The 56059-nt window shown below is 64.5% G+C and carries 50 protein-coding genes (1 of these 50 cut by a window edge); 16 read left to right on the top strand and 34 right to left on the bottom strand.

Going from position 1 to position 56059, the window contains the following annotated elements; translation table 11 throughout:
- On the top strand, nucleotides 1–522 hold the 3' end of the coding sequence (locus I6F35_RS29445) for an aminotransferase class III-fold pyridoxal phosphate-dependent enzyme (protein ID WP_225121160.1). 1143 nt of this gene lie to the left of the window's left edge; only the last 522 of its 1665 coding nucleotides appear in the window; the start codon falls outside the window, past its left edge; it ends in the stop codon at nucleotides 520–522.
- Nucleotides 523–734: 212 nt separating this feature from the next.
- Here I6F35_RS29445 and I6F35_RS29440 read toward each other — a convergent pair whose 3' ends face one another.
- From I6F35_RS29440 to I6F35_RS29430, 3 genes are all read right to left on the bottom strand, one after another.
- Entirely contained in the window at nucleotides 735–1364 is a 630-nt protein-coding gene (locus I6F35_RS29440; protein ID WP_225121159.1) for a hypothetical protein, read from the bottom strand.
- Between the two features lie 285 nt (nucleotides 1365–1649).
- Nucleotides 1650–2342, bottom strand: coding sequence for a methyltransferase domain-containing protein (locus tag I6F35_RS29435; RefSeq protein WP_225121158.1), 693 nt, complete (start codon nucleotides 2340–2342; stop codon nucleotides 1650–1652).
- Nucleotides 2343–2369: 27 nt separating this feature from the next.
- The gene (locus I6F35_RS29430) at nucleotides 2370–3425 is read right to left on the bottom strand and encodes a glycosyltransferase family 1 protein (protein ID WP_225121157.1); all 1056 of its coding nucleotides are present in this window, start codon (nucleotides 3423–3425) and stop codon (nucleotides 2370–2372) included.
- Between the two features lie 136 nt (nucleotides 3426–3561).
- Here I6F35_RS29430 and I6F35_RS29425 point away from each other — a divergent pair, with 136 nt between their 5' ends.
- Nucleotides 3562–4962, top strand: coding sequence for a TAXI family TRAP transporter solute-binding subunit (locus tag I6F35_RS29425; protein WP_225121156.1), 1401 nt, complete (start codon nucleotides 3562–3564; stop codon nucleotides 4960–4962).
- A 106-nt stretch (nucleotides 4963–5068) separates the two neighbouring features.
- Here I6F35_RS29425 and I6F35_RS29420 read toward each other — a convergent pair whose 3' ends face one another.
- The 5 genes from I6F35_RS29420 to I6F35_RS29400 form a co-directional block, all read right to left on the bottom strand.
- Nucleotides 5069–5776 carry an ABC transporter ATP-binding protein gene (locus tag I6F35_RS29420; RefSeq protein ID WP_225121155.1) on the bottom strand — a complete coding sequence of 236 codons (708 nt, stop codon included), beginning with the start codon at nucleotides 5774–5776 and terminating at the stop codon, nucleotides 5069–5071.
- Nucleotides 5763–6506 (bottom strand): ABC transporter ATP-binding protein, encoded by a 744-nt coding sequence (locus I6F35_RS29415; RefSeq protein ID WP_225121154.1) that lies wholly within the window; start codon nucleotides 6504–6506, stop codon nucleotides 5763–5765. The genes I6F35_RS29420 and I6F35_RS29415 overlap by 14 nt, the downstream gene beginning before the upstream one ends.
- Nucleotides 6503–7432 (bottom strand): branched-chain amino acid ABC transporter permease, encoded by a 930-nt coding sequence (locus I6F35_RS29410; protein ID WP_225121153.1) that lies wholly within the window; start codon nucleotides 7430–7432, stop codon nucleotides 6503–6505. Before I6F35_RS29410 ends, I6F35_RS29415 begins: the two co-directional genes overlap by 4 nt.
- The gene (locus I6F35_RS29405) at nucleotides 7432–8286 is read right to left on the bottom strand and encodes a branched-chain amino acid ABC transporter permease (RefSeq protein WP_225121152.1); all 855 of its coding nucleotides are present in this window, start codon (nucleotides 8284–8286) and stop codon (nucleotides 7432–7434) included. Before I6F35_RS29405 ends, I6F35_RS29410 begins: the two co-directional genes overlap by 1 nt.
- Nucleotides 8287–8462: 176 nt before the next feature.
- On the bottom strand, nucleotides 8463–9677 hold the full coding sequence (locus tag I6F35_RS29400) for an ABC transporter substrate-binding protein (protein WP_225121151.1): 1215 nt from the start codon (nucleotides 9675–9677) through the stop codon (nucleotides 8463–8465).
- Nucleotides 9678–9964: 287 nt separating this feature from the next.
- Between I6F35_RS29400 and I6F35_RS29395 the strand changes: the two genes are divergently transcribed.
- From I6F35_RS29395 to I6F35_RS29385, 3 genes are all read left to right on the top strand, one after another.
- The gene (locus I6F35_RS29395; protein WP_225121150.1) at nucleotides 9965–10651 is read left to right on the top strand and encodes a L,D-transpeptidase; all 687 of its coding nucleotides are present in this window, start codon (nucleotides 9965–9967) and stop codon (nucleotides 10649–10651) included.
- Between the two features lie 288 nt (nucleotides 10652–10939).
- Complete coding sequence (locus tag I6F35_RS29390) at nucleotides 10940–12508, top strand: DUF4403 family protein (RefSeq protein ID WP_225121149.1); 1569 nt, start codon at nucleotides 10940–10942, stop codon at nucleotides 12506–12508.
- Nucleotides 12509–12757: 249 nt separating this feature from the next.
- Entirely contained in the window at nucleotides 12758–13969 is a 1212-nt protein-coding gene (locus I6F35_RS29385) for an ABC transporter substrate-binding protein (RefSeq protein ID WP_225121148.1), read from the top strand.
- Nucleotides 13970–13983: 14 nt separating this feature from the next.
- On the opposite strand, the gene I6F35_RS29380 is transcribed toward I6F35_RS29385, so the two are convergent.
- The 4 genes from I6F35_RS29380 to I6F35_RS29365 form a co-directional block, all read right to left on the bottom strand.
- Nucleotides 13984–14901, bottom strand: a complete 918-nt coding sequence (locus I6F35_RS29380) for an MBL fold metallo-hydrolase (RefSeq protein WP_225121147.1) — start codon at nucleotides 14899–14901, stop codon at nucleotides 13984–13986.
- 158 nt (nucleotides 14902–15059) lie between these two features.
- Nucleotides 15060–16274 (bottom strand): acyl-CoA dehydrogenase, encoded by a 1215-nt coding sequence (locus I6F35_RS29375; protein WP_225121146.1) that lies wholly within the window; start codon nucleotides 16272–16274, stop codon nucleotides 15060–15062.
- Between the two features lie 120 nt (nucleotides 16275–16394).
- Entirely contained in the window at nucleotides 16395–17468 is a 1074-nt protein-coding gene (gene ribB / locus I6F35_RS29370) for a 3,4-dihydroxy-2-butanone-4-phosphate synthase (protein WP_225121145.1), read from the bottom strand.
- Nucleotides 17469–17576: 108 nt separating this feature from the next.
- Entirely contained in the window at nucleotides 17577–19307 is a 1731-nt protein-coding gene (locus I6F35_RS29365; protein ID WP_225121144.1) for a cation:proton antiporter, read from the bottom strand.
- On the opposite strand from I6F35_RS29365, the gene I6F35_RS29360 reads away from it, so the two are divergent.
- Complete coding sequence (locus tag I6F35_RS29360) at nucleotides 19306–19899, top strand: DUF3124 domain-containing protein (protein ID WP_225121143.1); 594 nt, start codon at nucleotides 19306–19308, stop codon at nucleotides 19897–19899. The genes I6F35_RS29365 and I6F35_RS29360 overlap by 2 nt on opposite strands.
- A gap of 49 nt (nucleotides 19900–19948) precedes the next feature.
- Nucleotides 19949–21190: a PLP-dependent aminotransferase family protein gene (locus I6F35_RS29355; protein WP_225121142.1), complete on the top strand. Its 1242-nt coding sequence runs from the start codon at nucleotides 19949–19951 to the stop codon at nucleotides 21188–21190.
- A gap of 1048 nt (nucleotides 21191–22238) precedes the next feature.
- Here I6F35_RS29355 and I6F35_RS29350 read toward each other — a convergent pair.
- From I6F35_RS29350 to I6F35_RS29340, 3 genes are all read right to left on the bottom strand, one after another.
- Nucleotides 22239–23810 (bottom strand): alkaline phosphatase D family protein, encoded by a 1572-nt coding sequence (locus I6F35_RS29350; protein WP_225121141.1) that lies wholly within the window; start codon nucleotides 23808–23810, stop codon nucleotides 22239–22241.
- A gap of 306 nt (nucleotides 23811–24116) precedes the next feature.
- Complete coding sequence (locus tag I6F35_RS29345) at nucleotides 24117–24527, bottom strand: hypothetical protein (protein WP_346283210.1); 411 nt, start codon at nucleotides 24525–24527, stop codon at nucleotides 24117–24119.
- 150 nt (nucleotides 24528–24677) lie between these two features.
- Nucleotides 24678–28148 carry an indolepyruvate ferredoxin oxidoreductase family protein gene (locus I6F35_RS29340; RefSeq protein WP_225121140.1) on the bottom strand — a complete coding sequence of 1157 codons (3471 nt, stop codon included), beginning with the start codon at nucleotides 28146–28148 and terminating at the stop codon, nucleotides 24678–24680.
- A 200-nt stretch (nucleotides 28149–28348) separates the two neighbouring features.
- Here I6F35_RS29340 and I6F35_RS29335 point away from each other — a divergent pair, with 200 nt between their 5' ends.
- Together I6F35_RS29335 and I6F35_RS29330 are read left to right on the top strand one after the other, a co-directional pair.
- On the top strand, nucleotides 28349–29149 hold the full coding sequence (locus I6F35_RS29335; RefSeq protein WP_225121139.1) for an SDR family NAD(P)-dependent oxidoreductase: 801 nt from the start codon (nucleotides 28349–28351) through the stop codon (nucleotides 29147–29149).
- A gap of 260 nt (nucleotides 29150–29409) precedes the next feature.
- On the top strand, nucleotides 29410–29634 hold the full coding sequence (locus tag I6F35_RS29330; protein WP_225121138.1) for a hypothetical protein: 225 nt from the start codon (nucleotides 29410–29412) through the stop codon (nucleotides 29632–29634).
- 124 nt (nucleotides 29635–29758) lie between these two features.
- On the opposite strand, the gene I6F35_RS29325 is transcribed toward I6F35_RS29330, so the two are convergent.
- A complete protein-coding gene (locus I6F35_RS29325; protein WP_225121137.1) occupies nucleotides 29759–32941 on the bottom strand; it encodes a multidrug efflux RND transporter permease subunit in 3183 nt (1060 codons plus the stop codon).
- Between the two features lie 86 nt (nucleotides 32942–33027).
- Nucleotides 33028–34272, bottom strand: a complete 1245-nt coding sequence (locus I6F35_RS29320; RefSeq protein WP_225121136.1) for an efflux RND transporter periplasmic adaptor subunit — start codon at nucleotides 34270–34272, stop codon at nucleotides 33028–33030.
- Between the two features lie 102 nt (nucleotides 34273–34374).
- Here I6F35_RS29320 and I6F35_RS29315 point away from each other — a divergent pair, with 102 nt between their 5' ends.
- Nucleotides 34375–34974 carry a TetR/AcrR family transcriptional regulator gene (locus tag I6F35_RS29315; protein ID WP_225121135.1) on the top strand — a complete coding sequence of 200 codons (600 nt, stop codon included), beginning with the start codon at nucleotides 34375–34377 and terminating at the stop codon, nucleotides 34972–34974.
- A 9-nt stretch (nucleotides 34975–34983) separates the two neighbouring features.
- Nucleotides 34984–36708 carry a sulfate permease gene (gene sulP, locus I6F35_RS29310; protein ID WP_225121134.1) on the top strand — a complete coding sequence of 575 codons (1725 nt, stop codon included), beginning with the start codon at nucleotides 34984–34986 and terminating at the stop codon, nucleotides 36706–36708.
- 219 nt (nucleotides 36709–36927) lie between these two features.
- Here sulP and I6F35_RS29305 read toward each other — a convergent pair whose 3' ends face one another.
- The 3 genes from I6F35_RS29305 to I6F35_RS29295 form a co-directional block, all read right to left on the bottom strand.
- Nucleotides 36928–38061, bottom strand: a complete 1134-nt coding sequence (locus I6F35_RS29305; protein ID WP_225121133.1) for a GGDEF domain-containing protein — start codon at nucleotides 38059–38061, stop codon at nucleotides 36928–36930.
- A gap of 135 nt (nucleotides 38062–38196) precedes the next feature.
- Nucleotides 38197–39213, bottom strand: a complete 1017-nt coding sequence (locus tag I6F35_RS29300) for an inorganic phosphate transporter (protein ID WP_225121132.1) — start codon at nucleotides 39211–39213, stop codon at nucleotides 38197–38199.
- A gap of 8 nt (nucleotides 39214–39221) precedes the next feature.
- Nucleotides 39222–39872 (bottom strand): DUF47 family protein, encoded by a 651-nt coding sequence (locus I6F35_RS29295; protein WP_225121131.1) that lies wholly within the window; start codon nucleotides 39870–39872, stop codon nucleotides 39222–39224.
- Between the two features lie 217 nt (nucleotides 39873–40089).
- On the opposite strand from I6F35_RS29295, the gene I6F35_RS29290 reads away from it, so the two are divergent.
- The gene (locus I6F35_RS29290; protein WP_225121130.1) at nucleotides 40090–40275 is read left to right on the top strand and encodes a hypothetical protein; all 186 of its coding nucleotides are present in this window, start codon (nucleotides 40090–40092) and stop codon (nucleotides 40273–40275) included.
- A gap of 19 nt (nucleotides 40276–40294) precedes the next feature.
- Here I6F35_RS29290 and I6F35_RS29285 read toward each other — a convergent pair whose 3' ends face one another.
- From I6F35_RS29285 to phnG, 9 genes are read right to left on the bottom strand one after another with little or no spacing between them, the layout of a single operon-like run.
- Entirely contained in the window at nucleotides 40295–40906 is a 612-nt protein-coding gene (locus I6F35_RS29285) for a pyridoxamine 5'-phosphate oxidase family protein (RefSeq protein WP_225121129.1), read from the bottom strand.
- Nucleotides 40907–40919: 13 nt separating this feature from the next.
- A complete protein-coding gene (phnN, locus tag I6F35_RS29280; protein ID WP_225121128.1) occupies nucleotides 40920–41528 on the bottom strand; it encodes a phosphonate metabolism protein/1,5-bisphosphokinase (PRPP-forming) PhnN in 609 nt (202 codons plus the stop codon).
- Entirely contained in the window at nucleotides 41525–42676 is a 1152-nt protein-coding gene (locus I6F35_RS29275) for an alpha-D-ribose 1-methylphosphonate 5-triphosphate diphosphatase (protein WP_225121127.1), read from the bottom strand. Before I6F35_RS29275 ends, phnN begins: the two co-directional genes overlap by 4 nt.
- 29 nt (nucleotides 42677–42705) lie before the next feature.
- Nucleotides 42706–43404 carry a phosphonate C-P lyase system protein PhnL gene (phnL, locus tag I6F35_RS29270; protein ID WP_225121126.1) on the bottom strand — a complete coding sequence of 233 codons (699 nt, stop codon included), beginning with the start codon at nucleotides 43402–43404 and terminating at the stop codon, nucleotides 42706–42708.
- 7 nt (nucleotides 43405–43411) lie between these two features.
- Nucleotides 43412–44212 carry a phosphonate C-P lyase system protein PhnK gene (gene phnK / locus I6F35_RS29265; protein WP_225121125.1) on the bottom strand — a complete coding sequence of 267 codons (801 nt, stop codon included), beginning with the start codon at nucleotides 44210–44212 and terminating at the stop codon, nucleotides 43412–43414.
- A complete protein-coding gene (locus tag I6F35_RS29260) occupies nucleotides 44205–45089 on the bottom strand; it encodes an alpha-D-ribose 1-methylphosphonate 5-phosphate C-P-lyase PhnJ (protein ID WP_225121124.1) in 885 nt (294 codons plus the stop codon). The genes phnK and I6F35_RS29260 overlap by 8 nt, the downstream gene beginning before the upstream one ends.
- Nucleotides 45086–46189 carry a carbon-phosphorus lyase complex subunit PhnI gene (locus tag I6F35_RS29255; protein WP_225121123.1) on the bottom strand — a complete coding sequence of 368 codons (1104 nt, stop codon included), beginning with the start codon at nucleotides 46187–46189 and terminating at the stop codon, nucleotides 45086–45088. Before I6F35_RS29255 ends, I6F35_RS29260 begins: the two co-directional genes overlap by 4 nt.
- A gap of 2 nt (nucleotides 46190–46191) precedes the next feature.
- Complete coding sequence (gene phnH, locus I6F35_RS29250) at nucleotides 46192–46797, bottom strand: phosphonate C-P lyase system protein PhnH (RefSeq protein ID WP_225121122.1); 606 nt, start codon at nucleotides 46795–46797, stop codon at nucleotides 46192–46194.
- A gap of 4 nt (nucleotides 46798–46801) precedes the next feature.
- On the bottom strand, nucleotides 46802–47263 hold the full coding sequence (gene phnG / locus I6F35_RS29245; protein WP_225121121.1) for a phosphonate C-P lyase system protein PhnG: 462 nt from the start codon (nucleotides 47261–47263) through the stop codon (nucleotides 46802–46804).
- Nucleotides 47264–47376: 113 nt separating this feature from the next.
- Between phnG and phnF the strand changes: the two genes are divergently transcribed.
- Nucleotides 47377–48108 (top strand): phosphonate metabolism transcriptional regulator PhnF, encoded by a 732-nt coding sequence (phnF, locus tag I6F35_RS29240; protein ID WP_225121120.1) that lies wholly within the window; start codon nucleotides 47377–47379, stop codon nucleotides 48106–48108.
- A gap of 147 nt (nucleotides 48109–48255) precedes the next feature.
- Here the strand turns inward: phnF and phnE (I6F35_RS29235) are convergent, their stop codons facing one another.
- From phnE (I6F35_RS29235) to phnC, 4 genes are all read right to left on the bottom strand, one after another.
- Nucleotides 48256–49104 carry a phosphonate ABC transporter, permease protein PhnE gene (phnE, locus tag I6F35_RS29235; RefSeq protein WP_225121119.1) on the bottom strand — a complete coding sequence of 283 codons (849 nt, stop codon included), beginning with the start codon at nucleotides 49102–49104 and terminating at the stop codon, nucleotides 48256–48258.
- Complete coding sequence (gene phnE, locus I6F35_RS29230; protein WP_225121118.1) at nucleotides 49101–49985, bottom strand: phosphonate ABC transporter, permease protein PhnE; 885 nt, start codon at nucleotides 49983–49985, stop codon at nucleotides 49101–49103. The genes phnE (I6F35_RS29235) and phnE (I6F35_RS29230) overlap by 4 nt, the downstream gene beginning before the upstream one ends.
- Before the next feature lie 178 nt (nucleotides 49986–50163).
- Nucleotides 50164–51099 (bottom strand): phosphonate ABC transporter substrate-binding protein, encoded by a 936-nt coding sequence (gene phnD / locus I6F35_RS29225; protein WP_225121117.1) that lies wholly within the window; start codon nucleotides 51097–51099, stop codon nucleotides 50164–50166.
- A 178-nt stretch (nucleotides 51100–51277) separates the two neighbouring features.
- Nucleotides 51278–52093 carry a phosphonate ABC transporter ATP-binding protein gene (gene phnC, locus I6F35_RS29220; RefSeq protein ID WP_225121116.1) on the bottom strand — a complete coding sequence of 272 codons (816 nt, stop codon included), beginning with the start codon at nucleotides 52091–52093 and terminating at the stop codon, nucleotides 51278–51280.
- Between the two features lie 178 nt (nucleotides 52094–52271).
- Here phnC and I6F35_RS29215 point away from each other — a divergent pair, with 178 nt between their 5' ends.
- The 3 genes from I6F35_RS29215 to I6F35_RS29205 are packed head-to-tail and all read left to right on the top strand — an operon-like array spanning nucleotide 52272 to nucleotide 54833.
- Nucleotides 52272–52928 carry a DapH/DapD/GlmU-related protein gene (locus I6F35_RS29215; RefSeq protein ID WP_225121115.1) on the top strand — a complete coding sequence of 219 codons (657 nt, stop codon included), beginning with the start codon at nucleotides 52272–52274 and terminating at the stop codon, nucleotides 52926–52928.
- Complete coding sequence (locus tag I6F35_RS29210) at nucleotides 52925–54118, top strand: alpha-D-ribose 1-methylphosphonate 5-triphosphate diphosphatase (protein WP_225121114.1); 1194 nt, start codon at nucleotides 52925–52927, stop codon at nucleotides 54116–54118. Before I6F35_RS29215 ends, I6F35_RS29210 begins: the two co-directional genes overlap by 4 nt.
- Before the next feature lie 7 nt (nucleotides 54119–54125).
- Complete coding sequence (locus I6F35_RS29205) at nucleotides 54126–54833, top strand: DUF1045 domain-containing protein (protein WP_225121113.1); 708 nt, start codon at nucleotides 54126–54128, stop codon at nucleotides 54831–54833.
- A 114-nt stretch (nucleotides 54834–54947) separates the two neighbouring features.
- On the opposite strand, the gene hemC is transcribed toward I6F35_RS29205, so the two are convergent.
- A complete protein-coding gene (gene hemC / locus I6F35_RS29200; protein WP_225121112.1) occupies nucleotides 54948–55943 on the bottom strand; it encodes a hydroxymethylbilane synthase in 996 nt (331 codons plus the stop codon).
- Nucleotides 55944–56059: the final 116 nt, after the last annotated feature.

Here is a 56059-nt window from a genome sequence, read left to right as displayed (position 1 = left end):
CGCAAGGAATTGATGCGGCGCTTCCGCGATGACAAGCCGGCCGACGTCTGCTTCGCCCGTGGCACCTTCAATTCGCACCCTTACGTCATGACGGCGATGGACGAGTTCCTGAGCCGGCTCGCCAGCCCGAATTTCCGCTCGATCTATAACGGACTGGACGAGACCTGGAACGGCCGCGCCAAGCTGCTCAACGACCGGCTGAGCGCAGCAGAGCTCCCGGTCCGCGTCGCCAATCTCTCGTCGATCTGGACGGTCCATTATACCGAGCCGTCCCGCTACAACTGGATGCTGCAATATTACCTGCGCGCCGAAGGGCTGGCGCTGAGCTGGGTCGGCACGGGACGCCTGATCTTCGGCCTGAACTATAGCGACGCCGATTTCGCCGAGGTTGCCGATCGCTTCGTCGCCGCTTGCGAGAAGATGAAGCGCGACGGCTGGTGGTGGCACAAGCCTGGCGTCACCAACAAGGACATCAAGCGGCAGATCCTGAAGGAAATGCTCACCGGGAAGTTCGGGCGCTAGGCGGTCTTTTCTCTCCGTCACGCTGTCATTCCGGGGCACGCGCAACGCGAGCCCGGAATCCATCGAGCCGCATGCGCCGGCGGCGAGATGGATTGCGGGCTCGATGCTGTCGCATCGCCCCGGAATGACGGGACCAGAGACAAGGATGCCCGGGACGAGCCCGGGCATGATGTAAGCGAACACAGCGAAGTCGTTCTGTTGGCAGCAGGCGCTCAGGCGTGCTTCTCTTCCAACTCGCCGGCCAGGTGCAGGCCGGGATCGATCAGCTCACCCTTCAGGAGCGCCAGCGGCGCCTTGTGATAGAGCTTCAGGTCGTGGAAGGGATCGGTGATGATCTTGGTCATCCAGACCAGGCCGGTCTCGATGTCACGGATGAAGAACAGGTGCACGGTGCGGAAGATGAGCCCGCCGATGCCGACCGCGAGCCAGATCTTGGCGACCTGACGGGTGAAATCGGCCAGCGTCTCCCACGGCGCGAACAGGCCGAACAGGGTCGGGTCGGCGAGCAGCACCAGCGGCGACAGCGCCCAGATCGCCATCAGCACGACCTTGCGCTGCAGGTTGTAGCCGACCTTGATCTCTTCCTTGTGCTCATGGGTCGCCTGGTTGATGTGGTCATAGCCCCGCGGCTCGAAGAAGAAATGACCGGCCTGGCGCGAGGTCATCGAGACCAGCCAGCCGACCAGCGCCGAGATCGCCGGATCGAAGAACAGCATCACATAGGCGAACAGGAAGCTCAGGGCGCTGACGAAGTGCAGGCTCTGATTGATCCGGCTGTGATGGTAGTAGCGGTGGTCGTCCCAGCGCTGGGTTCGCAGTTCCTGCAGAAAATTCCTGATCATTCTTTCCCCCAAGAGGATTTCGGGACGTGCTTACAGAGATTCGATGTACGGCATATGACATCATCATAATGACATATGACAGTGTGCAGCGACGCGGTGACGCAACGAGGCGACTGTGTCCCCTCATCAAGGATTGACTGTCTTCCCTCATCCTGAGGAGCGCGGAACGCGCGTCTCGAAGGATGAGGCCCGGACGAGCACTGCGGCCTCATGGTTCTCGAGGCGAAGCGAAGCTTCGTCCGGAGACGGCGCTACGCGCCTCCTCACCATGAGGGTCGAGAGGGACTAGGCGGCCTTGGCCACCTCGGCCTTGCGGAAGCGGACCAGCGAGAAATGGCCGAGCGGCGGGATCAGGCGGCGCTCCGCCAGCTCGATGCCCTTGGCGCCGGAAAGCCATTTGGTGTAGCGCGACCAGGCGAACTCGGCGGTTCGGAAGCCGAGCGGCCGCACGACCGGCTGCAGCTTCTGCTCGATGAAGCGGCGCACGCCGGCGTCGGCGCTGACGCGGGTCAGGATGATGAGCTCACCACCCGGACGCAGCACGCGCGCGAATTCATCGAGCGCGGCTTCCGGATTCGGCACGGCGGTGACGACATATTGCGCCATCACCACGTCGAAGGAGTTGTCGGGAAATTCGAGCTTCTCGGCGTCCATCACCGCGAGCCCCTCGATATTCTTCAGGCCGAGTTCGGCAACGCGCTTCTTCGCCTTCTCCAGCATCGCTTCCGAAATATCGGTGCCGAAGATACGGACGTGCGGGGCGTAAAGCGGCAGCGAGATGCCGGTGCCGACGCCGACCTCGAGCACGCGGCCGCCGATCTTGTTGGTGGCGTGGATCGCCGCGGCCCGGCCCTTCTTGAACACGCCGCCGAACACGAGATCGTAGACTGGCGCCCAGCGGTCATAAGCCTGCTCGACCGTCTCACGATCAAAATCCAACTGGCTGCTTCCGTCGAGTTTGATGATGTTGTCTGCCATCGTTAGCTTGCCTTCTCGTCTTGAAGATTAACCTTGCACCGCGCTCCGGCCGGCGACGCGGCGGGCCGGACGCAACGCCCGGCTCGGCTGCAACGCGGAGAGATTGCCGATGAACTGCCGCGCACTGTTCTCCCAGGAACGCTGCAGCGCGAAGTTCCGGCACGCCTCTCGCGACATCGTGAGCGCGCGCAGGCATGCGGCGCGCAGATCGGCATCGATCGCGCCGATCGGATGATCCGCTATCACGTCCTTGGGACCGGTGACCGGAAACGCCGCAACCGGCGTGCCGCAGGCGAGCGCTTCGAGCTGGACCACGCCGAACGTGTCGGTGAGGCTCGGGAACACGAACACATCCGCCGCGGCGAGATGCGAGGTCAGGTCCTTCCCGGTCTTCTCGCCGAGAAAGACGGCGTTCGGATATTTCCGTTCGAGTTCGGCCTTCTGCGGCCCATCGCCGACCACGACCTTGGTGCCCGGGAGATCCAGCGACAGGAACGCTTCGAGATTCTTCTCCACCGCGACGCGGCCCATGGCCATGAAGATCGGCCGCGGCAGATCGAGCCTGGCCGGATGATCGGGATTGAACAGTTCGGTATCGACGCCGCGGGTCCAGAAGCCGAGCTTGCGAAAACCGCGTTCGGCCAGCACCTGGCGGAGCGAGACGGTCGCGACCATCGTCATGGCGCCGGCCGCATGGAAACGGCGCAGGATCCAGTAGCCGACGCTGGCCGGAAGCCCAGTGCGGACCGACACATATTCCGGAAAGCGCGTGGTGTAGGACGTCGTGAAAGCGAGCTTGCGGCGCAGGCAATGGCCGCGCACGGCCCAGCCGATCGGACCTTCGGTGGCGATATGGATCGCCTCCGGCTCCGCCGCCTCGATCCGCCGCGCGATCTCGCGCCGGTTCGGCAGCGCCATGCGCAGCCCCGGATAGGTCGGCACACCCAGGGAAGGAAATCCTTCCGGTGTCAGGAAAGTGATCTCGGCACCGAGCGCCGCCGCGCTACGCTGCAGTGACGTCAGCGTGCGCACCACGCCGTTGACCTGCGGATGCCAAGCGTCGGTCGCAACCAATATCCGCATCTCGAAAACCCGAAGCGTTAATGATTCTTTCGGGCCAGAAGTTCTGACATGGATATTTCAGGCGTATGACGTCATCGATATGTAAGGAAGGTTTTTCGGGCAACTCACACGCTTTTTCGGCTAACATGACAGAACGATGTCAGAGACGCGTGAAGATCCGGCTCCCAGGCGCTCGCGGCGGAAGCGAAAAAACTACTCGCTGCTGATCCTCGCGGTCGGCCTCTTCCTGTTCGGCTGCGCCGCCGGCACGCTCTATTATTTCCTGCGTCCGATCACGCTGACGATCGCGGTCGCCCCTCCCGGCAGCGAAGACCAGAAGCTGATGCAGGCGCTGGCGCAAACCTTCGCCCGCGATCAAAGCCCGGTGCGGCTATCGCCGGTGGTGACGGAAAACGCCGCCGAGAGCATCGCGGCATTGACGAGCTCGAAAGCGGACATGGCGGTGGCGCGCGCCGACCTCAACCTGCCCGCCAACGCCGACGCGGTCGCGGTCCTGCGCAAGAACGTCGTGGTGCTGTGGGCGCCTTCCGGCCTGCGCGCGAAGGGATCGCGGCGAGCGCCGACGCCAAAGATTAAGAGCATCGATGAACTCGACGGCCATCGCATCGGCGTGATCGGACGGACAGAGGCCAATGTCACGCTGCTGCGCGTGATCCTGAGCGAGTCCGGCGTCAATCCCGACAAGGTCGCGGTGACGCAGTTCGCGATCAACCAGATCGCCGAGATGGCGCGCGATACGACGCTTGATGCCTACATGGCTGTCGGTCCGCTCGACAGCAAGATTACGGCGGGCGCGATCGCAGCGACGGCCACAGCGCGCGGCGAGCCAAAATTCTTGCCGATCGACGTTTCCGAGGCGATCGCCGCAAAGCATCCGCTTTATGAATCGGCCGAGATCGCGGGCAGCATTTTCTCATCCTCGCCGGCCTGGCCTGAAGACAAGGTCGAGACCGTCAGTGTCGACCACCTCATCATCGCACTGCATTCGTTCTCGGACACCGCGATCGGGGCTTTCGTCCGCCAGCTCTTCAACGTGCGCCAGCAGCTCGCGCGCGAAGTGCCAGCGGCAGCGAACATCGAGAAGCCCGACACCGACAAGGACGCAGCACTGCCGGCGCATCCAGGCGCGGCCGCCTATATCGACGGCACCGAACGCACCTTCATGGACAAATATAGCGACTATATCTGGTTCGCGATCCTCGGCCTGTCGGGCCTCGGATCGGTCGGCGCCTGGCTGCGGCATGCCTGGCGCCGCGACGAGCGCGACCGCTATCTGGACCATCGCGACAGCCTGCTCGAACTGATCGCCAAGGTGCGGCAGGCGGAGACGCCGGAAGCGCTGGCTGCGATGCAGAGCGAGGCTGACGGCGTGCTGCGCGAGGCGCTCGACTGCTATGACGACGGCGCCATCGAGGAAGGCGACCTCTCTGCGATCGGCCTCGCCCTCGACCAGCTCCACCATGCCGTCGCCGAGCGCCGCGCCATGCTCGGGATAGCGCCGCCGGACGCCCCGCGAATGCGGGCGATGCCGGGTTGAAAGATAACGATCCGCAGCCCGGGTGGAGCGCAGCGCAACCCGGGACGTCTGCGTCCTTGTTTACGAGCGGTCCCGGGTTTCGCTTCGCTCCACCCGGGCTACGAGCTCAAACACCCAGATACACCTGCCGGATATATTCGTCGCCGGCGAGTTCTTTTGCGCGACCTTCGCGGACGGTGCGGCCGTGTTCGAGCACGTAGACACGATCGGCGATACGCAGGGTCGCGGTGGCGTCCTGCTCGACGATCAGGATCGCGGTGCCGTCCTTCCTGATCTTCTCGATGGCGTCGAAAATCAGGCCCTTCAGCCGCGGCGCGATGCCGACCGAGGGCTCGTCGAGCAGCAGCAATTCCGGCCGCCCCATCATGGCGCGGCCGATCGCCACCATCTGCTGCTCGCCGCCGGAGAGCGTGCTCGACTGCTGCTGCTGTCGCTCCTTCAGCACCGGGAACAGCGCGAACACGCGTTCGAGATCTTCGGCAATCTCGGCCTTGTTGCTCCTGAGATAGGCGCCGAGCTGCAGGTTCTTCAGGACAGACAGTTCGGGGAACAGCCGCCGTCCCTCGGGGCAATGGCAGATGCCGCGGGCGACGACGTCATAAGGCGGCAGCCGCTCCAGCGTCTCGCCCTTGAATTTCAACGTGCCGGTCGAGCCGATGGCGCGCGAGATCGCTTTCAACAGCGTGGTCTTGCCGGCGCCGTTCGGTCCGAGCACGCCGACCAGCTCGCCTTTGTCGACGGTGACGCTGACCTGCTCGACGGCCAGCGCCTTGCCGTAGCGGACGCTGAGATCTTTCACTTCAAGCAGAGGCATGGGCAGCCTCCGTTTTCCCGATATAGGCCTCGATCACGCGCGGGTTGCGTACGATCTCGGCCGGCGGCGCGATCGCGATGATCTCGCCGAAATCGATCGCGATGACGCGCGACACCAGCGCCATGAACTCCCGCAGCTTGTGCTCGATCAAGAGGATCGTCAGCTTCTGCTCGCGGTGCAGCCGCTTGATCAATTGCGCCAAAGGCTCGATCTCGCTGCTGCCGAGCCCTGCGAAGGGCTCGTCGAGCAGCAGCAGGTTCGGCTGGGTGGCGAGCGCACGCGCGATCTCCAGCCGCCGGAGGTCGCCATAGGGCAGCGTCTCCACCGGCTCGCGCGCCTTGGACCCAAGCCCGACATGGTCGAGCAGCTCCTGCGCACGCGCCTCCTTGTCATGCGCGTCGCGCGCCCGCGGCGACAGGCAGGCGACGACGACGTTCTCCAGCACCGTCATGCCGAGGAAGGGCCGCGTGAGCTGGAAGGTGCGGGCGACGCCGCGGTTGACGATCTTGTGCGGCGCCAATCCCCGCAACTCCTGACCCTCGAACAGGACGCTGCCGGAGTCGGCGGCGATGAAGCCGGTGAGCAGGTTGAACAGCGTGGTCTTGCCGGCGCCGTTCGGCCCGAGAATGCCGGTGAGCTCGCCGGACTCCAGCGAGAAGCTGACATTCTTGGTAGCCGTGAGGCCACCGAAGCGCTTGGAGAGATCCTTTACTTCAAGAATGGCGCTCATCGGAAGCGCTCCGTCAGCCGCCGCCACAGCGGTGCGATCAGCCCGTTGGGCAGGAAGAACAGGATCAGCATCAAGGTCAGCGTATAGACCCAGAGCCGGTATTCGCCGAATGTGCGCAGAAGCTCCGTCAGCAGCGTCAGCATGATCGCCCCGAGCGCCGGCCCGTAGATCGAGCCGATGCCGCCGACATAGACCATGATAATGACCGTGATCGACACCACGACCGAGAACAGCGGCGGGCTGACCTGCAACTGATAGTGCGCATAGAGCGCGCCGCCGAGGCCGGCGAAGGCCGCGCTGATCGTCAGCGAGGCGATCTTGTAGAAGGTGACATTGATGCCGGCGGCCTGGCAGGTCGCCTCGTCGCCGCGGATCGCGCGCAGCAGGAGCCCCCAATGCGATTGCGCCAGCGCGGTGAGGATCGCGACCGCCGCGACCAGGATCGCCAGCACGAACCAGTAGTAGTGCAGCGGCGACTGGATCAGCGGATCGAGGCCATAGAGCCCCTCCTCGCCACCGCTATACTCCCAGAAGATCAGGCAGAGCCGCTGCATGATGGCGGAGGCCGACAGCATGGCGAGCGCGAAATACGGCCCGCGCAGCCGCAACGTCGGGAAGCCGACGATGAGACTGAAAGCGACCGCGACCACCACCGCCGTCGGCAGGCTGTACCAGGGATTGGCGTACCAGACGGTGGCAAGGAAGCCGGCCGTATAGGCGCCGGCGCCGATGAACAGCGAGTGCCCGAAATTCTCGCGGCCAGTGAGCCCGGACATGAAGTCCCAGCTCGCCGCCCAGATCGCGTAGATCACGCAGACCGTGAGGACGCCCGTGAAATAGTTGCTGTTGAGCAGCACCGGCGCGAGCGCCAGCAACGCGACGACGACGATGGCGCCGGAAAGGTCGACGATGGAAAGCTGCTTCATCAGAACGCCGCCCGCCGGCCGAGCAATCCGGACGGCTTGATCATCAAGGTAACGACGACGGCAACCAGCGACACCAGTTCGGTCCACGAGGACGAAATGAGATAGGCGACGATGGTCTCGGAATAGCCGAGCAGGAGCGCGGCCAGGATGCTGCCCGGGATCGATCCGAGCCCGCCGACGATGACGATGGCGAACGCCTTCACCATCGGCAGCAGTCCCATGGTCGGCTGCACCGTAAGGAACGGCGAAACCAGCACGCCCGCGAGTGCCGCGGTGCCGGCCGAGATCGCCATCACGACCGAGAAGATGCGGTTGGTGGGAATGCCCATATATTGCGCGGCCTCCGGATCCTGCGACACCGCGAGGATGGCTGCCCCGAGCCGTGTGCGCTGGATGAACAGCCACAGCAGGAGGAGCACCAGCACGCCCGCGATCAGCGCAAGCAGCCGCTGCCCGCCGATGTCGACGCCGCCGATCGAAATCTTGTCCGCCACGAAGGACGGCACGTTGCGATATTCGGAACCGAAGGTGATGAACAGCCCCTGCTCGACCGCGAGCGACACCGAGAGCGTGATCATCAGGACCGCGAGCTGCGAATAGCGCAGCGGGCGAACCAGGAACCGCTCCATCAACACGCCGAACAGCGCGACCAGGAGCACCGCGAGCGGCGCCGCGATGAGCAATGGCCAATGCAATACGCCGGTGAAGACATAGGCTGCATAGGCGCCGAGCGCATAGAACGCGCCATGCGCGAGATTGAGAATCCGCGCCACACCGAAGATCAGCGTGAAGCCGACCGCGAGCATGGCGTAGATCGCGCTCGACACCGCGCCATAGATCAGAATTTCAAGCATGTTATCCCTGTAGAACGTCGCGAGAGCGCGTTAGAGCGTTTTCGAGCGAAGTGGATACCGGTTCGCGTGAAGAAAACGCGTCAAAACATGAATCCAGGCTTCGGTTCTGCAGAACCGAAGCTCTGGTCGACCGGCCACACCGAAGCGGGCCGGTCGCCCAGCGAGAACAGACGCGATCAGTTGCTCATCCAGGGCGGAGCGATCATCTTGCCGGTGGCCGATTCCTTCGGCCAGACCACGACGCGCTCGCCATTCGGCTGCCACTGCACGAACAAGAGGTTCTGCAGGCCGGGGCCGGCTTTGACGTCATGCAGCTCGTCGAACACCAGCTTGCCGGCGATGCCGACATGGTCGGTCTTCTCAAGCTCCTTGATGACGGCGTCGGCCTCGGTCGACTTGGCGCGGGCGACCGCGTCAGCATAGACATAGACCGCGTCATAGGCGCCGATGCCGGTATAGACCGGCGCGGTGCCGTAGCGTTTCACGAACTCATCCCAGAACGGAATGGTCTTCGGCGTCAGCGGCGCGCGGATTGCGAACATGCCCACCGTCTCGCTGTTGGCCTTGCCGCCGACGCGGGTGAAGAAGTCGGCGTCCTGGCTCTTGACGTCGATGCCGCCGATCGGGATCGGCACCTGCGCGTCATGCCACTGCTTGACGAACACGTCGGAGGAGGCGTGCGACAGGATCACGATCAGGTACTGCGCGCCGCTGTCCTTGACCTTGGCGAACAGCGGCGAGAAATCCGCGGTCGAGGTGTCGAAGAATTCCGCGAGCTTCACCTCGGTGCCGCCGTCGATCGCACCCTTCTTGAGGATCGGCACCAGATCCTGCACCCATTTCGCGTTCTCGCCGACGATCGCGATCTTGGTGTATTTCATGTCGTTCTTGAGCTTGCCGTTGATGAAGTCGACAAGCGCGCGGGCCTGGTGCGCCGCGTTGACCGGGAAGGCCCGGAAAATATACTTGTAATTGTCGTAGTCGGCCTTCACCTTCGCGGTGATCGCGGGCGACGCGGCGCCGACCCCGATATAGATGGTCTTGGCGCGGGAGATGTGCGGCAATTGCGCGAGCGTGACGCCAGAGGTGTAGCCGCCGATCAGCACGTCCACCTTGTCGTCGGCGGTGAGCTTCTTGATCGCGGCGATCCCCTGTTCGGGGTTCTCGGTTTCGTCGGCGACGATGATCTCGAGCTTGCGCCCGAGAACGCCGCCCTTGGCGTTAATCTCGTCGGCCGCCAGCTTCGCTGCATTCTGGGTGTCGCGTCCGACCTGGAGCTGGATTGAGGTCGGCACACCGATACGGATGGGCTGCTGGGCTAAAGCGGTTTGGGTGGAAATACCGAGACCGAGAATGCTCGCGGCTGCGAACCATTTCAAGAATGGCTTCATTTTTAAACTCCCTGCCGCAAAAGGCCTTTTCTGCCTGATGCGTTTGTTTTTCTTCTAATTGCACCAACACTTTGCCCGCGACGGAAACGGCGAGTCAAGAACGTAGGTTGGGCAGCCGGGCACAGCGACGAAATGCAGCGACGAAATCTTAACGAAACAATTCCTTATCCCCACGAAACCATTTTGGCGATTTCGTGCAAACGTCCCGAAACGCTTGACCTGTACTGAATGGTCCCAACGACGCGCCACAAACGGCGCAACAGGGCGTAGTCAGACAGGGGTCGACAATGATTAATTCCATTAAGCGAAATGCGCGTTTGGCCGCCGCCGCTTTGGGCGCGCTGGCGATTGGTACCATTGGCTTTTCCACATCGAGCGCGGCCGCGCCGTTGCCGTTCTTCCCGTTCATCATGACGCCGCCGACCGAAGCCGCCCCGCCGCCTCCCACGGAAGCTGCGCCGCCGCAGGATCAGGGCCGGTTCGAACTGCCCGCGCGCCTGCGCCGCCAGATCGTCAATTACGCGACGCGCGAGGCGCCCGGCACCATCATCATCGATACCCCGCACACTTACCTCTATTACGTGCTCGGCAATGGCCAGGCGATCCGCTATGGCATCGGCGTCGGCCGCGACGGCTTCACCTGGTCCGGCGTCCAGACCATCACCAGGAAGGCGGAATGGCCAGATTGGATCCCGCCGCGGGAGATGATCGCCCGCCAGCCCTACCTGCCGCGCCACATGGCCGGCGGCCCCGGCAACCCGCTCGGCGCCCGCGCCATGTATCTCGGCGGCACAATCTATCGCATCCATGGCACCAATGCGCCGGAGACGATCGGCACCCACGTTTCCTCCGGCTGCCTGCGGCTGACCAACGAAGACGTGATCGACCTCTATTCGCGGGTTAATGTCGGAACCAAGGTGATCGTGCTGCCGATGACCGACCGCCGCGCCGATCTCGGTACGACCGTGCGGTAAGCATTGAAAGAACAAGTTCAAGAATGGCTCCGGCGCTGGTCGGGGCCATTCTCATTTCGTGGACTCTCGTAGCCAGGGTGGAGCGAACGCGTAACCCGGGACATCTGCATCAACGTTTGCCACAATCCCGGGTTACGCTGAGGCTTCACCCGGGCTACGCACCGGGCATGCTCAGCCAGCAGCGTCCGACCCAGAAACGCCGCAGCGCGGACACCGGTCCGCCGCACTGGCGCATCTTTCCCCTTCCCTATAATAAGCGAATCGGGGGCTTCTCGACCTGGGGGGATGATGCGTCTGGCGATGCGTCCGAAGACGATACTGATCGGCGTCGTGGTGGTTGCGGCGTCGTTCCTGATCAGCCTGAAGGCCATGGATTGGCTGGCGCCGCGTGCGACCATGCCCGCACCGCCGCTTGCCGAATTGCCGCCGCTGCCATCGGCGCCGCGCAGCTCGGTGGTGATGGCGCCGATCGCCGTTTCGCTGTCAGCGATCCGCGACGCCGCCGACCGCGGCGCGCCGAAGAATTTCAGCGGCAAGGCCGACAACCCGGTGCAGCAGATCCTGCAGAACGCCGATATCGGCTGGCAAGCGTCGCGCGGGCCGATCGCAGCAACCGGTGCGGACGACGTACTGTCGCTCTCCACGCCGCTCACGGGCATGCTGAACGTCACGGGGTCACTCTCGGCGAAGGCGACGGGCGCGATCGGCGACGCCCTTGGCAGCCTGCTCGGCGCCAACGCCGCCAAGCAGATCGGCGACATCAACATCAAGCAGATCAATGCCAACGCCGAGATCAGGGGTAATGTGGTCATCACCTCGCGGCCACGGCTGGCCGTGGCCTGGCGCATCGAGCCCAATCTGCAGGGACAGGTCAATCTCGGCGACACCAGCCTGTCGGTCGCGGGCGCTCGCGTCAACGTGCCGGCGCAAGTCAAGCCGCTGATCGACAAGACGGTCGCCGACCAGCTCAACGCCGTATCGACGCGGATGCGCAACGATCCGACCTTCGAGCAGAATGCACGGACGCAATGGGCGAAGGCCTGCCGCTCGATCCCGCTGCAGGGCGCGGGCGCCATCCCAAACATGCCGCCGCTGTGGCTGGAGCTTCGCCCGATCCGGGCGCTGGCAGCGCAGCCGCGGGTCGACGCCCCCGCGGTGACGCTGACGCTCGGCATCGAAGCTGAAACCCGGATCACGGAGACGCCGACCAAGCCGGACTGCCCGTTCCCAGCCACGATCCTGATCGGACCGCAAACGCCGGGCCACGTCAGCATCGGCATGCCGGTCGACATGTCGTTTGTGTCGCTGACGAAGCTGTTGGAGGCGCAGCTTGCCGGCAAGACCTTCCCGGAGGATGGCTCCGGTCCGGTCGACGTCACGGTGAAGCACGCGAGCGTGGCGGCCTCCGGCGATCGCCTGCTGATCTCGCTGCTCGTGAACGCGAAGGAGAAGAAGAGCTTCTTCGGCTTCGGCGCCGAGGCCACCGTGCACATTTGGGGACGGCCGGTGCTGGACCAGACGCAGCAGATCATGCGGCTGACCGACATCGAACTGGCAGTCGAGTCCGAGGCCGCCTTCGGCCTATTGGGCGCCGCGGCGCGCGCAGCGGTACCGCAGTTGCAGCACGCATTGGCGGAGAAGATGACCATCGACCTGAAGCCGTTCGCGAGCAACGCCCGGCAGAAGCTCGCCGCCGCGATCGCCGATTACCAGAAGAACGACGACGGCGTGAAGGTTTCGACCGAGATCACCAGCCTGCGACTTGCCGGCATCGCCTTCGATTCCAAGACGCTGCGCGTGATCGTGGAGACCGAAGGCGCGATCAACGTTTCCATCAACAAGCTGCCGACGCTGTAGATCACCTCCCCTTTTTCAGGCGGAGCACCGTAGACCGGGTGGAGCGACAGCGTAACCCGGGACTGCTCGTGAATGCGGACGCGGACGTCCCGGGCTGCACGTTCCGCTCCGCCCGGGCTACGGGCTGCGTATAAGCAGACCTCCCCTGCGACCTTGTTCGCGGTCTTGTGCTTTGCCGCTCCTGTGGCACCGGATAGAACTGGCGGCGTTGACGCCAAGCCCTCAACAAGAAGCCAGGGAGAAGAAACGATGAAACCGCTCGCGGCCGCCCTTGCGGCGGGTCTCGCGCTTGCCGCCTCCGGTAGCGCCGCCAATGCCCAGATTTCCGATGACGTGGTCAAGATCGGCGTGCTGACCGACATGTCCAGCCTCTATGCCGATGCCACCGGCAAGGGGTCGGTCGCCGCGGTGCAGATGGCGGTCGCCGATTATGGCGGCAAGGTGAGGGGCAAGCCGGTCGAGGTGGTCTCCGCCGACCATCAGAACAAGCCGGATGTCGGCGTCGCCATTGCCAGGAACTGGTACGATAACGAGAAGGTCGACGCGATCTTCGACGTGCCGACCTCCTCGGTCGCGCTGCCGATCTCGGCGCTGACGCGCGAGAAGAACAAGATCAACATCAATTCCGGCGGCGGCTCGTCCGACCTCACCGGCATCGCCTGCTCGCCCAACACCGTGCACTGGACCTACGACACCTACGCACTGTCGAACGTCGCCGGCAAGGCGATGGTCAAGCGCGGCGAGGACACCTGGTTCTTCGTCACCGCCGACTATGCTTTCGGCATGGCGCTGCAGCGCGACGCGGCCAATGTCGTCAAGGAGAGCGGCGGCAAGGTGCTCGGCGAGGTACGCCACCCGCTTAACACCTCCGACTTCTCCTCCTTCCTGCTGCAGGCGCAGGCCTCGAAGGCCAAGGTCGTGGCGCTCGCGAATGCCGGCGGCGACACCACCAACGCGCTGAAGCAGGCCGCCGAATTCGGCCTCACCCAGAGCGGCCAGAAGATGATCGCGCTGCTGCAGGAGATCACCGACACGCATTCGCTCGGCATCCAGGCAACCCAGGGCCTGATCGTCACCGACGCCTTTTACTGGGACATGAACGACGAGACACGCGCCTTCTCAAAGCGCTTCAACGAGAAGGTCGGGCACATGCCGACCATGATCCAGGCCGGACTCTATTCGGCGACGATGCACTATTTGAAAGCAATCGAGGCCATCGGCTCCGACGAAGCGCTGAAGGTGATGGCGCAGATGCGGGCGACGCCGGTGAACGATTTCTTCGCCAAGAATGGCAAGATCCGCGTCGACGGGCGCATGGTCCACGACATGTACCTGTTCGAGGTGAAGAAGCCCTCGGAATCCAAGGGCGAATGGGACCTCTACAAGCTGCTTGCCACCGTGCCGGGCGACGAAGCGTTCCGCCCGCTCGACAAGGGAGGCTGCCCGCTGGTGGGGCACTGAGGCGCGTTCGCGTCTCACGCCAACCGGTACGTTCCCCCGATCACGGGATCGCCATCGGTCTTGACGATCCCGCGCGCGACCAGATCCTCCAGATGCGCCAGCACGGAATAGCCGGCCGCACCGGTTAGCCTGGGATCGAGGCCGATATAGATCGCGCGCACCATGGTTGGGATGTCGGCCTCGCCCTTGGCGAGGCGGTGCAGGATCGAGGCTTCGCGTGCCTTCCGGTGCCGCGCCAGGAAGCGGACGTAGCGCTGCGCTTCCGTAATTTCCGGGCCGTGGCCGGAGAAATAGAGTTGCTCGGGCCGCTGCTCCAGCCGTTCCAATGAGGCCATGTAGTCGATCATTGAACCATCCGGCGGGGCCACGATCGAGGTCGACCAGCCCATCACGTGATCGCCGACGAAATTGATGCCGCGCTCGGGCCAGGCGAACGCCAAATGATTGGCGGTGTGCCCCGGCGTCGCCACCGCTTCCAGCGCCCAGCCGGAACCTTCGATCACGTCGCCGTTCCTGACCTCGACATCCGGCCTGAAGTCGCGGTCGGCGCCGGACTCCGGATTATGCTTCTCGCTCTCGAACCGCGGCCGTGAGGCGCGGTGCGGACCCTCGGCATAAACAGGCGCGCCGGTCGCCTGCGTGATCCGCGCGGTGTTCGGCGAATGGTCGCGATGGGTGTGGGTGACCAGGATATGCGTCACGGTCTCGCCGCGCACGGCATCCAATAGCGCCCTCGCATGCGCTTCGTCATCAGGGCCGGGATCGATGATCGCGACGTTGCCCTTGCCGACGATGTAGCTGACCGTGCCGGTGAAGGTGAACGCACTCGGATTGTTGCAGAGGACGCGCCGCACGCCGGGGCGGGCTTCCTCGACCACGCCGGGCTTCAGCGGAAAATCGCGGTTGAACGGGATGTCGTCGTTGTCGGCCATGGGAATTTCCTACCAACAGCCGTCACCCCCCGAAGGCGGGGTATCCAGTAATCGCCAGCACGGAAGAGAGAATGAAATGCCGCGGAATACTGGATCGCCCGCCTTCGCGGGCGATGACGACGTTATGCGGGGCCACGTTCGCGCGCCCCTCTACACTATTACGAAAACGCCTGGATGCCGGTGATGGCGCGGCCCAGGATCAGCGCGTGGACGTCGTGGGTGCCCTCATAGGTGTTCACGGTTTCCAAATTCGCGGTGTGGCGCATCACGTGATACTCGATCTGGATGCCGTTGCCGCCGTGCATGTCGCGCGCCACGCGGGCGATGTCGAGCGCCTTGCCGCAATTGTTGCGCTTGACGATGGAGATCATCTCCGGCGCCATCTTGCCCTCGTCCATCAGCCGGCCGACGCGAAGCGAGGCCTGCAGGCCGAGCGCGATCTCGGTTTCCATGTCGGCAAGCTTCTTCTGCACCAATTGCGTCGCGGCCAACGGCCGGCCGAACTGCTTGCGGTCCAGGGTATATTGCCGTGCACGGTGCATGCAGTCCTCCGCGGCGCCCATCGCGCCCCAGGAGATGCCGTAGCGGGCGCGGTTGAGGCAGCCGAACGGACCCTTGAGACCGGAGACGTTGGGCAACAGCGCGCTCTCGGGCACCACGACGCCGTCCATCACGATCTCGCCGGTGATCGAGGCCCGCAAGGACAGCTTGCCGCCGACCTTCGGCGCCGAGAGGCCCTTCATGCCCTTCTCCAGGATGAAGCCTCGGATCTGGTTATCGTGCGCGGCCGACTTCGCCCACACCACGAAGACGTCGGCGATCGGCGCGTTCGAGATCCACATCTTGCTGCCGGTCAGCCTATAGCCGTCGGCAACCTTCTCGGCGCGCGTCTTCATGCCGCCGGGATCGGAACCCGCATCCGGCTCGGTCAGGCCGAAACAACCGACCCATTCTCCGGTGGCGAGCTTGGGCAGATATTTCTTGCGCTGGTTCTCATCGCCATAGGCATAGATCGGATACATCACCAGCGAGGACTGCACCGAGTTCATCGAGCGATAGCCGGAATCGACCCGCTCGATCTCGCGCGCCACGAGGCCATAGGCAACGTAGCTCGCATTCGCGCAGCCATATTCCTCCGGCAGCGTGACGCCGATGAGGCCGAGTTCCCCCATCTCGCTGAAGATCTCGCGATCGGTCTTTTCTTCCAGATAGGCGTTGATGACGCGCGGCAAGAGCTTGTCCTGCGCGTAGGCGCGCGCGGTGTCGCGGATCATGCGTTCGTCTTCGGTGAGCTGGTCATCGAGCAGGAACGGATCATCCCACTGGAAAGAAGCCGCAGCCGGCTTGTCCTTGGCCTGGGGGCGCACGCTCATGAAAATCCCTTTCGCATCGTCGTTTCGGAATTGACCGATAAATTAAAGCGCCGCGCGGGGAAGCGCAATTGCATTGGGTTCCCTTCCGGGTTTGCGCTACGCGACCCGGAACGACTTTCGTCAGCTTTCGAGTTTCTCGTTGGAGACGATCTCGATGCCGAAACCGGACAATCCTTTGTAGTCGTGCACGGACGAGGTGAGATTGCGGATCGAGGTGACGCCGAGATCGCGCAGGATCTGTGCGCCGACGCCGACCTCGCGCCATTGCCGGTTGCGATCGGCCTCCGCCGTCTGCGTGCCGACGGGCTCAACGGGAACGCCCGCCGCACCGTCGCGCAGATAGACCAGGACGCCGCGGCCGGCCTTCTTGAACTCGCGCAGAACGGCCTCCATGCGGGCCCCGCCGGTGAAGATGTCCTTGACGATGTTCGGCTTGTGCAGCCGCGTCAGCACGTTCTTGCCGTCACCGATGCCGTTATAGACGAAGGCGGCGTGCATGATCTCGTCGAAGGGCGAACGGTAGGCATAGCCCTGCAGCGGGCCGATCGGGCTGTCGGTCGTGAAGGTCGCGACCCGCTCGATCAGCTTCTCGCGGGCCTGGCGATAGGCGATCAGGTCGGCGATCGTGACGTGCTTGAGATTGTTGGCGGCGGCGAAGCGGGCCACCTGCTCGCCCTTCATCACCGTGCCGTCGTCGTTCATCAATTCGCTGATGACGCCGACCGGCGGCAGGCCAGCGAGCTTGCAGAGGTCGACCGCAGCTTCCGTATGGCCGGAACGGAGCAGCACGCCGCCGTCGCGGGCGATCAGCGGGAAGATGTGCCCGGGCCGGGCAAAATCATTGGCGCCAGCATTGGGATTGGCGAGCGCGCGGCAGCAGGAGGCGCGCTCGTCGGCCGAAATGCCGGTGCCGCCATCGGGCTTGTAGTCGATCGAAACGGTGAAGGCGGTGGTGTGGCTGGAATCGTTATGTGCGACCATCGGGTCGAGCCGCAGCCGCTTCGCATCGTCGGTAGTGATCGGCGCGCAGACGATGCCGGAGGTGTGGCGGATGATGAAGGCCATCTTGTCGGCGGTACAGAGCGAGGCCGCGACGATCAGATCGCCCTCGCCTTCCCGATCCTCGTCATCGGTGACGACGACGAGTTCGCCCTTCGCAAAGGCTTGCAACACTTCCTGGATCGTATCGGCCATGTCTCAAAATCTCGCTTCTTGCTGGCAGTGCATTAGCCGGAACCGGCAGCCCGCGCCAGCATCAATCTGCAGGCCAGGACGGCGTGGGCAGGCATATCAGGCCGCATCTCAAGGCAACACCTCGCGCCGCTCGGCGAGCTGCGTATCCATCTCGGCGCGCTTCTCTTCCAAGAGGCCGGCCTCCGCCGCCTCGATCACCGAGAACAGCTCGCTGGCGTCGCTGATCCGCGTCACCGTCACGTAGTCGGCCCCGGCGGCGTAGAGGTCGTTCACGTCGGCCAGGAAATCGGCGGTCGCGACGATCTTGGCGGTTGGATTGAGGCTCCGGACATGGCGGACCAGCTTCTCGTTGTTGGCGCCGACCAGGAGCGAATCCGGCACGCTCAGGATGATGATCTCGGCCTTGCCGATGCCGGCATGCACCAGCGTATCGACATTGCTGATGTCACCATAGATCACGTGCAGGCCGCGATCTTTCAAGGTCCTGAACACCAGCGGGTTGAAGTCGATGACGCTGAGCTGCTCCAACAGCGCTTCGTTCTGCCGCTCGATCTGGCTGAGCAGGGCACTGGCGGCGCGGAAGAAGCCGAGGATGACGATCCGCCGGCTCTCGCCGTGGGCGCCGTCCTCGCTCCCTTCCGCAGGATGCGCCTGGTCGAGGTCGTGGAGCCCGACCCGCTTCAACGGGCCGATCAGGAAACGCGTGATCTCGCCGCTCTTGGTCATCACGAAGGTGCTGAGCACCGCCAGCACGACGAAGGCAAAGGACGCCGCACTCGAGGTCGCCGTTGAGATATGCCCGGCGGCGACGCCGGTCTGGATCACCACCAGCGAGAATTCCGAAATCTGCGCCAGGTTGATCGCCGGCAGCAGGCTGGCCCTCAGGCCCTGCTTCATCAGATAAAGCGGCGTGAACGTGGTGACCAGGCGGCTCACCACGGTGAATGCCGCGATCAAAAGCGCAAGCCCGATCACCGAGAGGCCGGGAACCGGAATGGTCATCCCGAGCGCGACGAAGAACAGCGTGATGAAGAAATCGCGCAAGGTGGTGACCTTGGCGGTGACGTCGAGCGCATAGGGGAAGGTCGACAGCGACACGCCGGCGACCAGCGAGCCCATCTCACGCGACAGATGCAGACGTTCGGCGACCTCGCCGATCAGGAAGCACCAGGCGAGCGCGCCTAACAGGATCAGTTCGGGCCGCCGCGCGATCTGCTGGAACAGCCGCGGCAGCACGTAGCGGCTGAGCACCAGCGCCGTCGCCACCAGCACGCCGACGCGCAGGATCGAAAGCAGGATGACGCCGATCTGAAGGTTGTCGAGGCTCGGCTGCACCGCGAGGAACAGGATCGCAAAGATGTCCTGCAGCACCAGCACGCCCAGCGTGATGCGGCCGGGCAGCGTATCGAGCTCGCGCTTCTCGTACAGCACCTTGACGATGATCACGGTCGAGGAGAGCGCGCAGGCGACGCAGAGATAAAGCGCATCGAACTTGCCGCCGCCACCCATCGAGAGCCCGAGGCCGACGAAAAACAGGATGCCGAGCAGGCAGCCGCCCAAGAGCTGCCCGCCGGCCGCGAACAGGATCACCTTGCCGGCGCGGACGATCTTCTTCAGGTCGATCTCGAGCCCGATCATGAACAGCATGAAGATCAGGCCGAGTTCAGATATGACACTGATCGATTCCTGGGACTTGACCCAGCCCGTGCCGAATGGACCAATCAAGAACCCGGCGATAAGGTAGGCGAGGATCAGGGGCTGCCGGGAGAAGTGAGCTAACAGGCCGAGCACCCAGGCGAACAGGATGCTTAAAGTAATATCACCTATAAGTTCATGCATGTCTTGGGGCTACTCCTCGTCGCAACCTAGAGACCCAAGCACGGGGGTCAAACGAGCAATCTGTCACATCCGCGCCCTTAGCCTGTTTTTCGCCATTCTGGCATCTACGATCGCATCCCGCCCCTGCACGGCGCAAAGCGGCAGCATCGAGCAGGGTTTTGCGAATTCGCTGACGGCTGTTCCCGCCGACAATCTCGCCGTCTCCGGCTCCTTCTACGTCCCAGTCTATTCCAGCGTCTCGATGAGCCAAGGCAGGCTCAGGGCCGATTTCTCGGTGACATTGAGTATCCACAACACCTCCGAAACCAAACCCCTGGTATTGAAGCGGATCGCCTATTTCGACACCGAAGGCAAGCTGGTTGAAAGCCACCTGAAAGCGCCGATTGCGCTGAAGCCTTTCGCAACCATCGAGGTCTTCATCCCCACGTCCGACGTGCGCGGCGGCACCGGCGCCAATTTCGTGGTGGACTGGGCCGCAACCGACGAGATCGCCGAACCCGCGGTCGAAGCGCTGATGGTTGGCAGCGTCGGCCCGGGGCATTATGCCTTCATCAGCCAGGGCCGGCCGATCAGGAGCGTCGGCAAGAACTAGCAAGAGGGCTTCGTCCCTCTCAACGACAACAACACGGGAGCAAATGTCCATGTCCGCCTCGACCCAATTCGATTTCGCGCCGCTGTTGCCCGCCGGCCTGCCGGCGCCAGCCGCCAAGTGGACCGGGCTTGCCAAATACAGCTTCGTCGGCGGCAACAATGATCCGGACGGGGTTCCGGTCGACGGGCTGGTCGAGGCGGTGAACGCGGTGTTGAAGCGCGAGGGCAAGGCGCTCGCGACCTACAACCTCGCCCATGGGCCGCAGGGCTATCGGCCGCTGCGCGAATTCCTCACCCAGAAGCTTAAGCGCGATGCCGGCATCCACTGCACGGCCGACGACATTTTGATCGTCTCCGGCTCGCTGCAGGCGCTCGACCTCGTCAACCACACGCTGCTGACGCGGGGCGACACCGTGCTGATCGAGCAGGAGACCTATCAGGGCTCCCTGAACCGGCTGACGCGGCTCGGCGTCAATGCGGTCGGCATTCCGCTCGACCAGGACGGCATCCGGATCGATGCGCTGGCGGCCGCCCTCGCCGACCACAAGCGGCGCGGCATCACGCCGAAGTACATCTACACCATTCCGACCGTGCAGAACCCGACCGGCACGATCCTGCCCGAGGGCCGCCGCGCCGAGATGCTGAAGCTGTCGCGCGACTATGGCGTGCCGATCTTCGAGGACGATTGCTACGCCGACCTCACCTGGAGCGGCAAGCGCCCGCCGGCGATCTACGCCATGAGCCAGCAGGGCGGCGTGATCCATATCGGCTCGTTCTCGAAATCGATCGCGCCCGCCTTGCGGGTCGGCTTCATCGTCGCGCCTTGGGAGGTGATGTCGCGGATGCTGGCGCTGAAGACCGATGCCGGCTCCGGCGCGCTGGAGCAGATGGTGCTCGCCGAATATTGCGCGGCGCATTTTGCGACCCACGTGCCGGAGCTGACGCGCGGCCTGCGCAAGAAGCTCGACACGCTGATGGAGGCGCTCAACGAGCAGTTCGGCACCTCCGCCGAGTTCGAGGAGCCGAAGGGCGGCATCTTTCTCTGGGTCAAGCTCCCGGACCACGTCGATACGCTGAAGCTCTACCAGGCAGCGCTTGCGGCGGGCGTCTCGATCAATCCGGGGCCGGAATGGTCGACGAACAAGGCCTGGTCCGGCAGCCGGCTGCGATTGTGCTTCGCCAGTCCCTCGCATCAGCAGATCCGCGAAGGCGTCGCGGTGCTCGCGGAAGTCTGCCGGCGCGAATTCGGGGTGCCGACGCGCAGCGGCAATATCGAGCGCGCGCAGGGCTGAGAGGCGGAAGAGGCGGACACGGATTGCTTCGTCACCAGCACGCCTCGTAACGATGACGCCGTCATCGCGAGCCACCGGGTCGGCGCGAAGCGCCGCCCGATGACAGGCTCCACGAAGCAATCCATATCGCCGCTTGTGGAGAGATGGATTGCTTCGTCGCTTCGCTCCTCGCAATGACGGGCGGTGAGTTCGGATTCAAATGTCAAACAGCTTCTCCGCTGTCATCGTCCGGCTTGACCGGACGATCCAGTATTCCGGAGACGGTGGTGCTCGAGCCGAGAGGCCGCCGGGTACTGGATGCCCCGCCTGCGCGGGGCATGACGGTGGAGTGGATGTGAGGTCGCGTTCTCGCGGCATGGATTGCCCGAGTCTTGCGCCTCGTTTTACGCTCTCATCGAAGTGAGGGCGCAGGGAAAGCCGGGTGCCGGTCGCACCCGTGGGCCCCGTGCAACAAAAAGCACGGGGGTAGGACCACAGGTCAACCGGAGCAACTCCGGCTTTCCCTGCGCGATGGTTTACGGCTTACTTCGTGCTCTTCTCGGTGACCGGGCTTTCTTGCCACCGTCGCCCGCGGCAGCTCTTGCTGCTCGCGAACTTAGCGCCAGCGTCGGGGCGCCAGAACCACACGACTTCGCCGTCCGTGAATGCCACGCTCGTCAGTCGTGACACACTCGTCCACCGCATCTCACCGCAACGTTCGTGACGATCGCGAGCCGCCCCTCATCTGGGTGAGACGCGCGGAGTTAAATCACTGATTTGCCCGACGGCGAAAGCGGAATGTTTTTTCTGCGAGGGCTGGACGGGGAAAATCACCTTGGAATCATTGACGAATTTTCTCGCTCCGTCATTCCGGGGCACGCGCAGCGTGAGCTATGATGTGCAATTGCACATCAGAGAATCCATGTCTCTACTTGCGCAAGTGGCTCAATGGATTCCGGGTTCGCGACTTCGTCGCGCCCCGGAATGACGCAGAGTAAGGAGCCCGTGGCCCATCCCTCGTGACGCCGCTTCGCGGCTCCTCGGGATGAGGTCGGAACGTGGCGGCAAATCAAATATGCTCGGCCATGATCTTGCCGGGCCGCGCATCCGGCCGCGGCGCGATGTCGACGGACCACAGATCGCGGTTGTCGACATCCTTCAACGTCACCGTCATGACTTCACTTTCGCCATCGATGTCGACGCGGCCGAAGAATTGCAGGCCGAAACACGGGGCGAGATTGTCGCCCTGCTCCGCGCTGCAGCCCTTCTGATACATCGCCTTCGGGCCGAAGGTGTTGTCGAGCACGCCGGGCGACCAGGTGCCGGCGTGCAGCGGGCCGGAGACGAATTCCCAGAACGGCTCGAAATCCTGGAAGACGGCGCGGTTCGGATCGTAATGATGGGCCGCGGTGTAATGCATGTCGGCGGTGAGCCAGATCGTGTTGCGGATGCCGGCGCGCTTCATGAAGGACAACAGATCGGCGATCTCGTGCTCGCGCCGCGCCGGCGGGCCGCCGCCGAGCGCGACTGCATCGAGGCTGATGAGGCCGATCGGCAAATCCGCGGCGATCACCTTCCAGGTGGCGCTGGAGGCGACGAGTTCGCGCTTCAGCCATGCCAACTGCCTCTCGCCGAGGATGAAGCTGTAGCGGCCATCGCCCTTGTTCCAGGTGGAGTCGCGGTAAGAGCGCATGTCGATCAGGAACACATCGAGCAGCGGGCCATAGGCGATCTTGCGATAGACGCGGCCATCCTGCGCAGCGATCGCGCGCATCGGCATGAATTCGTGAAAGGCCTGGCGCGCCCGCGCCACCAGAAGCGAAGAGCCGTCCTCGGCATAACCGGTCTCGTCAGCGCTGCCGATCGGCGACCAGTCGTCGCAAACCTCATGATCGTCCCATTGCGCGAACATCGGCACTTCCGCGTGAAAGGCGCGGAAGTTCGCGTCACACCAATTGTATTTGTAGTTGCCGCGAAACTGCGGAAGGCTCCTGGCAACGGCCGACTTCTCCTCGGTGACAATGTTGCGCCACCGCGTGCCGTCCGGCAGCGGCAATTCAGACGGCACCGGACAATCGGCATAGATGTGGTCGCCGGAATGAATGAAGAAGTCGGGACGGTTCTCCAGCATGGTGCGATAGCTGCGCAGGCCGCCGCGGGCGGGATCGATGCCCCAGCCCTGCCCCACGGTATCGCCGGACCAGACGAAGGAGATCGACTGGCGTGTCACCGGCGCCGTGCGGAGGTGGCCGGTTCGCACTTCGCCCGCAAGCCCGTCGGATGATTCAAAGCGAACGCGATAGAAGATGTCCTGTCCCGGCGGCAAGCCGTCGAGCAGGAGCTTTGCGGTGAAGTCGGACGACGCCACCGCGTCCATCGAAGCCGTGCGCAAAATGCTCTTGAAGTTCCCGTCGGCTGCGCATTCGACCTGCATCCGCGCGGCGCGGTCGGCGCGCGACCAGATCACGGCCGCATCATCAGAGACGTCGCCCGATTGAATCCCGCATCGTAGCTGCGGGCGATCGGCAGCGCGGCTGAGATAGGGCTTTGCGAGCGTGCCGAGACCTGCGAGCGCGGCAGTCGAGCCCGAGCGGATCAGAAGCTGGCGCCGGGTCAGGCCGCGCTTGCCGCGCGTCGTCATCTAGCAGGATCTCCATCGAATCACGACGAAGGTTGCCTGCGCTGTTTGACTCCCGACTTACGGTTTTACGACGGGTGGATGACTCGTGGGACTGACGGGGCGCGGCAGAACATGGAGGAGAACATTGCAGCAGCGCGTCCAACTGTATCCCCTCTGAGGAGACCGCGAAGCGGTCGTCTCGAAGGATGTGGCCCCGATCTCACAGCCGGGCCTCATCCTTCGAGACGCGCTGCGCGCTTCTCAGGATGAGGGTCTACTGTCGGTGGGTCTTTTTCTGTGGGTCTTCTACAGGAGTATGCGGCCCGGTCAGCGCCAGTTGCAGATGCCGCCGGTGCGACAGGGCCAAGTCTGTATGCGGGTGTCGCGGGCCTGGGCGTCGAGCGGGTTGCTGTGGCGGCGGGCGAGCCTGGCGCGGGCGGGAGCGCGGCGCTCGGTGCGCGCCGACCGCTCTGGCGCAGCGCGCGCTGCCCTGACCGTTGTCGTGGGTACGGGCTTGGGTTCCGCGACCACCCGCGCAGCGTCGTTGCGATCGGTCTTGGCTTCGACGGGAACCCGCGCGAACTCGGTGGGCGGGCCGAGGCGCCTGGGCGACAGCACAGCTTTGGAGAGGTCGAGATTGAAATAGTCGCCGGGACGATACTCGTCCGCCATCGCCGGGACGCTCAGGACCACGGCGGCGGTGCCAACGGCGGCAAGAACTGCATTTCTGGAGATCACCGGACGCTCCGAAATGACTCAAAATGGAACATGCCCATCATGTAGTGGGCCGGCCGGACAATTCCAGCCGATCCTGGGGGCACGGTTACCGATCAACGAAGGTGATGGCCGCAGGTTGCTTGCTGCGGCCGAGGACCAGCCAGGACGGAACTATTCGGCCGCCTGTGCGACCGGCTGGCCGATCGCGGCCTCCAGCCGCTGGCATTCCTGGCGGTAGCGCGCGACGCTGGCTTCCTTGACGTGACCGTAGCCGCGCACCAGTTCGGCAGCTTTCGCCAGCGCCACCAGCCGCGGCAGATCGTGCAGCTTGCTGTCGAGATGGCGGAATATCATCGCCGAATACTCGCCCGGCAGCGCGCGCTCCATCCGCCGCTCGGCGGTGTAGCCGAAGATGTCGAGCGCGGTGCCGCGCAAGCCCTTCAGCCGCGCCAGCAGCTTGAACGCGCTGAACACCCAGGGCCCGAACTCGCGCTTCTGCAGATGCCCGGTGACCTTGTCGCGCCGCGCAAACAGCGGCGGGGCGAGCAGCACCTTCAGGCCAGGCTCGCCGTCGAACTGCTCCTTCAGCGCTTTTGCGAACTCGCCGTCGGAATAGAGCCTGGCGACCTCGTATTCGTCCTTGTAGGCCATCAGCTTGAACAGCCCTTTTGCAAACGCTTCCGTCAGGTCATGCGAGCCGGGAGCGGCTGCCGTCTCGGCGGCGCGCACCCGCGCGACGTCGGCGAGGTAGCGCTGCGAATAGGCCTCATCCTGATAGTCGGTGAGGAATTTGGCGCGGAAGGCGATGGTCTCATCCAGCGTGCGCCGGGCCGGCGCCGCGCTCGAGGTCTTGAAGCGGGCGGCGCTGACGACGCGCGCCAGATCATGCGCGGCGAGCCGGCCCCAGGAGAAGGCCATCTTGTTCATCTCGACCGCGGCGCCGTTGAGCTCGATCGCCTTCAGCAGCGCCTCCAGCGACAGCGGCACCGCCCCGCGCTGGAAGGCAAAGCCGAGCAGGAAGGCGTTGGCGGCGATGCTGTCGCCCATCAGCGCAGTGGCAAGCCCGGTGGCGTCGAGGATGTCGAGATCGGACGAGGTGACGGCCTCATTGAGCGCGTCGCGCATCGCACCCGCCTCGAAATCGATGTCGGGATTCATCACGAAGCTGGCGGTCGGCAGCAGGTCGGCATTGACGATGGCGCGCGTGACGCCGCGCTCGGCCCGGCTCAGCGCCGCGACGCTGGTCGCGACCACGATGTCGCAGCCGAGGATCAGATTGGCGCCGCCGGCGGCGATGCGGACGCTGGCGAGATCCTCCGCACTCGGGGCGAGGCGGACATGGCTCATGACCGCGCCGTTCTTCTGCGACAGGCCGGTGAAGTCGAGCGTCGAGCAGGCCAATCCCTCGACATGGGCGGCCATGCCGAGCAGCGCGCCGATGGTGATGACGCCGGTGCCGCCGATGCCGGTGACGAGGATGTTGTAGGGACTGGAAAGCGTCTGAGGCTTCGGCGTCGGCAGGTCGGCAAACAGCGCCGACGGATCGGCGGCAGTGCGGTCGGCCTTGCGCAGCTTCGCGTCATGGACGGTGACGAAGCTCGGGCAGAACCCTTCGATGCAGGAGAAATCCTTGTTGCAGTTGGACTGGTCGATGCGGCGCTTGCGACCGAGTTCGGTCTCGAGCGGTTGCACCGAGACGCAGTTCGACTGCACCGAGCAATCGCCGCAGCCTTCGCAGACGCGCTCGTTGATGAAGACGCGCTTCGGCGGATCGGGATAGAGCCCGCGCTTGCGGCGCCGGCGCTTCTCGGCCGCGCAGGTCTGGTCGTAGATCAACACCGTAAGGCCGGCGATCTCGCGGAGCTCGCGCTGCACGGCGTCGAGCTCGCGGCGATGATGGATGGTGGCACCGGCGGGGAAATAGTTGGCGGGATATTTGGTCGGATCGTCGGAGACGATGGCGATGCGCCTGGTGCCTTCGGCCGCGACCTGGTGCGCGATCTGCGACACCGTGAAGCTGCCTTCGGCGGGCTGGCCGCCGGTCATCGCGACCGCATCGTTATAGAGGATCTTGTAGGTGATGTTGACGCCGGCGGCGGCCGCGGCGCGCAGCGCCAGCAGGCCGGAATGGGTGTAGGTGCCGTCGCCGAGATTCTGGAACACGTGCTTCTCGTCGGTGAACGGCGCCTGCCCGATCCAGGCCACGCCCTCCGCGCCCATATGCGAGATGGTGGCGGTGCGGCGCGCCGGGATCGACAGCGCCATGCCGTGACAGCCGATGCCGGCCATGGCGCGGCTGCCTTCCGGGATCTTGGTCGAGGTGTTGTGCGGACAGCCCGAGCAGAAATACGGCGTGCGCTGCAGCTTGGCCGCGCCGATGCCCTCCACCGGCCGATCAAAGGCTTCGAGCTTGGCCAGGCGCTGCTCCAGCATCGGGCTGCGATGGCCGAGCTTGCGCAGACGCGCGACAACGGCGGCGGCGACCATGGTCGGCGTCAATTCGCCCTCGCTCGGCAGCAGCACCGCGCCGCTCTCATCGCGTTTGCCGACCACCGACGGGCGTTTCGGCGCATCGACATTGTAGAGGATGCGGACGAGCTGGTCCTCGATGAAGCCGCGCTTCTCCTCGACCACGAGCACGTCCTGCAGGCCCTCGGCGAAGGCGCGGGCGCCGGATTCCTCGAGCGGCCAGGTAAGCGCGACCTTGTAGATGCGCAGGCCCAGCGCCTGCGCTTCGGTATCTGATATGCCGAGCTCGGCCAGCGCCTGGCGGAGGTCGAGATAGGCCTTGCCTGTCGCCATGATGCCGAGCCGCGCCGGCCTGGAGTCGAGCACGATGCGGTCGAAGCGGTTGGCGCGGGCGAAGGCGGCGACGGCCTGCATCTTCGGGCCGTGCAGGCGCCGCTCCTGATCGAGCGGCGCATCCGGCCAGCGGATGGAGAGGCCGTCCGGCGGCATTTCGAAATCGTCAGGCGTGACGATCCGGATGCGGTCGGGATCGCTGATGATGGAGGCCGAGCTTTCCACCGTCTCCGAGATCGCCTTGAAGCCGACCCAGCAGCCGCTGTAGCGCGACAGCGCGAAGCCGAGGATGCCGAGGTCGAGATAGTCCTGCAGCGTGGCGGGATTGACCACCGGCATCAGCGCCGATGCGAACACCTGCTCGCTCTGGTGCGCCAGCGTCGAGGACTGGCAGCCATGGTCGTCGCCGGCGAGCGCGATCACGCCGCCGTTCTTCGAGGTGCCGGCCGAATTGGCGTGCTTCAGCGCATCGAGCGACCGGTCGACGCCGGGGCCCTTGCCGTACCAGATGCCGAACACGCCATCGACCTTGGCGCCCGGAAACATGCCGACCTGCTGGCTGCCCCACACCGCCGTCGCCGCCAGATCCTCGTTGAGACCGGGGACGAAGGCGATGTCGTGCTGGTTGAGGAAGGATTTCGCCCGCCACAATGTGTGGTCGTACATGCCGAGCGGCGAGCCGCGGTAGCCGGAGATGAAACCTGCGGTGGTGAGTCCCTGCGCGCGATCGCGTTCGCGCTGCAACATGGGGAGCCGGACCAGCGCCTGGGTACCGGAAAGGAAGATGCGTTTGACGTCCAACCAGTACTTGTCATCAAGTCCAACGTCCATCACCGCCATGCTTTGCTCCCCGTCCCTGCCGCTTGTGTTGTTTGCACATAGCATGCACTGATTTTGCTATGCATTGACAGGGCTGCATTCATGGCCTGACGGCATATCTCACAGCATTCTCCGCCCCCTCTCAGCCCCCTTGCCGACATGGCGCATCTTTGAAACGGTGGCGGCAACGGACAAGAGTCCGACAGCGGGAGTGAAACGGGATGCGCCTTCAGGATCGTGTCGCCATCGTCGTCGGCGCCGGCCAGAGCCCCGGCGAGGGCATCGGCAACGGCCGCGCCACCGCGCTCACCTTCGCGCGCGAAGGCGCCAGGGTGCTGTGCGTCGATCACCATCTCGACTCGGCGCAGGAGACGGTCGACATGATCGCGGCGAAGGGCGGCACTGCTGCAGCCTTCAAGGCTGACGTGACCAAGAACGCCGAGATCAAGGCGATGGTGGCGGATGCACAGCAGCGCTGGGGCACTGTCGACATCCTGCACAACAATGTCGGCGTCAGCCTTGCTGGCGGCGATGCCGAACTGCTCGAGATCAGCGAGGAGGCATTCGATCGCTGCGTCGCGATCAACCTCAAGAGCTGCATCCTCGCCGCCAAGCACGTGATCCCGATCATGCGCGCCCAGCGAAGCGGCGCCATCATCAACATCTCCTCGATGGCCGCGATCACGACCTATCCTTACGTCGCCTACAAAGCGACGAAGTCGGCGATGATCGCTTTTACCGAACAGCTCGCCTATCAGAACGCGCAATACGGCATTCGCGCCAATGTGATCCTGCCCGGCCTGATGAACACGCCGATGGCAGTCGACACCCGCGCCCGCGAATTCAGGAAGAGCCGCGCCGAGGTCGAGGCCGAGCGCGACAGCAAGGTGCCGCTGCGACAGAAGATGGGCACCGGCTGGGACGTCGCCAACGCCGCGCTGTTTTTGGCTTCAGATGAAGCGAGTTTTATTACCGGCGTAACCTTGCCGGTGGATGGCGGTGCCAGCGTACGGCGCGGTTGAACGCGAAAGCTGCCGTAGCACGGGTGAAGCGCGAGCGAAGATGGATGCAGGGGTTGCGCTGCGCTCCACCCGGGCTACGGGCGCCAAAATCCGCGTGGTTAAGATTCAATGGATGTCTTGAAGTTATTGAGAAATTCCAGCCACACGATGATGTGACGGTCTTTCCCCGTAATTCGAAATCCTGACTCGATCTGGTCGCATGTTCTTCACGAGCGCTGGGTAAGACGCGCCCCGTCGATGGTTAACGAATCCGAGGGACCATGAACGACGAATTCGACTACGAGCTGACAACGGATCAGTGGGAAGTTCTCAAGGCGTTGCGTGCACCTGCAGCAAACCCTTCGAGAATAGGCAGGTTTGCGGTCGAAAGCCTGATCACGCTCGGGCTCGTGGCGATGCGCGGCGATTCGCTTGCGTTAACGCCGGCCGGACGCAAGGTGCTGATCCGCGGCTCGTCGAAACTGCTGCAGGACCTCGCCGCCTGACATTAAGGTTGAGAGCGTTTTCGAGCCAGGTGGACACCGGTTCGCATGAAGAAAACGCGTCAAACAGGAATTCAGAGCTTCGATCCTGATTCCATCAGACTCGAAGCTCTGGGCACACGCGGCATCATGCCGCGTGTGCCTTTGCAGGAATGGTGGCCTCGCCGTGATGCGTCAGCGGCTTCATGCCGGTGGCGCTGCGAAGCAACACATAGAAGACCGGCGTCAGGAACAGACCGAAGATCGTGACGCCGATCATACCCGAGAACACCGCGACACCCATCGCGCGCCGCATCTCGGAGCCGGCCCCGGTCGACAGCACCAGCGGCAGCACCCCCATGATGAACGCCATCGACGTCATCAGGATCGGGCGAAGACGCAAGCGGCTCGCCTCGATCGCGGCGCGGATCGGCGAACGGCCGGCGAATTCCAATTCGCGCGCGAACTCGACGATCAGGATCGCGTTCTTCGCCGACAATCCCACCAGCACGATCAGGCCGATCTGGGTGAAGATGTTGTTGTCGCCACCGGAGAGCCAGACGCCGAACATCGCCGCCAATAGTCCCATCGGCACGATCATGAGGATCGCGAGCGGCAGCGTCAGGCTTTCATAGAGCGCGGCCAGCACCAGGAACACCAAGAGGATCGCCAGCGGGAAGACCCAGATGCCGGAATTGCCGGCGATGAACTCCTGATAGGTCAGGTCGGTCCATTCGAAGGCAAAGCCCGGCGGCAGCACTTCGGCGGCAATCCGCGTCGCCGCTTCCTGCGCCTGCCCGGACGAATAGCCGGGCGCCGCAGCGGCGTTGATGTCCGAGGACAGGAACCCGTTGTAGCGGATCGCACGCTCGGGACCTGCGCTCTGGCGGATCTTGAGCAGCGCCGACAGCGGCACCATGTCGCCGGAGGACGAGCGCACCTTCAACTGCCTAATATCGTCGGCGCGGGCGCGGAACGGCGCGTCGGCCTGGACATAGACCGAATAGGTGCGGCCGAATTTGTTGAAGTCGTTGACGTAGTACGAGCCCAAATAGATTTGGAGCGTGTTGAAGACCTCCGTCACGGGCACGCCGAGCTGCAGCGCCTTGGTGCGGTCGATGTCGGCATAGAGCTGCGGCACGTTGACCTGGAAGCTCGAGAACAGGCCCGCGATCTCCGGCGCCTTCGACATCGCCGCCATGAACGCCTTGGTGGCCTCGTTGAGCGCGTCATAGCCGAGGCCGGCGCGATCTTCGATCTGCAATTTGAAGCCGCCGATGGTGCCGAGACCGTTGACCGGCGGCGGTGGGAACATCGCGATGAAGGCTTCCTGGATGCCGGCGTATTTCTTGTTCAGCTCAGCCGCGATCGCATTGCCGCTGAGCGAAGAATCCTTGCGCTCGTCAAACGGCTTCAGGGTCGAGAACACGATGCCGGCGTTGGAGGAGTTGGTGAAGCCGGAGATCGACAATCCCGGGAACGCCACCGAGCTTTCGACGCCGGGCTGGGTCAGCGCGATGTCGCTCATCTTGCGGATGACCTCCTCGGTGCGATCGAGCGTCGCGCCGTCGGGCAGCCGCGCGAAGCCGACCAGATACTGCTTGTCCTGGCCGGGGACGAAGCCGCTCGGCACCTGCTTGAACAGCACGGCGGTGACGCCGATCAGCAGCACATAGAGGCCCATCACGGCGGCCTTGCCGAAAATCACCTTGCCCACGCCACGGCCGTAGTTTTCCGAGGAGCGCGTGAAGACCCGGTTGAAGCCACGGAAGAACCAGCCCAGGCCCTTGTCCATGATCAACGTCAGCCTGTCCTTGGGCTCGTGATGGCCCTTGAGCAGCAGTGCCGAGAGCGCCGGCGACAGCGTCAGCGAGTTGATCGCCGAGATCACGGTCGAGATCGCGATCGTCAGCGCGAACTGCTTGTAGAACTGCCCGGTAAGGCCGGAGATGAAGGCGAGCGGCACGAACACGGCGATCAGGACCAGCGCGATCGCGATGATCGGGCCCGACACTTCCTTCATCGCCTGGTAGGTGGCGTCCCGCGGAGAAAGCCCGGACTCGATGTTGCGCTCGACGTTCTCGACCACGACGATGGCGTCGTCGACGACGATGCCGATCGCGAGCACCAGGCCGAACAGGCTGAGCGCGTTGATCGAGAAGCCGAACACATGCATCACCGCAAAAGTGCCGACGATCGATACCGGAACCGCGAGCAGCGGGATGATCGAGGCGCGCCAGGTCTGCAGGAACAGGATCACCACCAGGACGACCAGCACGATGGCTTCCAACAGCGTGTGCACCACGGCCTCAATCGAGGAGCGGACGAACTGGGTGGGGTCGTAGACGATCTGGTAGCTGACGCCGTCAGGCATGTTCTTCTTGATCTCGGCCATGGTCGCGCGGACCTTGGTGGAGATATCAAGCGCATTGGAGCCTGGCGCCTGGTTGATCGGGATCGCGACCGCCTGCTTGTTGTCGAGCAACGAGCGCAGGCCGTATTCGGAGGCTCCCAATTCGATGCGCGCGACGTCGCGCAGGCGCACGACTTCGCCGCGCGCACCGGTCTTCACCACGATCTCGCCGAACTGCTCCTCGCTGGCGAGGCGGCCTTCGGCATTGACGGAAAGCTGCAGGTCGATGCCCTTGACGCTGGGCGAGGAGCCGACCACGCCGGCGGCGGCCTCGACGTTCTGCGCCTGGATTGCCCTGACGATGTCGCTCGCGGTCAGGCCGTGCTCGGCCGCCTTCTGCGGATCGACCCAGACCCGCATCGAATAGTCGCCGGCGCCGTAGAGCTGGACGTCACCGACGCCGTCGATCCGCGCCAGGCGGTCCTTGACGTTGAGCACCGCGTAGTTGCGCAAGTAAGTCATGTCGTAGCGGTTGTTCGGCGACAAGAGATGCACGACCATGGTGAGATCGGGCGAGCTCTTCTTGGTGATGATGCCGAGCTGGCGCACCACCGCCGGCAGCCGCGGCTCGGCCTGCTGCACGCGGTTCTGCACCAGTTGCGTGGCCTTGTCGGGATCGGTACCGAGGCGGAACGTCACCGTCAGCGTCATCGCGCCGTCGGTGGTGGCCTGGCTGCTCATATAGAGCATGTTCTCGACGCCGTTGATCTGCTCCTCGATCGGAGTGGCGACCGTCTCCGCGATCACCTTCGGATTGGCGCCCGGATAAGTGGCGCGCACCACGACCGATGGCGGCACGACATCCGGATATTCCGAGATCGGCATCGCCAGCAGCGAGATCAGGCCGGCGAGGAAAATCAGGACCGACAGCACACCCGCAAAGATCGGCCGGTCGATGAAGAATTTCGAGAGATTCATAAGTGTGCCCCTGCGCGCAGCATCTCGTCTCTTTGTTTGAGCATGATCTTTTCGGAAAACCGGTTTCCACTTTTCCGGATCATGCTCTAGCGCTGCGCCACGTGCTTATTGTCTTCATTGGCGGCCTGCTGGGTTGTACGCGCGCCCATTTCGGCGACTTCCATCTTCAGGAGAGCGCCGGGGCGCACGCGCTGCAGGCCGTTGACGACGATGCGGTCGCCGGATTGCAGGCCCGAGGTGACGATGCGCAGCCCGTCGACGAAGCCGCCGAGCGTGACCGGCCGGTAGACCGCGCGGTTGTCCTCGCTGACCACCATCACGAATTTCTTGTCCTGGTCGGTGCCGATCGCGCGCTCATCGACCATGACCAGGGTCTGCTTCTGCGGCTGGCCCATGCGCACGCGGGCGAACTGGCCGGGGATCAGGCGGCCGTCATCATTGCGGAACACGGCGCGGACGCGGATGGTGCCGCTCTGGCCGTTGACCTGGTTGTCGATGAGCTGGATGTGGCCCTTGGCCGTGGTGCCGCCTGATGTCGTCATCTCCACCGGAATGCGGTCGAGATTGCCGCGCGTGCCGGAAGCATCGGCGATCGAGTGCAGCGCGCGCAGCACCACCTCTTCATCGGCATCGAAGCTGGCATAGATCGGATTGACCGAGACCAGCGAGGTCAATACCGGCGATGCAGTGCCGGCGGCTACGAGATTGCCGACGGTGACCTCGAACTTGCCGACCCGGCCGTCCACCGGGGCGCGCACTTCGGTGTAGCCGAGATTGAGCTCTGCGGTTTGCAGGGTCGCTTCGGCGGCCTTGACGTTGGCGAGCGCTTCGCGATTGGCGTTGTCGCGCTGGTCATAGTCGCGCCGGGTCACGACGGCGTTGCCGACGAGTTGCGCCCCGCGCTCGAGCTCGCTGGTCGTGAAAACCACGCGCGCCTTGGCGGCCTCGAGCTGCGCCCTGGCCTTGTCGACCTCCGCCGCATAAGGCGCCGGATCGATCTTGAACAGGACATCGCCGGCCTTCACCAGCGAACCTTCGGTGAAGTTGGTCGAAAGGATCGCGCCGGCGACCCGCGGCCGCACCTCGACACGATCGATGGCCTCGAGCCGGCCGGAGAAATCGTCCCACAGATTGGCCTGTCGGGGCTCGATGACGGCGACCGTCACGGCGACGGCGGGCTCCGGCGCAGCGGCCGCACTGGTGGCCTGCGCGGCATGAAAATAGCGGCCGGAAAGGACCGATCCGGCCGCCACGACGGCGCCAACGATCACAATACCGCCAACGATGCGTCGGAACCGGCCAGAACGGGGGGTAATACGGGCTGGGGGCATTTGCGCGCTCCATAATGTAGTGAGCACTACAAATGTGGAGCTGGACGCCAGTCCGCAAGATACTTATGTAGCGGATGTTAAGAAATTTTCAGGGAGCACGCAATGGCGATGGGCAGGCCCCGGGCGTTCGACGCCGATGCGGCGCTGGACCAGGCGATGGAAGTGTTCTGGCGGCACGGCTATGAGGGCGCGACGATCGCGCAACTCACTGAAGCCATGGGCATAAATCCGCCAAGCCTGTACGCGGCCTTCGGCAGCAAGGAAGGCCTGCTCAAGGCTGCGCTTGATCGTTATAGCGCCAAGCGTGCCTGCTGGATGGAAGAAATCTTAAGTGCGCCGACCGCCCGCGAGGTGGCCGAGCGCATGCTGATGGGCACCGCCGACACGCAGACCGACCCCGCCAATCCGCCGGGATGCCTGCTGGTTCAGGGCGGCCTTGCCTGCGGCACCGGCTCGGAAAACGTCCCCTTCGAACTCGCCGCCCGCCGCGCCGAGACCGAGAACCAGCTCCGCGACCGCTTTGTCAGGGCAAAGGCCGAGGGCGACCTCAAGCAAACCGCAGACCCCGCCGCGCTCGCGCGCTATCTCTCCGCCGTCAATGCCGGCATGGGCGTGATGGCCTCATCCGGCGCCGACCGCGAGGCGCTGCGGCAGGTCGCGGCGGTATCGGTGAAGGCGTTCGAGGAGCAGAGCAATTCGTAGCGACCGGCAATGAAGCATTGGAGCTGCTGGCTGCCGGGTCTCGACACCCTCCGTCGATATCAAGCGGCGTGGCTTCCGCACGATGTCTTCGCCGGGCTCGCGCTGGCGACCATGCTGGTCCCGGTCGGGATTGCCTACGCCGAAGCATCGGGCTTGCCCGGCATCTACGGCCTGTACGCCACCATCATACCGCTGCTGGTCTACGCCCTGTTCGGCCCCAGCCGCATCCTTGTGCTGGGACCGGACTCGGCGCTCGCGGCCGTCATCCTCGGCGCTGTCGTTCCGTTGTCGGGCGGCGATCCTCTACGCACCGTAGCCCTGGCCGGCATGATGGCGATCGTTTCCGGCACGGTATGCATTCTGGCAGGCGTCCTGCGTCTGGGCTTTGTGACCGAGCTTCTCTCCAAGCCGATACGCTACGGCTATATGAACGGAATTGCCCTGACCGTCCTGGTCAGCCAACTGCCAAAGCTCTTCGGTTTCTCGATTGAGAGCGATGGACTGTTGCGGAGCGTATGGGCAACTGGCCGCGCAATCCTTGAAGGCAGGACAAATTGGGTCGCTTTCGGGATTGGGCTCGGCACCTTGATCGTCATTCTCCTGCTCCAGATCAACAAGCGGCTGCCAGGCATTCTGATTGCCGTGGTCGGGGCGACGCTCGTCGTTGGCGCGCTGGATCTTGGGCCCCGATACGGCGTGACTGTTCTGGGCCCTCTTCCGGAAGGGTTGCCGGGCTTCGCCGTTCCCCGCATCGGCTATGACGACATCTGGCCGGTCATCATCGGCGGCTGCGCCGTCGCACTGATATCGTTCGCCGACACCAGCGTGCTTTCCCGCGCCTTCGCGGCACGGCTGGGCACGCAAGCCGATCCCAACCAGGAGATGGTGGCGCTCGGTGCCGCCAATCTGGCAACCGGTTTCTTCCAGGGTTTCCCGATCAGCAGCAGCAGTTCGCGGACGCCGGTTGCGGAAGCCGCCGGCGCCCGCACGCAACTGACCAATGTGGTCGGCGCGCTGGCCATCGCGCTTCTGCTGCTGGCAGCACCAAACCTGCTTCGGCATCTGCCCAATGCCGCGTTGGCCGCCGTCGTCATCGCCGCCGCGATCGGTCTGTTCGAAGTCACCGACCTCAAACGAATCTATCGCATCCAGCAGTGGGAGTTCTGGCTATCGATCGTCTGCTTCGCCGGCGTGGCCGTGCTCGGGGTCATTCCGGGAATAGGTCTCGCGATCGCCATCGCGATCGCCGAGTTTCTATGGGACGGGTGGCGTCCGCACTCGGCCGTATTGGGCCGCGCCGACCGCGTCAAAGGCTATCACGACATCACGAGATATCCGGATGCACGCCAGATTCCCGGGCTGGTGCTGTTTCGGTGGGATGCGCCGCTGTTCTTCGCCAATGCCGAGTTCTTCAAGGAGCGCGTCATGGACGCGGTGGCGAAATCACCGACGCCCGTGCGCTGGCTGGTCGTTGCCGCTGAGCCGGTCACCAGCGTGGATGTCACCGCCGGCGATACGCTTGCCAGGCTGGACGAGACGTTGCACGCACAAGGCATCGAGCTTCGTTTTGCGGAGCTGAAAGATCCCGTAAAGGACAAGCTGAAGACATTCGGATTGTTGGCACAGCTTGGTGAGAACAGCTTCTTCCCAACCGTCGGCGTCGCCGTTTCCGCGTATCTGGAAAACAATAGTGATGTTGAATGGGAGGACTGGGAAGACCAGGTCGACCGGTAGTACATGATCAGTTTGGATTGAGTCGGCTGCGGGTTGCTTCACCTCTCCCGCTTGCGGGAGAGGTCGGATCGCATCGCCAGATGCGATCCGGGTGAGGGCTCTCTCCTTGGAAAGTCCCATCGCAGAGGCACCCTCACCCCAACCCTCTCCCGCAAGCGGGAGAGGGGGCGCGGCGTGCATCGCGGATGCAGTTCGACCAGATCTCATCTGCTTTGGGGCTCAAACCGCCTGATCCAGCACTGTGGTCTCATCGCCAGACCATTGCCAGCGTCCGCCGCCGGCGCGCTTGGCGGCGTAGAGCGCGCGATCGACTCGTTCGAGCAACGATGCCGTGCCGATCGTCGCCTCTGCGGCAAGCTCCGTCACCAGGATGCCTGCGCTGGCGCCGATCCGCGCGGGTTCATGCGAGACGAAGAAGGGCAGCGACAGGGCCTCGACCACGCGTTTGGCGAGCGCAACGGCCGCCTCTCTCCCGGCCGGCCCGTCTTCCACCGGACGCAGCAGCATGAATTCATCGCCGCCAAAGCGGGCCACCGTGCCCCGCGGCCCGACGCAGTGGGTCAATCGTTCGGCGACCTGGCGCAACAATGCATCGCCGGCGTGATGGCCGAGGCGATCATTCACCAATTTGAAACCATCAAGATCGATGGCGATGATCGCGACGCGCCCCGCCGCGTTCTCCAGCGCCGAAAGAAACGCAACACGGTTCGGCAATCCGGTCAGGAAGTCATGATGGGCCTGGCGCGCCAGCGCCTGCTGCGCTTCCAGCCGCTCGATGAACGCCTTGCTGAGATGGCGCGACGCCTCGCGCAGCATGACCCAGAACAGGAAGAGCATGCAGGAGCCGAGCTTGTAGGCAAGTTCCGGCCGAAGCAGGCCCGCCGTGATCGTCGGCGCGAACAGCACCGCGGATGCCGACAGCACGATCCACGGACGCACCGCCGCGCGCGACACCATGCCGACGCAAAAGGACATCGACAACCCGAAGCTCATCCATGCCCCGGCGGCATCGCCAAGGCGGAGCGCGCGGAACGAGAGCAAACCGAGGCCGACAGAGAACGCCACCGCGCCAATGCCGTAGATGCGCTCCCAGCGCAGCACGTCCTCGTCGGAGAAACTCGGCGCGCGCAACTTGTAGAGGCGCAGGCTGTACAGCCGGCCGCCTGCGGTGATCAGAATGAGACAGGAGATCAGGGCATAGCCGATATCGCCGCTGACCAGCGCAAGCGCGATCGCACCGGTGCCCGACGTCACGGTGATCGCCATGACCTGCGGCATCGACGTGTACAGCAATTTGATCAGTTCGCGGCGGATGCCTGGCTGCACGGCGGCGGACGGGGCTGTCAGTCTCATGGCCGGCACCATGCCGCCGAGTTGCTAAGAAACGGTGATGCCAACCAGTTCGGTCGCCACGGTTCCGCGATAGGCTTAAAGGAGCATCAAGGGCCGCCGCACGGTGCATTCGAACGCGGGCGCCGGAACGGCCGTTCACATGATCGCAGCGATGCCGGCGAACAGGAAATAAACCGCGACCGCGATCAGGCCCGCCGCCGGCAGGGTCAGGGCCCAGGCGAACATGATATCGCCGGCGACGTCCCACCGCACCGATGAGCCTTTGCGCGCCAGCCCTACCCCGGCAATCGATCCGGCGATGGTGTGCGTCGTCGAGATCGGCGCTCCCATCCCGATCGCGACGAAGATCGTGACCGCACCGCCGAGTTCGGCGCAAAAGCCCTGCATCGGCTTGATGTGGGTGATGCGGGTACCCATGGTGTGGACGATCCGCCAGCCGCCGACCAGCGTGCCCGCAGCCATTGCTGCGTGGCAGACGAGCACGACCCAGAGCGGCACGCGGAATTTGTCGCCGAGATAACCCTGCGTGAACAGCAGCGCCGCGATGATGCCCATGGTTTTCTGCGCGTCGTTGCCGCCATGTCCGAGCGAATAGAGCGACGCCGAGCAGAACTGCAGGACGCGGAACATGCGGTCGACGGTAAACGGATTGTTGCGAAACAGCGTCCACGACAAGGCGACCATGACCATCAGCGCCAACAGCAGTCCGATGACCGGCGAGATCACGATCGCGGCCACGGTCTTGATCACGCCGCTCCAGACAATGGCGCCCGTTCCCGCCTTTGCGAGACCCGCGCCGACGAGCCCTCCAACCAGGGCGTGCGAACTACTCGACGGCAGTCCGGCCGCCCAGGTGATGACGTCCCATGCAATCGCGCCGATCAACGCCGCAAACAGCACGAGGCCATCGATCGAATTTTCCGAAACGATGCCGGTGCCCATCGTCTGCGCAACCTGCAATCCAAACACGAGGAAAGCGACAAAATTGAAGAAGGCGGCCCAGAGAACCGCCGAACGAGGCGACAGCACGTTGGTTGAGACGACGGTCGCGATCGAATTCGCGGCATCGTGGAGGCCGTTGACCATGTCAAACAGCAAGGCCACCACGATGAGGCAAATGATTATGCTGAGGGAAAGATGTGCGACGTCCATGCGATGACCTAGACCTGATCGATCACGACGTCGTGGATCGCGCTTCCGATCGCCTGGAAGTCGTCCATCACATCTTCGAGGCGTCCGTAGACCGCGGCAGCCATCAACAGCCGAACGGCATCGTTGTCCTGTCGCCCTTCGTCGCCTGCAAGCCGCGTCAGTGCGTGATCGATCAGGTCATCGCTCTGCTCGGTCCGCTCGGCGACGTGCCGGCAAATGTCGGTGAGCTGGCCCACGTTCCGGTCGATATCCGGAAGCATCGGCATCGCGCGCGCGATATGTTCGGCGCAATCGACGAGTATGCCGCCGGTCTGCCGGATATCGGGGTCGTATGCGGTTGCGCTCAAAAGCGTGCTGGCGCGGGCGGTCCTGCGCATATCCCTGAGACAATCGTCGATGCCCCCCACCAAGTCCTTGATATCGACGCGATTGAACGGCGTGACGAAGCTCACGCGAATGGCGTCGAGCGTGTTGCGGGCGCCGGCCTTTGCGCGCTTCTCGATCCTGGTCAGCGTCTCGCAGCAATCCGCCGCCGCTTGCGGCCCGGTGCGAAGCAGCCCTGAGAGCGTGTTGGCGCCCGCCAGCAGTTCCTGGGCATGCGCTTCAAACATCGGAAAGAACTGCTCTTCCCGTGGAAGCAGTTTCGCGACCCATGTCATGGCCGAGGTTTTCCTGATCTTGCGAGCATCGTTCTGTGCCGGCGGCAGCCATGCACGTTCAGGTCGATGAACTCGGAATCGCGCAGGTCGTTCCTGTCCGTCCCATCTGCATCGGGTTGCCGATCGCGCCGCCAACACTCAGCGATTTCATCGAACTGTCACGGAACGTCACTCAAGCCACGACGGTTGTCTTCGCATTCTTTGCCGGAGGCCAATAATGAATACCCCGGAACCGCAGACGTCCCGACACAGCGCCGGCTTCTATGCAGTGATGATCGGCGGGCTTGCAGTCGTCGCTACCCTGATTGGACTTTCGCTGACGACCGGACTGCCCGGACTCCACAATACGCCCACGACCAACGTCGCCGGACAAAGCGTGGTCGGCAAAACCGCCTCCGATTAGCGCGACGCGTTGTAGACCGTCACCACATCGTCTGGCGGGCGCGCTCGGGCCATTCGCGGTCGTAGGTTTCGCCGCCGACCTTGTTCTCGCTCATGCTGGCGAGGATCTGGCCCGGGGTCGGCAATGTCCTGGGATCGACGCGCTTGTCGGGATTCCAGAGGTCGGCGCGGACGATGGCGCGGGCGCACTGGAAGTAGATCTCGTTGACGGTCATGACGATGACGGAGCGCGGGGTCTTGCCTTCCATCTTGAAGGACGCGAGCAAATCCGGATCGATGGAGAGATGGGCGCGGCCGTTGACGCGCAGCGTGGTGCCGGAGCCGGGGATCAGGAACAAGAGCGCCACACGCGGATCGCGAACGATGTTGCGGAGCGAATCGACGCGGTTGTTGCCCCGACGATCCGGCATCATCAGCGTCTTGTCATCGTGGATGCGGACGAAACCAGGCAGGTCGCCGCGGGGTGAGCAGTCGATACCTTCGGGACCGACGGTGGCGAGCGCGGCGAACGGCGACGTCTCGATCAGGATGCGGTAGGGCGGCGTGACGCGGTCGGCGACCTTGACGGTGGAGGCGTCGTTGGGGAAGCCGTAGATCGCCTCCAATTGCTCGATCGTCGCGATATGTGTCATCGGCTTCCCTTGTTTACTCGTCCCATCGGCTGCCCATGATGATCCGCGCGAGCTGGCGCGCGTGATAGTCGGCGGCGCCGACGTTGACGATGGTGAAGTCCGGAGCGGCCGTCGTCTCGTCGACGGTGCGACTGAGCCGATGCTCGATCCGGCCGTCGCTGGCGCGTCCGCGCATCGCCAGTCGTTCGGCCAGCACGTTCGGCGGCGCGGTGATCTGGACCACGACGACATTGGCGTAGGCGCGGCGGGCGATCGATATCACCGTGCGCGAGACGTTCGCAATCACACTGCGGCCGGCGCGGAGATCGTCATCGATCGCGCGCGGCAGTGCATAGCAGTGACCATGCGCTTCCCAATGCATGGCGTAGTCGCCGCGCGCCAGCGCGTCGCGAAACGCTTCGGCGCTGACCTCCTCATTGTCTTCCGAAGCCGAGGATTCGCGCGTGATCATACGGCGCGCAAAGACGACGTTGCCGTCCTCGGCGCAGCCTGCTTTGGCGAGCCCGAGCAGCGTATCCTTGCCGGCGCCGCTCGGGCCGACGACCAGGACCAGCCGGCCGGGACCGATCGGAGCCGATCTCTCCGCAGCATTCTCAACAGCGATCGTCGGTGCTTCCGTCATGCGACCCGCTCCCCTTCCCGCCAGACACTGCGCACCACCGGCAAGCCGCGCGCGACATGCACGCGGATCAGGTCGGCGCGCTTGCCGACCGCGATCTCGCCGCGGTCGGTGAGCCCCACCGCTTCGGCCGGCGTCTTCGTCACCGCGCGCACCGCGGAGGCGAGATCGATCGCCGGCACGTGCCGCGGCAGTTGCAGCGCCGCCATCAGCAGGCTCGAAGGAATGTAGTCGGACGACAGGATGTCGAGCAGCCCCTCGCGGGCGAGATCGACGGCCGCGATATTGCCGGAATGCGAGCCGCCTCGCACGACATTGGGCGCGCCCATCAGGATGTCGATGCCGGCCGCATGCAGGCCGCGCGCGGCTTCCATCGTGGTCGGAAATTCCGCGACCGCAACGCGGTCGCGCACGGCGTCGACGACATTCTCTTCCGTCGTGTCGTCGTGGCTCGCGAGCGGGATGTTGTATTGATGTGCGAGCGCAACGATGGCGCGCATGTTGGTCGCGGCATAGGCCTTCTGGTTGGCGAAGCGTCGGGCAAAGAGCTCGTCGAGCTGGGCGTCGGTCATGCCGCCACCTTTGCCGCGGTAATAGTCGCGCAGCTTCACCTCGTCGCGGAACTGGCGCTGGCCGGGCGTGTGGTCCATCAGCGACATCAGCCGCACGTCGGGCCGATCGATCAGCTCCTTCGCCTCCTCCACCACATCGGGCATCGGGATTTCGCAGCGCAGGTGCAGGAAGTGATCGGCGCGGAGAAGATTGCCTTGGCGCGCCGCCGAGATCGCTGCCGCCAGAACGCCGGCGCGGCCGTCGACGTCCTCGGCGCCATCCTCGCGCCAGACCCTGAGCGAATCCAGCACCGTGGTGATGCCTGACGTCGCGAGCTGGGCGTCATAGGAGATGACGGACGCAACCGGGTCCCAGAACACTTTCGGGCGCGGCACGTAATGGACTTCGAGGTGGTCGGTGTGCAGCTCGATCATGCCAGGCATGATCAGGTCGCCGCCGGCATCCTCGCTGCCAGCAGGCGCGCTCCCCTCGCCAAATTCGGCGACACGACCATCGGCGAGCGCGACCCAGCCGCGCTCGATGACGCGGTCGGCCAGCACGACCCGGGCATTGCCGATGGTGGTCTCTCTTGCGGTCATCTCCCCTTCCCTCTCATGCCGCCGCCCTCTCATGCCGCCGCAGCGAATGACGTGACATCCACGATTCGGTCTGCAATCAGATGACGGATTTCATCGTCATGCACGATCGCGACCATCGCAACACCGCGGCGCTTCTTTTCTCCGATCAACTCCACCACCACGGCGCGATTGGCCGCATCGAGCGAGGCCGTCGGCTCGTCCAGCAGCAGGATCGGCAGATCGGACACGAAGCCGCGGGCGATGTTGACGCGCTGCTGCTCGCCGCCGGAAAAGGTCGAGGGCGGCAGCCGCCACAGCCGCTCGGGAATGTTGAGCCGACGCAGCAGCGCGCCGGCCCTCTCGCGCGCCTCGGCCCGCGGCGTGCCGCCCACGACCAGCGGCTCGGCAACGACGTCGAGGGTCGGCACCCGCGGCACCGCGCGCAGGAACTGGCTGACATAGCCGATGGTGGCGCGGCGCACGCTCAGGACCTGCCGCGGCTCGGCGCTGGCGAGATCGATCACGTCGCCCTGGTGGCGGATGTCGATCCGCCCGGTATCGCAACGGTAGTTGCCGAAGATCATCTTCAGGATCGACGACTTGCCTGCGCCGGATGGCCCTGACAGCACCACGCATTCGCCGGGCTCGACATGGAACGAGACGTTGCTCACGACGGGCAGTTCGACCCCACCCTGCAGATGCATGGTGAAGGTCTTTGCCGCGTTCGAAATTTCGATCATCGCAGTCATCAGGCCCTCATGGCGGCAGGATCGAGGAAACGAGCAGTTGGGTGTAGGGCTCGCGTGGGTCGTCGAGCACCTGGTCGGTCAGGCCGGTCTCGATGACGCGGCCGCCCTTCATCACCATCACCCGGTGCGACAAGAGCCGCGCCACCGCAAGATCATGCGTGACGACGATGGCGGCGAGGTTGAGCTCGCTGACGAGATTGCGCATGAGGTCGAGCAGGCGGGCCTGCACGGAGACGTCGAGACCGCCGGTCGGCTCGTCCATGAACACCAGGCGCGGCTCGGTGACCAGGTTGCGCGCGATCTGCAGGCGCTGCCGCATGCCGCCGGAATAGGTTTTCGGCGCATCGTCGATGCGGCCGGCGTCGATCTCGACGCGCTCCAGCCAGTTCGTCGCGGTGTCGCGGATGCGGCCGTAATGATTCCAGCCGACCGCCATCAGCCGCTCGCCGACATTGGCGCCGGCGGAGACCGCCATGCGCAGGCCCTGCGCGGGATCCTGGTGCACATAGCCCCAATCGGTGCGGAACAGAAAGCGCCGCTCGGCCTCGCCGAGCAAGGCGAGATCGCGCAGCACGCCGTCACGCATGCGATAGGAGACGCGGCCCGCGCTCGGCGCGAGCTGCGCCGACAGCAATTGCAGCAATGTCGACTTGCCCGAGCCGGATTCGCCGACGATGGCCAGCACCTCGCCGGGATAGAGCGAGAACGACACGTCGCGGCAGGCCGCCAGCCGGCCGTAATTCTTCGACAGGCCTTCCGCGATCAGCAGCGGCTGGTCGTCCTCGGACGCGGTCATCGGCTCAGACATGCGCCCTCTCCTTGTGCGGGGCTGCGTTCTCGCTGCCGCGATGGCCTTCCGCCTGGCGCTGCTCGCAATAATCGGTGTCGGAGCAGACGAACATCCGGCCACCCTTGTCGTCGGTGACGATCTCGTCGAGGTAGGAATTGTCAGCGCCGCAGAGCGCGCAAGGCGCGTCGAAACGGTACGGCTTGAACGGATGGTCCTCGAAATCGAGCGAGACCACGGTGGTGTAGGGCGGGATCGCGTAGATCCGCTTCTCGCGGCCGGCGCCGAACAATTGCAGCGCCGCGCAATTGTCCATCTTCGGATTGTCGAATTTCGGCGTCGGTGACGGATCCATCACGTAGCGCGCATTCACCTTCACCGGATAGGCGTAGGACGTGGCGATATGGCCGAAACGCGCGATGTCCTCGTAGAGCTTGACATGCATCAGCCCGTATTCGGCAAGCGCATGCATGCGCCGCGTCTCGGTCTCGCGCGGCTCCAGGAAACGCAGCGGTTCGGGGATCGGCACCTGATAGACCAGCACCTGCCCTTCATGCAGGCGCGCCTCGGGGATGCGGTGGCGGGTCTGGATCACGGTTGCTTCCGTCGTCGAGGTCGTGGTCGCGACGCTCGCGGTCTTGCCGAAGAATTTGCGGATCGAGATCGCATTCGTCGTGTCATCGGAACCCTGGTCGATCACCTTCAACACGTCATCGGGACCGAGGATCGCGGCGGTGACCTGCACGCCGCCGGTGCCCCAGCCATAGGGCATCGGCATCTCGCGGCTTGCGAACGGCACCTGGTAGCCGGGAATCGCGATCGCCTTCAGGATCGCGCGGCGGATCATCCGCTTGGTCTGCTCGTCGAGATAGGCGAAATTATAGGACGGCGCGTTCATTCGGCGGCCTCCTTCAGCGATTCCGACGCGTTGGCTTCAGCGAACTCCTGACGCAGCTTGCGGAGCAGGCCGAGCTCGGACTGGAAGTCGACATAATGCGGCAGCTTGAGATGCTCGACGAAGCCGGTCGCCTGCACGTTGTCCGAATGCGACATCACGAATTCCTCGTCCTGCGCCGGCGCCCTCACCTCCTCGCCGAGTTCGCGCGCGCGAAGCGAGCGATCGACCAGCGCCATCGACATGGTCTTGCGCTCGCTCTGGCCGAAGGCGAGCCCATAGCCGCGGGTAAAGCACGGCGGCTCGGTCGCCGAACCCTTGAACTGGTTGACCATCTGACACTCGGTGAGTTCGATCGCACCGAGCGGAACGGCAAAGCCCGCGTCCTCGGCAAAGAACTCGACATCGACCTCGCCGAAACGGATCTCGCCGGCAAAGGGATGGTTGCGGCCGTAGCCGCGCTGGGTGGAGTAGCCGAGCGCAAGCAGGAAACCTTCGTCGGCGCGGGCGAGGTTCTGCAGGCGCAGATCGCGGTCGGCGGGAAAGCTGAGCGGCTCGCGCGTGAGGTCGCCGACCGGCGCCTCCGCCTCCGCTTGCGGCGATGGCTCGATCAGGCCGTCATGGGCGAGGATGTCGGTGACACGCGGCGTCTCGGCCTGCGAGACCTCGCCGCTGGCGGGCTGCGCCGGCACAAAGCCTTCGGCGAGCTGCGGATCGAGCAGGCGATGGGTGTAATCGAACGTGGGACCGAGGATCTGGCCGCCGGGGATGTCCTTGAAGGTCGCGGAGATGCGCCGGCGGATCTGCATCCTGCCGGTGTCGACCGGCTCGCTGGTGCCGAAGCGCGGCAGCGTGGCGCGGAAGGCGCGGACCAGGAAGATCGCCTCGATCAGATCGCCGCGCGCCTGCTTGATCGCGAGCGCGGCGAGCTCGCGGTCATAGAGCGAACCTTCGGCCATCACGCGATCGACGCCGAGCGCAAGCTGCTCGGAGATCTGCGCCAGCGTAAGCTCCGGCACTTCCCGGTCGCCGCGCCGTTCATGCGCGAGCAGGCGATGGGCGTTCTCGATGGCGCGTTCGCCGCCCTTGACAGCAACGTACATCGTCAATCCTTCCCGTTAACGAGCCGCGTGGTGCGCGGGACCGCGACAATCGAGGAGCCGTCAACCAGCACGACATCGATGCCGCGCGGAAACAGCGTGGCGTTGACAGCGAGCCGATCGAACAGATCGCGCGGCTGGATGCTCGCGGTCAGCAAAGTGGTGCCGTCGATACCGGGGCCGCGCAGTTCGTAAGTTGCGCCGTTGGACAGGCTGTCGACCTGCAGGATCAGCGTGGTCGAACGATCCGGATATTCGCTGCTGCCGAATGCGAAGCGATCGAGCGCGGGAAGATCGTCGGGATCGCCGATCAGCGCAAAGCTTGCGCTCGCGGGATCGTCGACAATGAGCGCGCCGGTGTGGAACTTCAGCCATTTGGCGACGTCGGAGGTCGACATCGCGCCGTCGAGCCAGATCGGCGTGTCGTGATCGAACAGCATCAGCGCGATCGCGGCCGTGCCGTGCATCACCCCGTCAGGCGCTCCAGCCGATGCCGCGATTCGCTGCACCGTTCCTGGACGCGCCATCGCGTTCATCACGGATCGAAACGTCGCCTGTGCCGACAAGACCTTGTCGGGAAACCCCGGCGGCAGTTCGGCAACCATCGTCATGTCGTCAGCCCTCACCGCGCACCATGGTGTAGAAATCAACCCGCGTCGCCGCGGTCTCCGCCGCCTCCTGGCTCCGTCTTGCGGCCATGGCCGTGCGCAGCGGCGCGATCACCTCCGCTTCGACTGCATCGGCGAAGGTATCGGTTTGCGCCATGGCGTCGCACAACGCGATCAGCCGCGCCTTTTCATGGTCGTGACCGAGCGTGTAGCCGAAGCCGACCTGCCCGGTCGAAAGCAGCACCGCCGCGCGCGAGACGGTCGCCTCGCCGACATTGAAGGGGGCGCCGTCGCCGCCGATCCGGCCGCGCACCATGACGAGGCCGTTTTCCGGCTCGCGCAGGGTCTTGTGATCGGGCAGCGCCATCGCGCTGAGCCGGGCCGAAATTTCGGCGGCCTCCGACTGTGCGAGCACCGCCATCGCCGCCTTGCGCTGCGCCCGCCTGTTGTCTTGCTCGGTCTTCGTCATGTCGCGGAACCTTGCCTGACTCAAGTTGTCTATGATAATAGACAACTTGATAAGCAAACGCCATGACTGTTTCATGACACGGGCATGATTTTCGACAGGACTGGGTTTCCGGAATGAGCGTTCAGGACACCGCCTCATCAGGCGTCGCGCTTTGGCGATTGGTCGCCGACGGTATCGAGCGCGGCATCGCCGATGGCCGCTTTGCCGCCGGCGAGAAGCTGCCGGGCGAGATGGAGATCGCGGAGACCTACCGCGTGAACCGCCACACCGTGCGTCGCGCGCTCGCGGCGCTGGCCGAGCGCGGGCTGGTGCGCGCCGAGCGCGGCAGCGGCACCTATGTGGATGCGCAAAAAATCGCCTATCCGCTGCGCTCACGCACGCGGTTTTCGGAGATCGTCGGCGCCGGCGGCCGCGAGCCGCGCGGGCAGTTCATCGATGCGTCGGAGGAACCCGCGAGCCGCGAGCTTGCGCGAGAACTCGGACTGAAGGCCGGCGCGCCGCTGGTCCGGATCGAGTCGGTGCGGCTCGCCGACCGCGCGCCGATCTGCGTCTCCACCTCCTGGCTTTCGGCCGAGCGCTTTCCCGGCGCCGGAGATGTGTTCGCCAGCGTCCGCTCGATGACCAAGCTGCTCGAACATTTCGGCGTCCGCGACTATCGCCGCGCCTCGACGCGGATCACTGCCGGCATCGTCGACGCCACGGACGCCGCGCGGCTCGACCTGGCACTCGGCCGCCCGATCCTGGTGGTCGATTCCACCGACGTCGGTCCCGACGGCAAGCCGCTGGTGACCAAGCGCTCCCGCTTCGCCGCCGAGCGCGTGGAGTTTTTGGTGGAGAATAGTTAAAGGGAACGCGCGTCTACGTCGGTGGCTTCATCCTTCGAGACGCCTGCTTTGCAGGCTCCTCAGGATGAGGTCTGACACTCGCCCTGTCCCTGACCCTCATGGTGAGGAGCGCGCAGCGCGTCTCGAACCATGAGGCCACGCCGTCCCTCACGCCACCGCGCGCTGACCGATAATGGCGAAGCGGAGTTTCGTCGATATCCAGTCGATCACGGCGACGGCAATCAGGATCATCAATATCAGGAACGACACCTTCTGCCATTCCAGCACGCGGATCTGTTCGGCGAGTTGCAGCCCAATACCGCCGGCACCGACGATGCCGATGATGGTGGCCGAGCGCGTGTTCGACTCGATGTAATAGAGCACCTGCCCGGCGATCACGGGCAGGACCTGCGGCATCAGGCCGAAGCGGATCTCGTGCAGCGCGCTGCCGCCGGAAGCCCGGATGCCCTCGACCTGCTTCTTGTCGGCGGCCTCGATGGCCTCGGAGAACAATTTGCCGAAGGCGCCGAAATCCGACACCGCGATGGCAAGCACGCCGGCGAACGGGCCGAGGCCGACGACATTGATCCACACCAGGGCCCAGATCAGCGTGTCGACGCCACGGATCGAATCCAGGAAGCGCCGCACCGGAAAGCGGAAGATGGCGGAGGGAACGATGTTGCGCGCGGCAAGCAGGCTGACCGGCAGCGCCAGGAACGCGGCAAGCGTGGTGCCGAGCAGCGCGATCGACAGCGTCTCGCCGAGCGCGGAGAGATAGGTCGGCAGCGACGAGCCGGGATCGGGCGGGATCATCATCAGCGTGATCCAGCCAAGCTCGCGCAGGCCGCTCACCAGCTTGGTCGGCGAGAAGTCGAGATCGTACAGGCCGAAGGCGAAGACCGCGAATGCAGCGAGCAGCATCAAGGGCGTGGCGAGCCGTGCCGATGCCGGCCGTTCGAAAACGTCGGGATACTTGGTGCGCAGCGCCTGCGAGTCAGGCTTCGGCAGCTGGCTCATGCCCGCGCCTCCTTGCCGAACAGTTTTCCGCGCAGCCAGCCGGTGGTGATGTCGATCACGAACACCGTCACGACGATAGTGACGAGAATGGCGCTGACGTCCGAGTAATAGAATTTGCGGATCGCGACCACGAGCTCCTGCCCGATGCCGCCGGCGCCGACAAAGCCCATCACGGAGGCTTCGCGCACGTTGATCTCGAAGCGCAGCAGCGCATAGCTCGCGTAACCGGCCGAGACCTGCGGCAGCACCGCAAAGCGCATGCAGGAGAGCCAGCTCGCGCCGGTCGAGCGCACGCCCTCCACCGGCTTCATGTCCGCATTCTCGACGATCTCGGAGAACAATTTGCCGAGCGCGCCGGTCGAATGCACGGCGATCGCGAGCACGCCTGCCATCGGCCCGAGACCGAAGGCGATCACGAACACCAGCGCGAACACGATGCTAGGCACCGTGCGGGCGAATTCCAGCAGGCGGCGGACGACGAAACGCAGCCAGGGCCCGGGCGAGGTGTTCTGCGCAGCAAAGAAGTTCAGTGCGAGCGCAAGGACCGCGCCGATCAGCGTGCCGACATAGCTGATCAGAATGGTCTCGGCGAGCAGCTTCAGCCATTTCTGCCAGCCCCAGAACCATTCGCCGACGTCGGTCCAGACCCGCTGGCCATTGTCCAGCGTGAGGATGCGGTCGAAATAAGAGACGAAGTTGCCGAAATAAGTGAAGAGCGTGCGCAGGTTCACTTCGGCGCCGATGCCCGCGACGACGAGTGCCGCCAGGAACACCGCCGCCGCCAGCATCATCTTCAGCCGCTTGCGCGCGACTGCCTTGCGATAGGCGTCGTTCAGCGCCGCGAGCTGCTGGGCGGGAAGGACGGATACGGCAGTGGCCATCGGACTTGCTGCTTGCCCCTAGAGCATTTTCGGTTCTGATTGAATCAGAGCCGAAGCTCTAGTTTCTTGTTCTGACGCGTTTTCTTCACGCGAACCGGTATCCACTTCGCTCGAAAACGGGCTAACGGAAACAGGCCGGGTCGCTACTCGACCCGGCCTGCGTCTTCGTGTCGATCGATCAGGACGCCTTCTTCTTGCGCAGCGCGTCGACGAACTTGATCAGCTCGATGGTGCCGTCCCAATCCTTGGTGGTCGCGGCATGGAAGCCCTTCTTCTGGCCGTCCGAGAGCTTATCGAACATCGCCTTGTCCTTGGTCGGCGCATCGAAGAAGGCCTTGGCGATCGCGGCCTTCAGGTCGTCGGGAAGATCCGAATTGTAGGCATAGGGTCCGTTGATGATCTCGGCCGACTTGTGGATGATACGGAAATCGTCCTTCTTCATCGGCGAGCCGTCGGTGTTCTTGAGCATGCCCTTGTGCAGCATCTGGGCGAGCGTGGAGTCATTGTCGCTGGTCCACTGATTGGCCGCGACGTCGACCGTGCCTTGCGAAAGCGCCAGCATCGCGTTCTCGTGGCTGCCGGTGAAGACGACCTTGCTGAAATAGGCGTCGGCGTCCGGAATGCCGTTCTTGTTGAGCTCGAAGCGCGGCACGTTGTTGCCCGAGGTCGAGTTCGGATCGACGAGGCCGAGGTTCTTGCCCTTCACGTCATCGAGGGTCTTGTAGGGGCTGCTCGCCTTGACGAAGAACACGGAGTAGTAGCCGGTCGAACCGTCGGCATTGATGTCGTTGGCGAAGGCGTCGGTCTTGACGCCGGTCAGCCGCGCGCGGGCGAAGGAGGCCGAACCGTAGCTTGCGATCTGGATGTTGCCGGAGCGCTGGCCCTCGATCACGGCGGCATAGTCGTTGGCGATGCGCAGCGTGACCTTCACGCCGAGTTCCTTGGAGAGATAGTTGACGAACGGCGTCCAGCGCTCGGTGACGCCGGACGCGTTTTCAGCCGGCACGACCGCGAAAGTCAGCTCCGAATACTTGGTCTTCCAGTCCTGCGCCGAAGCGGACGCAGTGAACGCGAGCGCGGCGGCGCCGGCGAGAACGATGCGACGAGTGATCATGGTTTACCCCTGCTGTTGTAGTAACGCTGGACCATGATCCGATTGGACGGAATCGGATCATGATCTCATCTCTTTGTTTGAGCATGATCTTTTCGGAAAACCGGCTTCCACTTTCCCGGATCATGCTCTAGAGGCCGACTGCGGTTGCATCGGCTTTCTCTGGATTAATGTGCGACGTTCAGGCCGCGGCTGCGGTGCCGAGCGCCGGAGCTGTTGCGGCATCGGGCGCGGGCATTGGCGCCCCGCCGATGACATCGTTGGCCTCGAGATCGTAGAGCTCGCGGGCGATGTGATCGGTCAGCATCGAGGGCTGACCATCGAACACCACGCGGCCTGCCGCCATGCCGATCAGGCGGTCGCAATAGCTGCGCGCCAGATCCAGCGAATGCAGGTTGCAGAGCACGGTGATGCCGAAATGCTTGTTGATGCGCAGAAGCGCATCCATCACGATCTTGGTATTGCGCGGATCGAGCGAGGCGATCGGCTCGTCGGCGAGGATGATGTCGGGCTCCTGCACCAGCGCGCGGGCGATCGCCACGCGTTGCTGCTGGCCGCCGGAAAGCTGGTCGGCGCGCTGGGCGGCGAACTGCGCCATGTCGAACTGCTCGAGCGCAGACATCGCCAGCGCCCTGTCTTCGTCGGGCCAAAGCTGAGTCAGCGAGCGCCAGGACGGGATCTCGGCAAGACGGCCCATCAACACGTTGGTCAGCACGTCGAGCCGGCCGACCAGATTGAACTGCTGGAAGATCATCGCCGAACGCGCCCGCCACTGCCGCAGCGCCTTGCCGCGCAGTGCGGTGACGTCGACACCTTCGAACAGGATGCGGCCTTCGGTCGGATCGGCGAGACGATTGACCATCCGCAGCAATGTCGATTTGCCGGCGCCCGAACGGCCGATCACGCCGACAAAACTACCGGGCTGAACCGAGAACGAAGCATTGTCCACCGCGGCTTTTGTGCCGAAACGGCACGTCAAACCTTCCACCACCAGCATGCAGTGCTCCGAACCCGTCACGTCGGCTAACGGCTAACGCCACCGCATTACAGTTGTGTGACAAACGCGCTGCAGTGCGGCAACCGTCCACAGCGCCGACGATGTCATCCAACTGTCACGCTAATGTTATGAAGCGCATCGAAGAGGTGCGCTCCCCGCAATCGTTCGAGAGGCAAAAATGGCTGGCAAGATGCTTTCCGTTGTACCGACGGTCGATCCCACCGCTTCGGTGCGGGAAAGCCAGCTTGGGGCATACACCGAGGTCGGAGCGCGGACCATCCTGCTCGAAGTCGCGATGGGCGACTATTCGTACGTCGTGAACGACGCGCAGATCACTTACACCACAATCGGCAAATTCTGCTCGATCGCGGCGATGACCCGGATCAATCCCGGCAATCATCCGATGCAACGTCCGTCGCAGGCGCATTTCAGCTATCGCGCCAGCGCATACTTCCCGGGCGAGGCGGACGATGCCGAGTTCTTCGAATGGCGCCGACAGCACCGCGTGCATATCGGCCATGACGTCTGGATCGGACATGGCGCCATCATTCTGCCCGGACGTTCGATCGGAACCGGCGCTGTGGTCGCGGCCGGCGCGATCGTGACCAGGGACGTCCCTGCCTACACCATCGTCGCCGGCAATCCTGCGCGGCCGATTCGCAAGCGGTTCGCCGATGACATCACCAGCCGCCTTGCCGCACTCGCCTGGTGGGACTGGGATCACGAAATGTTGCGCCAGGCGCTGCCGGATTTCCGCAAGCTGGTTGTCGAGGACTTCCTCGCCAAGTATGAAGCGCTGAATGCGTCAAACACCCGCCGGAGTGCCATCTCGTGACCGACATTATTATCGAACGCGGCAAGGCTCTCGTTAATGGCGAGTTCGTCGAAACGCGGCTGCGGACCGCGGGCCGCGACATCGCAGCGCTCGACGGCGAGGGAGACGGCCGCGGCGCGCTCGGCATCGATGCGCGCGATCTGCTGGTGCTGCCCGGCATCGTCGATCTGCATGGCGACGCTTTCGAGCGGCAGATGATGCCGCGCGCCGGCGTCGATTTTCCGATCGACGTGGCGCTCGCCGACAGCGACCGCCAGGCGATCGCAAACGGCATCACGACGGTGTTCCACGCCACCACCTGGTCGTGGGAGCCGGGCCTGCGCAGCGCCGAGAATGCGAGGCGGCTGCTGGAGGCGATCGAGCAGATGCGCCCGCAGCTTGCCGCCGACACGCGCTTCCATCTGCGCCACGAGACCTACAACCTCGACGCCGAAGCAGAGATCATCGGCTGGCTCGCGGAGGGCCGCGTCGACCTGTTCGCGTTCAATGACCACATGGACGGCACAATCGGGGATCTCGCCAAGCCGCGGAAGCGCAACCGGATGGTGGAGCGCACCGGACTTTCGCCCGAGGACTTCGATCGGCTCGTCGCACACGTGGTGTCGCGCGCGGACGATGTGCCGGCCTCGGTCTCCCGCCTTGCCGGCGCGGCGCGTTCAGCCAATGTCCGCATGCTCTCGCATGACGACAACAGCCCGGAGATGCGCAAGGCGTTTCGCGATCAGGGCGTCGGCATCGCCGAATTCCCGGTCAACGAAGAGACCGCACGCGAGGCGACCGCCGCCGGCGACGACATCGTGTACGGCGCACCCAATGTCGTGCGCGGCGGCAGCCATACCGGCTGGACCAAGGCGTCCGACATGATCGCAAAGGGCCTGTGCTCGGTGCTTGCTTCCGACTATTACTATCCGGCGCAACTGCTCGCGGCGTTCCGGCTGGCCGCTGACGGCGTGCTGCCGCTGGCAAAGGCCTGGGACCTGATCTCGGCCGCGCCGGCGCGCGCGGCCGGGCTCGACGACCGTGGCGTGCTCACGGAGGGTCGGCGCGCCGACATGATCATCGTCGATGACAAGGTGCCGCTGCGGCCGCGCATCGTCGCGGTGATCGCTGGGGGACACCTCGTGCATCTGGCCGACGCCAGCCGGCTCACCTATTCCACCGCGCCGCGCGTGGCGGTTGCGGCTGCCTGACGCGACGATGGCCAACTATCCCCGTTACGCTCTTTACTACGCGCCAGCGCCAGGCAGCGCGCTCGACCGCTTCGGCGCCGAGATGCTCGGCTACGACGTCTATCACGGCAGCGAACTGGCTTTTCCCGAAGGCTTGCCGCCGGACTGGCGTGAGATCACGCAGGATCCGCGCAAGTACGGCTTTCACGCCACGCTGAAAGCGCCGATTGCGCTGGCGGAGGGGAACACCGAGGCCGATCTGGCCGGGGCATGCGAAGCTTTCGCCGATACGCCGCGGCAGATTCCCGTGATCGAACCCGTCATCGATTCGATCAGCGGCTTCATCGCGATGATCCCGGCAAAGCCGTCGGCCGATTTGCAGCAGCTCGCGGCCGACGTAACGCGCGACTTCGATTCATTCCGCGCGCCGCTGTCGGCGCAGGATCGCGCACGGCGAAATCCCGAGCGATTGGCGCCGCGGCAGGTCGAGTATCTCGACCGCTGGGGCTACCCTTATGTGATGGAAGAATTCCGCTTCCACATGACGCTGACCGGCCGACTGGAATCCGAGCGGCGCGACGTCGTGGTGCCGATGCTGCGGGAGCGCTTTGCCTCTGTGCGACTTGCAACACTCGCGATCGACCGGCTCGCGCTGTTTGGCCAGGACAACGCCGCATCGCGATTCCGGATTATCGCGCATTGGCCGCTGCGAGCACTGCTGTCGTCCCGGCCTTGAGCCGGGACCCATAACCACAGGCCTCTGTGGTATGCTCCGCTGCAACCGCTTGCTCGCGCCATAACACCTTCCTGTGGTTATGGGTCCCTGCTTTCGCAGGGACGACAGAGTTCTTTACTCGTCCGTCTCTTCGGGCCTTGTGCGGGCGATGATCTCGGCGGCGCCTTTGTCCAGCAACTCCAGTCCGACGGCGCGGCCGAGTTCGCGGGGGCGGTCGGCGGGGCCGGTGCGCGAGGCTTCGATGAAGCGGTCGCCGGTTTCATCCAGCACCGAGGCGCGCAAAATCATCTCGCTGCCGGCAAGCGTGGCATGGCCGGCGATCGGGGAATTGCAGTGGCCGTTCAGGATCCACAACACCTCGCGCTCGGCTTCGGCGGCGAGACGCGATGATACATTCTCGATCTTGGCGAGACGGGCGCGCGTCACGAAATCGTTCGCCACGCATTCGACGGCGACGATGCCCTGCCCGACCGACGGTAGCATCTCGTCGACCGGGAAATCATAGGCGATGCGCGATGCGCGCCCGATACGCTCGAGCCCCGAGCGCGCCATCACCAGCGCGTCCGCGGGACCGACCTCGCCGCCATCGGGCAGGCGCTGCTTGTCGCCACGATCGAGCTTGGCAATCCGCGTATCGGCGGCGCCGCGGAAATGAATCACGCTCACCTCAGGAAACAGCCTGCGCAGATAGGCCGCACGGCGCACCGCGTTGGTGCCGATCTTGAAGCCCTTGCCGCGCGAGGCACGAAAGCTTTCCAGCGAGAGGCCGGGACGCAGCACCAGGCAGTCGGTCGCGGCGTCGCGCGGCAGGGTCGCACCGAGCACGAGGCCGGGCGTCTCCTCATTGCCGGGCACATCCTTCAGCGAATGCATCGCGGCCTGCAGCTCGCCCGCGCGCATTGCCTCGCGGATCTCGGCGACGAAGGCGCCGCCCTTGCCGCCATGGCGCAGCAATTTGCTTGTCTGGTCCTGATCGCCGCGGGTTTCGAACCGTACGATTTCGACGGTCAGGTCGGAAGCCGACGCACGCAACAGCCGCGCGACTTCTTCGGTCTGCGCCATCGCCATGGCCGTCTTGCGCGTGCCGATGCGTAAGGTCTGTCCCGACACAATGTCTCCGTTCGAGCCGCCGATAAAGCCGAGGGATTAGAGCGTGATCCCATGAGGTTGAAATGCAACCGCGATGAAGCTGCGCCCCCTCTCCCGCTTGCGGGGGAGGGCCCGGG

The organism is Bradyrhizobium sp. BRP22, assembly GCF_020194175.1.
GTDB lineage: Bacteria > Pseudomonadota > Alphaproteobacteria > Rhizobiales > Xanthobacteraceae > Bradyrhizobium.
The sequence above is the reverse complement of the archived record's forward strand: the minus strand, read 5'-3'. Positions and strand labels throughout refer to the sequence as shown.

What these genes read in the sequence shown, in the direction of transcription:
- sulP (WP_225121134.1), top strand. Translation starts at nt 34,984, where the DNA reads ATGAAGCATTGGAGCTGCTGGCTGCCGGGTCTCGACACCCTCCGTCGA.
- I6F35_RS29340 (WP_225121140.1), bottom strand. Translation starts at nt 28,148, where the DNA reads ATGGCGGTGATGGACGTTGGACTTGATGACAAGTACTGGTTGGACGTC.
- I6F35_RS29410 (WP_225121153.1), bottom strand. Translation starts at nt 7,432, where the DNA reads ATGAAGCAGCTTTCCATCGTCGACCTTTCCGGCGCCATCGTCGTCGTC.
- I6F35_RS29300 (WP_225121132.1), bottom strand. Translation starts at nt 39,213, where the DNA reads ATGGACGTCGCACATCTTTCCCTCAGCATAATCATTTGCCTCATCGTG.
- I6F35_RS29355 (WP_225121142.1), top strand. Translation starts at nt 19,949, where the DNA reads ATGTCCGCCTCGACCCAATTCGATTTCGCGCCGCTGTTGCCCGCCGGC.
- phnK (WP_225121125.1), bottom strand. Translation starts at nt 44,212, where the DNA reads ATGTCTGAGCCGATGACCGCGTCCGAGGACGACCAGCCGCTGCTGATC.
- I6F35_RS29215 (WP_225121115.1), top strand. Translation starts at nt 52,272, where the DNA reads ATGGCTGGCAAGATGCTTTCCGTTGTACCGACGGTCGATCCCACCGCT.
- phnH (WP_225121122.1), bottom strand. Translation starts at nt 46,797, where the DNA reads ATGACGATGGTTGCCGAACTGCCGCCGGGGTTTCCCGACAAGGTCTTG.
- phnE (WP_225121118.1), bottom strand. Translation starts at nt 49,985, where the DNA reads ATGGCCACTGCCGTATCCGTCCTTCCCGCCCAGCAGCTCGCGGCGCTG.
- I6F35_RS29430 (WP_225121157.1), bottom strand. Translation starts at nt 3,425, where the DNA reads ATGCGGATATTGGTTGCGACCGACGCTTGGCATCCGCAGGTCAACGGC.
- I6F35_RS29290 (WP_225121130.1), top strand. Translation starts at nt 40,090, where the DNA reads ATGAATACCCCGGAACCGCAGACGTCCCGACACAGCGCCGGCTTCTAT.
- ribB (WP_225121145.1), bottom strand. Translation starts at nt 17,468, where the DNA reads ATGGCCGATACGATCCAGGAAGTGTTGCAAGCCTTTGCGAAGGGCGAA.
- I6F35_RS29255 (WP_225121123.1), bottom strand. Translation starts at nt 46,189, where the DNA reads ATGTACGTTGCTGTCAAGGGCGGCGAACGCGCCATCGAGAACGCCCAT.
- I6F35_RS29360 (WP_225121143.1), top strand. Translation starts at nt 19,306, where the DNA reads ATGTCTTGGGGCTACTCCTCGTCGCAACCTAGAGACCCAAGCACGGGG.
- I6F35_RS29400 (WP_225121151.1), bottom strand. Translation starts at nt 9,677, where the DNA reads ATGAAGCCATTCTTGAAATGGTTCGCAGCCGCGAGCATTCTCGGTCTC.
- I6F35_RS29305 (WP_225121133.1), bottom strand. Translation starts at nt 38,061, where the DNA reads ATGAGACTGACAGCCCCGTCCGCCGCCGTGCAGCCAGGCATCCGCCGC.
- I6F35_RS29260 (WP_225121124.1), bottom strand. Translation starts at nt 45,089, where the DNA reads ATGAACGCGCCGTCCTATAATTTCGCCTATCTCGACGAGCAGACCAAG.
- phnN (WP_225121128.1), bottom strand. Translation starts at nt 41,528, where the DNA reads ATGACGGAAGCACCGACGATCGCTGTTGAGAATGCTGCGGAGAGATCG.
- I6F35_RS29390 (WP_225121149.1), top strand. Translation starts at nt 10,940, where the DNA reads ATGCGTCTGGCGATGCGTCCGAAGACGATACTGATCGGCGTCGTGGTG.
- I6F35_RS29335 (WP_225121139.1), top strand. Translation starts at nt 28,349, where the DNA reads ATGCGCCTTCAGGATCGTGTCGCCATCGTCGTCGGCGCCGGCCAGAGC.
- I6F35_RS29415 (WP_225121154.1), bottom strand. Translation starts at nt 6,506, where the DNA reads ATGAGCGCCATTCTTGAAGTAAAGGATCTCTCCAAGCGCTTCGGTGGC.
- phnD (WP_225121117.1), bottom strand. Translation starts at nt 51,099, where the DNA reads ATGATCACTCGTCGCATCGTTCTCGCCGGCGCCGCCGCGCTCGCGTTC.
- phnC (WP_225121116.1), bottom strand. Translation starts at nt 52,093, where the DNA reads ATGCTGGTGGTGGAAGGTTTGACGTGCCGTTTCGGCACAAAAGCCGCG.
- I6F35_RS29385 (WP_225121148.1), top strand. Translation starts at nt 12,758, where the DNA reads ATGAAACCGCTCGCGGCCGCCCTTGCGGCGGGTCTCGCGCTTGCCGCC.
- phnF (WP_225121120.1), top strand. Translation starts at nt 47,377, where the DNA reads ATGAGCGTTCAGGACACCGCCTCATCAGGCGTCGCGCTTTGGCGATTG.
- I6F35_RS29295 (WP_225121131.1), bottom strand. Translation starts at nt 39,872, where the DNA reads ATGACATGGGTCGCGAAACTGCTTCCACGGGAAGAGCAGTTCTTTCCG.
- I6F35_RS29435 (WP_225121158.1), bottom strand. Translation starts at nt 2,342, where the DNA reads ATGGCAGACAACATCATCAAACTCGACGGAAGCAGCCAGTTGGATTTT.
- I6F35_RS29325 (WP_225121137.1), bottom strand. Translation starts at nt 32,941, where the DNA reads ATGAATCTCTCGAAATTCTTCATCGACCGGCCGATCTTTGCGGGTGTG.
- I6F35_RS29395 (WP_225121150.1), top strand. Translation starts at nt 9,965, where the DNA reads ATGATTAATTCCATTAAGCGAAATGCGCGTTTGGCCGCCGCCGCTTTG.
- I6F35_RS29315 (WP_225121135.1), top strand. Translation starts at nt 34,375, where the DNA reads ATGGCGATGGGCAGGCCCCGGGCGTTCGACGCCGATGCGGCGCTGGAC.
- I6F35_RS29275 (WP_225121127.1), bottom strand. Translation starts at nt 42,676, where the DNA reads ATGACCGCAAGAGAGACCACCATCGGCAATGCCCGGGTCGTGCTGGCC.
- I6F35_RS29205 (WP_225121113.1), top strand. Translation starts at nt 54,126, where the DNA reads ATGGCCAACTATCCCCGTTACGCTCTTTACTACGCGCCAGCGCCAGGC.
- I6F35_RS29380 (WP_225121147.1), bottom strand. Translation starts at nt 14,901, where the DNA reads ATGGCCGACAACGACGACATCCCGTTCAACCGCGATTTTCCGCTGAAG.
- I6F35_RS29350 (WP_225121141.1), bottom strand. Translation starts at nt 23,810, where the DNA reads ATGACGACGCGCGGCAAGCGCGGCCTGACCCGGCGCCAGCTTCTGATC.
- I6F35_RS29425 (WP_225121156.1), top strand. Translation starts at nt 3,562, where the DNA reads ATGTCAGAGACGCGTGAAGATCCGGCTCCCAGGCGCTCGCGGCGGAAG.
- I6F35_RS29330 (WP_225121138.1), top strand. Translation starts at nt 29,410, where the DNA reads ATGAACGACGAATTCGACTACGAGCTGACAACGGATCAGTGGGAAGTT.
- phnE (WP_225121119.1), bottom strand. Translation starts at nt 49,104, where the DNA reads ATGAGCCAGCTGCCGAAGCCTGACTCGCAGGCGCTGCGCACCAAGTAT.
- I6F35_RS29320 (WP_225121136.1), bottom strand. Translation starts at nt 34,272, where the DNA reads ATGCCCCCAGCCCGTATTACCCCCCGTTCTGGCCGGTTCCGACGCATC.
- I6F35_RS29420 (WP_225121155.1), bottom strand. Translation starts at nt 5,776, where the DNA reads ATGCCTCTGCTTGAAGTGAAAGATCTCAGCGTCCGCTACGGCAAGGCG.
- I6F35_RS29440 (WP_225121159.1), bottom strand. Translation starts at nt 1,364, where the DNA reads ATGATCAGGAATTTTCTGCAGGAACTGCGAACCCAGCGCTGGGACGAC.
- I6F35_RS29365 (WP_225121144.1), bottom strand. Translation starts at nt 19,307, where the DNA reads ATGCATGAACTTATAGGTGATATTACTTTAAGCATCCTGTTCGCCTGG.
- phnL (WP_225121126.1), bottom strand. Translation starts at nt 43,404, where the DNA reads ATGACTGCGATGATCGAAATTTCGAACGCGGCAAAGACCTTCACCATG.
- I6F35_RS29285 (WP_225121129.1), bottom strand. Translation starts at nt 40,906, where the DNA reads ATGACACATATCGCGACGATCGAGCAATTGGAGGCGATCTACGGCTTC.
- I6F35_RS29405 (WP_225121152.1), bottom strand. Translation starts at nt 8,286, where the DNA reads ATGCTTGAAATTCTGATCTATGGCGCGGTGTCGAGCGCGATCTACGCC.
- I6F35_RS29375 (WP_225121146.1), bottom strand. Translation starts at nt 16,274, where the DNA reads ATGAGCGTGCGCCCCCAGGCCAAGGACAAGCCGGCTGCGGCTTCTTTC.
- phnG (WP_225121121.1), bottom strand. Translation starts at nt 47,263, where the DNA reads ATGACGAAGACCGAGCAAGACAACAGGCGGGCGCAGCGCAAGGCGGCG.